This window comes from Pseudomonas purpurea, from assembly GCF_039908635.1.
Taxonomy (GTDB): Bacteria; Pseudomonadota; Gammaproteobacteria; order Pseudomonadales; family Pseudomonadaceae; genus Aquipseudomonas; species Aquipseudomonas purpurea.
This window is the reverse complement of sequence record NZ_CP150918.1, coordinates 2,415,756-2,470,000: the sequence shown is the minus strand read 5'-3', so window position 1 is coordinate 2,470,000 and position 54,245 is coordinate 2,415,756. Positions and strand designations below refer to the sequence as shown.

The window sequence follows — 54,245 nt, the reverse complement described above, 5'->3', positions numbered from 1 at the left end:
AAGCAAATTACGTTTATGCGACAAATAATTATAAAAACAAGCAGCGAAATTCCATACTGATTGGAGCCGCTCCGCGCTGGCGATGCTCCCATGCTTGCTGCAAATTGAGTGCCTTCCTTTATAGGAGCAACGTGCCGACTCAGCATTCACAGCCGATGCCATGCCGAGTGGGCTGCTCGCCCCCATGACTCAACGTAAAGCCCTCATCCAGCCAACCGGTCACCCCGCCGATCATTTCCTTTACCGGATAACCCAAGGCCGCCAGTTTTACAGCCGCCTTGTTCGCACCGTTGCAGTGCGGGGCCGGCGCAGTACACCACGAACAAGGTGTTCTGCGGATACTCAGCCAGCCCTTGCGCTGTGATCAGCCGCCCCGGAATGTTGACCGCACCCGGCACATGACCACGCTCAAAAGCAACCGGCCCCCGCACGTCCACTAGAACGAAGTCGACTTCTGCGGCTTGTTGACTGCTGTAAACGTCGGAACAGTCGGTTTCAAATGTCAGGCGATTGCTGAAATGCATCAGCGCAATGGCCGAAGGCGCTGCGGGAACTTCACGGACGAGGCTGGTCATGGGTTTTCTCCAAACGATTGTAGGCGTAGGAGAACTGTAACCAGGCGACGCTTACAGCTACAGTGGCGCACAAGACACCCACTGGGAATTTTCCGCCAAATGCACAACGATCCCGGCTTAGTCGCGATTCTGGCCTACGACGGACTCTGCACCTTCGAGTTCGGGATCGCCGTAGAGATCTTCGGTCTGGCACGACCCGAGTTCGAGTTCCCCTGGTACCGGCATCAAATTGTTGCGGTGGACACCGGGCCGATGCGCGCCACGGGCGGAATCCAGGTACTTGCTGATGGCGGTATGGAACTGCTGGAAAGTGCCCGCCCCGTGATTATCCCTGGCTGGCGCAGCCGCAGCGAACCGGTGCCGCCAGCGCTGCTCGGCGCATAGCGTGAGGCCCACGCCCGAGGCGCCCGGTTGTTGTCGATTTGTTCAGGTGTGTTTGTATTGGCCGCCACCGGTTTGCTCGATGGCTTGGCGGCGACCACCCACTGGCGCTACACCGACAAACTGGCCGAGCGATTTCCAAACATCCTCGTTGACCCCGACGTGCTGTACGTCGATGCGGGCCAGTTGATTACCTCAGCTGGTAGCGCCGCCGGCATCGACGCCTGCTTGCATCTGGTGGCGCGCGACTTCGGCACCCAGGTCGCGAACTCGGTGGCGCGACGCTTGGTGATGTCACCGCAACGCACCGGGGGCCAGGCGCAGTTTATTCCCACCCCTGTGAGCCGCACGCCGCGCAGCGATCTGTCGCGGGTCATGCAATGGGCTCGCGAGCGCTTGCACGAACCGATCGGCGTGCGCGAACTGGCCAGCCAGGCGGCCATGAGCGAGCGCACGTTTTTGCGGCGATTCAGCGAAGCCACCGGCACTTCGCCCAAATCGTGGTTGCAGCAACAACGCCTGGCCCGGGCTCGAGAACTGCTGGAAAGCAGCCGCCATCACAGCGAACAGATCGCGCAAATGTGCGGGTACCGTTCGGTGGAAAGTTTCCGGGTGGCCTTTCGCAGCGTGGTGGGATTGCCGCCATCGGTCTATCGCGAGCGGTTTGGGCGCGAAACAACGGCGCTGTCGTAAGCGACCGTCGCCCTACTCGGATTCAGGCTTGCGCAACAGATAGGTGTCCATGATCCAGCCGTTGGCCAGTTGAGCCGCTTTGCGCACCCGCTCGATCTCATCGGCCACATCACCGAGTTTGCCGGCAATGAGGATCTCGTCCGGTGTGCCGAGGTAGGCGCCCCAGTAAATCTGCGTCTGCGGGTCCGCGACCTGATGATAAGCATCCTGCGCATCGAGCATCACCACCAGGCTATCGGCCTCACTCACCTGCCCCGCCGCCAACCGTCGACCGGTGGTGATTTCGACTGAACGGCCGATACGATTGAGCGCCACTTTGTGCTGCGCGGCCAGGGCCTGGACGCTGGTAATGCCGGGAATCACTTCGAAGTCGAACACGCAGCGACCCGAGGCGAGAATCGCCTGCAGAATCCGGATCGTACTGTCGTACAACGCCGGGTCGCCCCATACCAGGAAGCCGGCACATTGGTCGTCGGTCATTTCTTCGTTGATCAACCGCTCGTAGGTCTGCTGCTTACTCCGGTTCAGTTCTTCGACACTGGCCTTGTAGTCAACATCGCCACGCTGGCGCTCCGGACAATGCGCCTCGACGAAGCGATAGTCGCGGTCGGTAATGTAGCGCTCGCAGATGTCACGCCGCAGGTCGATCAGCGTGTCCTTGGCCTGGCCCTTGTCCATCAGGAAGAACACGTCGACACGGTTCAGCGCCTTGACCGCCTGCATCGTGATGTAGTCCGGGTTACCGGCGCCTATGCCGATGATCAACAGCTTTTTCATGGAGTGATCCTTTCACAGTCTGCGCCAACGTCTTGCACACGTAGGCGCCAACGGCCATTGAAGCGCAGTTCGACGGCCGACAACGGCTCGATGTCAATCAGATTGAACGCCGTCGGCGCGCAGTGCATTACCTGCACCAGCGCTGCGCGAATGACGAACGGATGAGTGACCGCGACCACATGCCCCGCCGTGTGAGTCAAGGTTTGCAGCCAATCGGCGACGCGCGTGCAGAGTTGCGTTACCGACTCACCACCGTGGGGCGCCGCATTCGGGTCACCGAGCCAGCGCTCAAGCACTTCGGGCTCGGTCTTTTGCAGGTCGCCAATGCGCTGACCATGCCAGCGCCCGACATCATAATCAGCAAGGGCCGCGACAACCTGCGCCTGGGCGGCAAACAGCTGGGCGGTTTGTCGCGTACGCAACTCAGGCCCACAAAGTACCCGCGCCGTACTCTTGAAATGAGCGCCACGGGTTCCACGGGCGACTTCCCAGTCCATTTCCACCGGCTCATCCATAGGAAAACGCGCCAATTTTTGTGCGACGGTTCGCGCATGGCAGATCAAGGTCAAGCGGGTTACCTGCACAGGAAATCACTCTGAGTGGCGAAGGAAAAAGAGTACAGCGGATTGGCCTGGAGGGACATTGTGTCGAAAGGGCCGAACTTATGGGCTGTACGGCCGACGAATCGTCGGCAACCCAAGCACTGTCATCCCAAACAATCGGCAATGTCCTACAAACTTAAAGGTACTTACTTACATCACTTCCAGAAATAGCCGAACACCCAATCAGAGCGGGCGCTAAGCACCGATTTAGAGCCTCGCAAAGGCTACAAAAATTCACTAGACATGTAGCGTACATTACATAAATACTGTTTTAACGGATTATGAAACTAAAACAACAACCCCCTGTCAGGAGCTCGGATGCCCTCTCTCAGAGACCTGATTACTGAGCCCGGCCTCGACCTCACGCCGGCGGAACGCAAAGTCATACGCGCCTTGCTGGACCATTACCCGCGTAACGGGTTGGGCCCGATGTCCCGTCTGGCAGAACACGCCGGCGTCAGCGACCCCACCATCGTACGACTGGTGAAGAAGCTCGGTTTCGGCGGCTATGCCCAGTTCCAGGAAGCGTTGCTCAGTGACATGGATCATCGACTGCGCTCCCCCAGCACCCTGTTGCAACCGCGCTCCCATATAAAAGGTGACACCTGGACCCAGTACCTGGAGAGCTGCGGGGGCGCCTTGCAGGAAACCCAGGCACTGACCCAGCCCGAAGACGTGCGCATCCTGATGCAGTGGCTGCTCGACGGTCGCCATCAAGTGCATTGCTTTGGCGGACGGTTCAGCAGTTTCCTCGCCCAGTACCTGCTCAATCACCTGCGGCTGTTCCGTTCGGGGTGTTTTGCCCTGGAAGACAACGCGCAATTGCCAGACCGTTTGTTCGACGTGCAACGCCAGGACGTGGTGCTGGTATTCGACTACCGCCGCTATCAGTCCCAGGCACTCAGGGTCGCCAACGCCGCCAAGCAACGGCACGCCCGGGTCGTGCTGTTTACCGATATCTATGCCTCACCGTTGCGCGAACTCGCTGACCTGGTGATGACCGCTCCCGTGGAGTCCATCTCGGCGTTCGACACCCTCGTTCCGGCATTGGCCCAGGTCGAGGCGCTGATTGCCTGCCTGGGGCTGAGTTGCCCAGAGCTTGCCGAGCGCCTGGAAGGCATCGATGCACTTCGGGCCGAATTCACCACTCACCTGCTAGAGGAAAAATAAGGATGTTTATTCTCCCCCACCGCTCGCCTCGTGACCTGCCGTACGTCACCGACCACACGGCCCTGTTGCTGGTGGACATGCAGCGTGCCTGGCTGGACCCATCGCTTGATGCCCACCACCGAGGCCCGGAGGCGGATTACTTCCTGACCCGCGCACACCAGATGGTCATCCCCAACCAGCGCAAGTTGCTGGACGCCATGCGCTCGGCGCAGCAAAACGTTCTGCATACGGTCATCGAGAGCCTGACCGTCGATGGTCGCGACCGCTCGCTGGACCATAAGTTGTCGAACCTGAATGTGCCCAAGGGCAGCCCCGGCGCGATGATCGTCGAGCCACTGGCGGCGCTAGAAAACGAAATCGTGCTGCCCAAGACCTCGTCGGGCGTCTTCAACTCGACCAACATCGACTACGTCCTGCGCAACCTGCAAACCCGCCACCTGATCATTGCCGGCATCGTCACCGACCAGTGCGTGGACATGGCCGTGCGCGACGCCGCCGACCGTGGCTACCTGGTGACGCTGGTGGAAGACGCGTGCGCGACCCACACCGAAGAACGCCATCACGCGTGCCTGAATGCGATCAAGGGTTACTGCTGGATCACCGACACCCAGACCGTCATCGGCCGTTTGCAGGAGATGCTGCCATGAGCCGCACGCCCGGCGTGGCGCCGCTGACGCCCGTGGACATGACCACGCTGGTGACCACCGACCTGGTCGGCATCACACGTGGCCGCTCGTTTCCCACCGATGAGCTACCACGCTATACCGCCACCGGGTGTGGCTGGGTGCCGGCCAATATCGTCCTGACGCCCCAAGACACCATCCCCAGCGAAAGCCCTTGGGGCGCGTATGGCGATCTGCGGTTGATTCCCGACATGAGCAGCCGCGTGACCGTCAGCAACGGCCCGGATGCCAACGCGCCGGCCATGGACTTCATCCACGCCGACATCTGCGAGACCGATGGCCGGCCATGGGCCGCATGCCCGCGTACGCTGTTGACTGACGAAATCCAGCGTTACCGCGACCAGCTCGGTTTGCAGGTCAATGCCGCGTTCGAACATGAATTCAAACTCGGCATGGCGACACCCCAACCTGCGCAACCCGCGTTGTCGCTGACCGCACAACGCCAGGGCGCCGAGTTCGGCGGCTGGCTGCTCAGCGCCTTGCGCGCTGCCGGTGCAGAGCCGGAAATGTTCCTGCCGGAATTCGGTAAAAACCAATACGAAATCACCTGTCGCCCGGCCCTCGGCGTCGCGGCGGCCGACCGTGCGGTGAACCTGCGCGAAATCACCCGTGAGATCGCCCGGCAAATGGGCATGTCGCTGACCTTCGCCCCGAAAACCGAAGAACACGGTGTGGGCAATGGCGTGCACTTGCACATGAGCCTGCAAGACCTGGAGGGCAACCCAAAGCTGTATGACGAAAACCTCCGTAATGGCCTGTCGATGCTCGGCGAACACTGGGCGGCCGGTATCGTGCACTACTTGCCGGCGCTGTGCGCCCTGACCGCGCCGACACCCGTTTCCTATCTGCGCCTGGGGCCTCATCACTGGAGTGCGTCGTACGCGTGCCTCGGGCATCGCAATCGCGAAGCCGCGCTGCGTATCTGCCCGACCGTGAGCATGGGAGAGAAGTCCCAGGCACAGCAATTCAACCTGGAGTTCCGCGCCCTGGACGCCACTGCTTCGCCGCACCTGGCAATGGCCGCGATCCTGATCGCCGGGCGTCTGGGCATCGAACAATGCCTGCCACTCACGGCCATAACCGACAAAGTACCGGACGACCTCAGCGCCCAGGAACGTGAATCCCTGGGGATCAATGTCCTGCCTGCTTCACTGCCAGAAGCACTGGCCATGCTGCGTGACAGCAAGGCGCTGTTCGACGCGCTACCCAAGCCTCTGACTGATTCATATTTTGCGTTAAAGAAGGAAGAACTCACGTTGACGGATCAGCTCTCACCCGCCCAACTCTGTGAGCACTATGCACGCCTGTACTGAGTCTGCCGAGCTTGGTTTGTTTACCAAGCCGGCCTATCGCTTGAACCTGGAAGCGTCCGAGCACCCGTTGATTCTGGTGTGCGAACACGCCAGCCGCTACATCCCTGCGCCCCTGAATGACCTGGGGCTGAGCAGTGACGCCGCACGTGAGCATATCGCCTGGGACATTGGTGCCCTGGCGTTGGCCGAAGCCTTGTCCGAGGTACTGGGCGCGACCCTGATTTCGGCCAATTACTCACGACTGCTGATCGACCTCAACCGGCCACTGCACGCCCACTCCAGCATCCCGATGCAAAGCGAGGTGTATCAGGTGCCGGGCAATCAGGTCCTGGACGAAGCGACCCGTCAGTACCGTCGGGAACAGTTGTTCAACCCGTTCCACCAGCGCCTGGCGCAACTGATCGAGTCACGCCAGGCACAAGGCCGAGCGGTCCGTGTGGTGGGCATTCACAGCTTCACCCCGGTTTACTACGGTCAGCCACGAACGGTCGAAGCCGGCGTGCTGTACGCCCGCGCGCAATCCTACGCCCAACGGCTGATCGACGGTTTGAGCCGACATGAGTTGATCGTGGCCGGTAATCAGCCCTACACCATTGACCCACTGTCCGACATGACCGTGCCGGTGCACGGCGATGCGCGCGGCCTGGACTCGGTGCTGATCGAAGTCCGCAATGATTTGCTGCGTACGCCGGAAGCGGTGCAGCGCTGGGCCGACTATCTGGCACCCCTGCTGTAACAAAGAAAGAAAAACGCTGTCGTTTGTAGTACCGGTCAAACAACTATAAAAAATGCCGCAGTGTGTCTCTGACTCACTGCCCCAGTCGCGAAGCCCCGCCCGGTTCGCGGCTGATGTACAAGCCGAATTGGCCCTCAAGGAGAAACGCTTCATGGATGTTGAAGACTTTGGCTACAAGCAAGAGCTCAAACGCAGTCTGACGCTCAAGGATCTGGTGGTGTACGGGATGATCTTCATGATCCCGATCGCACCCTTCGGGATCTTTGGCTACGTCAATGCGGAAGCACCGGGCATGGTGCCGCTGGCGTACATCATCGGCATGATCGCGATGATTTTCACCGCCGTCAGTTACGGCAGCATGGCGCGGGCGTTCCCGGTGGCCGGTTCGGTCTACTCCTATGCACAACGCGGACTCAACCCGCACGTCGGCTTCATCGCGGGCTGGTTGATGTTGCTTGATTACCTGCTGATTCCGCCCCTGCTCTATGTCTACGCAGCCATGGCGCTCAACCACTTGTACCCGGAAATACCCAAGGTCGGCTTCATCCTCGCATTCCTGGTCGGCGCAACCTTCATCAACCTGCGCGGTATCAGCTTCACGGCCCGGATGAACCTGGTGTTCCTGTTCGCCCAACTGGCGGTGCTGGGGATTTTCCTTTTCTACGCCTGGAACGCCTTGCACGGTGGGGCCGGCCACGGCGAACTGACCCTCAAGCCGTTTTACAACCCACAAACCTTCGACTTCAGCCTGCTGATGCAAGCCGTCTCGATTGCCGTGTTGTCGTTCCTGGGCTTCGATGCCATTTCCACCCTCGCCGAAGAAATCAAAGGGGACCCGGGCCGCAGTGTCGGCAAGGCAGCGCTGATTACCCTCGGTGTGATGGGCGTGATTTTCGTGGTGCAAACCTGGATTGCCACCGACCTCGCGGCCGGCATGGGCTTCAAGTCTGCCGACACCGCGTTCTATGAAATTGCCGAAGTCGCTGGCGGCAGCTGGTTGGCGACCCTGACCGCCGTGGCCACCGCATTGGCCTGGGGCATCGCGGTGGCGGTGACGGCGCAAAGCGCTGTTTCACGCCTGCTGTTCGGCATGGCCCGCGACGGCAAATTGCCCAAGGCATTGGCCAAGGTTCACCCCAAGTACAACACCCCGCACATTGCGCTGTACCTGGTGGCCGTGCTGTCGCTGCTGATCTGCTACCTGTTCATCAACTCGGTCGACACCCTGACCTCGCTGGTCAACTTTGGCGCCTTGAGTGGCTTCGTCCTGTTGCACCTCACGGTGATCAACTACTACTGGCGCCGGCAGCAATCAGGCCAGGTCATCCGCCACCTGATCTTCCCGGCGGTGGGCCTGATCATCACCCTGGCGATCATGTACAACATGGGCGTTGCCGCGCAAAAACTCGGCTTCCTGTGGATTGCAGTCGGCCTGGTGTACCTGTTTTTCCTCAACCGCCACAGCACCGGCAGCGCGCTGCCTGATCCGTCCAACAATTGAACACGAAGACCCGGGCAGTCGCTGAGAGGGTTCAGCCGACCGCCGCTACAACGCTTGGCAATCGACAGTGATCGTCAGGCCCGGTAACCCACCCCACGGTGACGGTGCCGGGCCCTTTGAAACAGGAGTGCACCCATGCTGGCTTTGCGTCCAGTTCAGTTAACCGACTTGCCCCAGTTGCAGCAACTTGCGCGCGACAGCCTCGTGGGCGTCACTTCCCTGCCAGACGATACCGCGCAACTGCGCGACAAAATTCTCGCCTCCTGCGCCTCGTTCGACAGCGAGGCGCAGAGCAATGGGCAGGAAAACTACTTCTTCGTCCTTGAGGACCTCGCCGAACAGCGCTTGCGTGGCTGCTCGGAGATCCTCGCGACCGCCGGTTTCTCCGAGCCCTTTTACAGCCTGCGCAACCGGATGTTCACCAGTACCTCCCGTGAGCTGAACATCCAGCATGGCGTGCCGGCGCTATCGTTGTGTCACGATCTCAGCGGCCACACTTTGCTGCGGGGTTTCCATGTGGACGCGGCGCTGGTCGGCTCGGCGCAGGCCCAAATGCTTTCACGGGCCCGACTGCTGTTCATTGCCGCCCACGCCAAACGGTTCGCCGACGCGGTGATCACCGAAATCGTCGGCTACAGCGACGAAAACGGCCAGTCGCCTTTCTGGGACGCCCTGGGCAAGCACTTCTTCGACCTGCCCTATGTCGAGGCCGAACGCCTGTGCGGTTTGCAGAGCCGGAGCTTTCTCGCCGAGTTGATGCCGCACTATCCGATTTACGTGCCCATGTTGCCGCAGAGCGCCCAGGACTGCATCGGCAAGGTCCATCCCGACGGCCAGGAAGCCTTCGACATCCTCGAACGTGAAGGCTTCGAGACCAACAGCTACGTCGATCTGTTCGACGCCGGCCCGACACTCTATGCCCGCACCTCGAACATTCATTCCATTGCCCACAGCCAGACCGCAGTCGCTCGACTGTCGGCCACCCGCACGAGCGGCGGCCAGTATCTGGTGAGCAACGACTTGCTGCTGGGCTATCGCGCGATTGTCGCTGAACTGGACTGGCTGCCCGGCCAACCGGTGCCGCTCGATGCGCAGATGCTTGAAGCCTTGCACGTCAAGGATGGCAGCCAGGTCCGGCTGATTGCCCTATGAATCAGGCCCGGCACCGCACCGAACCACAGCGCCCGGACGGGCGCGATGAAGGAGCTGCATGATGATCGTACGTCCGGTTCGCGTGACCGATATCCCGGCCTTGATGGCGTTGGCACAACGGGCGGGCCCGGGGATCACCACCCTGCCGGCTAACGAAGAGCGCCTGGGGCCACCGGGTACGCTGGGCCCAGCGCACCTTTGCCGAACAGGTCGAGCGGGCCGATGCGGATTACCTGTTCGTGCTCGAAGACGACGATCAGCAAGTCATCGGCATCAGTGCGCTGACAGGCGCAGTCGGCCTGCGCGAGCCCTGGTACAACTATCGCTTGGGCATGACCATCAGTTCATCGCCCGACCTGGGCATCCAGCGGCAGATTCCGACGCTGTTCCTCAACAACGAAATGACCGGTCAATCGGAAATCTGCTCGCTGTTCCTGCGCCCCGACCAACGCGTGGGTCATAACGGTCGTTTGTTGTCGCTGGGACGTTTGCTGTTCGTGGCCGAATTCCCGCATCTGTTCGGCAAGAAGCTCATCGCCGAACTGCGCGGACGCGCCGATGAACATGGCTGCTCACCGTTCTGGGACAGTGTGGGCCGGCATTTCTTCAAGATGGATTTCAGCCAGGCCGATCACCTCTCGGGCCTGGGCAACAAGCCGTTCATTGCCGAATTGATGCCGCGCCAGCCGCTCTACACCTGCCTGCTCACCGAACAGGCCCAGGCCGTGATCGGCAAGGCCCACAGCAACACCGAACCTGCGATGAAGATCCTCAGCGCCGAAGGTTTTTCCCATCAGGGCTACATCGACATCTTTGACGGCGGCCCGGTGATCGAAGCCCAGGTCTCGAACGTGCGCACCGTGCGTGACAGCCAGACGTTGACGCTGGCCGTCGGCATGCCTGATGACGATGCGCCGATGTGGTTGATCCACAACCGGCGCCTGGAGAACTGCCGAATCACTGCGGCCCGAGCGCGGCTGGTCGGCGGGCACCTGCTGGTGGACCGCCTGACCGCCAAACGCCTGCAACTGCAACCGGGCAATTCAGTGCGCGCCGTACCGTTGCTCAAACAGCAGCAACACGCCGCTGCGGCCTAGTCAGCGAGCGTGAAGGCGTCCTCCAGCGGCACGCGGTAACCGTTGGCCAGGCGGTTGGTTTCGTTGGCCATGCCCACCACGGCCTGCAACTCGCCGAACATGTCGTGCGTCATCCACGCCTTGCGCGCCGCTGCCGTGTGCGAGCCGACGCAGTACGGGCAATTGTTGGCGCATAGGCACCGCTCATCGACCAGCCGAAGTTGACGAACGGTCATGCGAGTGTTCAGATGCCGCCCAGTTTCAGGTGCCTCATGCCGCCGTGCATGAGGTGAAACGGGAAACCGGTGCGCCCCTCAAGGGTTAGTCCGGTGCTGCCCCCGCAACGGTAAGCGAGTGACGCGTTCGATACACCACTGGGCCCAGGTCCGGGAAGGTGAACGTGTCCAGCCTCGCAAGCCCGGAGACCGGCCTGGAATTTCTGTTTGGCAAACCTGCGGTGGGCGGGCATGGGCCGGTATTGGCGCGTGTCCGGTACTTTCTCCTGCGTGCTTCTGCGAAGATTTTTTTCGAGAAGACCAACAATGACTCAGATTCAATCCCTTTACGCCCAGGCCCCTCGTCCTGCGCTGTTCGGCGCCTGTAGCGCCCTGCTCGGCTGCCTGTTCAGCCCGGCGTTGCTGGCCGGTGAAACGGCCATGACCCTCGATCAACAGATAGTCAGCGCGCCCTCGGTGGAGTCCACCACCGTCGCCGAGATGGCGCGTTTCGGCAGCAAGGTCGAGATCATCAATCGCGAGCAGATCGAACGCGCCGGCCCCAGCGCCGATATCAGCCGCGTGTTGCAGATGTCCGTTCCCGGCCTGTACGTCGCACCGAAGAACGGCCCCTTCGACTACGGCACTTACTCGCTGCTGGGCGGGCGCAACGACGACACCTTGATCCTGCTCGACGGTGTGCGCCTGAACAATCGCCTGTACGGCGGTCTCTACCTCGACACCCTGCCGGCCAACGCCATCGAGCGCATCGAAGTGCTCAAGGGCGGGCAAAGTCTGTTGTTCGGCACCCAGGCAGTCGCCGGGGTGATCAACATCGTCACCCGCAGCGCCCAGACCCGTGAAGCTTCCGGCGAGGTCAACCTGGGGCTGGACAGCTTCATGGGCCGCAGCGGCAACGCCCGTGCCGAGAAGATTTTCAGTAACGGCTTCGGCGACCTCGGTTTGCTGGCGTACGTCAGCCACAACGTTTCCGACGGCTATCAGCCGTACCGCAGCAAAGACATGAGCAGCACCGTCAGCGACAAAAAACGTTCCTATGAAGTCACCACCCTCGGCGCCAAGGCGACCCAGGCTTTCGGTGATGATTCGCGGTTGGAGCTGTTCTACCAGTACGCCGACGCCAACCTGGATTTTGCCCGCCCCACCCACAACAGAAAGACCACCAACGACCGGGTGCAACAGATCGCCACCGCGACCTTCGAACAGCGCCTGAGCGAACAACTGAGCTACTTCATCAAGGGCCACGTCAACGACTGGGACACCCGTTACACCCGCATCAACAACCTGCCCGGTGGCGGCACTCGCGTGGTGAACGACAACGATTACTGGGGTTTCACCGACTGGGGCGTGCAAGCCGAAGGCAAGGCGCAATTGCCGGGAGGCCATGTGCTGGTGTTCGGCTCGGACAACCAATGGTTCAAGGGCCAGGACGATGTGTTGGTGATCGACAACAACAAGGCCCAGGCCCACGCCCTGTACACCCAATTGCGTCCGGTCATCGACGCCCTGCCCGACTGGCACCCGAGCATCGGCGTGCGCCACGAAAGCATGAGCGGCGGCGACAGCGCCACGGTGGGCATGCTCACGTCGTTGTATGACCTGACCGACAACTGGCAACTGCGCGGCCAGTTCGGCACCGCTTACAAACTGCCGAACGCCGAGCAACTGTTCGTCAACGAGCCAGGGGATGAGATGGGCAACCGCAACCTCAAGCCCGAGAAAAGCCGCAACGCCGAACTGGGCCTGGACTACAAGGGCGCACTGCTGGACCGCGAGTTCAGCGCCAGCGTCACCGGGTTTCGGCGTGACATCACCGACCTGATCACCCTTGACGGCGTGCAATGGACCAACGGTGAAGGCGAGATCAACGTCCGGGGCGTCGAGGCCGATGCCAAATGGCAACTCGACGACCGCTGGAACCTCTCGGCGGACATGACCCGCAACCTTGTCGAATCGCGTAACGGCGTAACCCTCAGCAACATCCCGAGTTTCTTCGCCCGTTCGCGCCTGGGGTTTGAGTCGGACGACCGGATGTGGGGCGCCGGCGGTGCGATTCGCTACATCCGCGACGTGGTCAGCTCGCGGGACGTCGATTACGGCCATTACTCGGTGGTCGACGCCGATGCCTATCGCTACCTCGACAGCGCCCACCAGCATCGCGTGAGCCTGCTGGTGGAAAACCTGTTCGACCGTGACTACGCCACCAGCATGACCACCGGCAGCCCCCAGGTAGAAAACCTCGGACGGCCCTTCACCAGCGAAATCCGCTACACGTACCGGTTTTGAGGGAAAAACCCGACATGCACAGCGATTATCAAGACGTCCTGTTCGTCGGCCCCGGGCTGGCCAGCGGGGCCACGGGCGAAGCCTTCCGCCGTGATCTTCAAGCGCTGCACACTGACGCGGGCGGCACACAGATCATCGACACCCTCGACGGTTTCGAAGAGCTGTGGCGCACACTGCGTCAACCGGGGGCGGGCAATCGTCTGGTGGTCGACCTTGAACCGACCTCGGACGGTGCCTACCTGGACTGGCTGCGCGATGAGCTCGGGCGCATCGCCCAGGCTCATCCTCAGGCGCCACGCTTCTGGGTCACCGGATCGGCACTCGGGCGCCGTGGGCTGGATGCCCACGCGGCATGGGCCAGTATCGGGCAGACCGACCGCCACTTGCCGTGCGACAACGTCGGCGCGGTGCCGAGCGACCCTGGCTGGTCGACAATCCCCGACCATGCCCGCCAGGTGTTCCTCTGCACCGGCCCGCGCTGCGTGCGTCGGGGAGCGCTGCCCTTGTGGAAAGCCTTGCGCCGGGCGCTGCTCAAGCATGACCTGATCGAAACGCCTGGCGGCGTGTTGCTGACCCGCACCGCGTGCCAGTTCCCCTGCAACCTGGGGCCGGTGCTGACCGTGCACCCGGACGGCTGCTGGTATCGGGTGCGGCATGATGACGACGTAGAGCATCTGGTGAACATGCATTTGCTCGGCGGTAACGTGGCCGAGACCTTGCTGATCCGCCCACCGAACGGAGGCAAACCGGATGCGTAACACCCTGCTGACGTGCCTGCTGCTCGGCGGTGCGCTGCCGGTCATGGCCCAAACCTACGACAACTGCGGGCAAACCTGGACGCTCGACCACGCCCCCCAGCGCATCATCGCGCTCAATCAGCACAGCGCCGACACGTTGCTGGCTCTGGGTGCCGGCCCGTCCCTGATCGGCGTCGCCTACATCGACGATGACGGCCAGGCCATCGAGCACGGCACCTATCGCGGTATCCCGGTGATCTCCCAGCTCTACCCTTCGGCCGAAGTGCTTTACACCCAGCGCGCCGATTTGCTGGTCGGTGGCTTCGCCTCGGCGTTTCGCCAACACATGAGTTCACGGCCGGTGCTGGCAGACAACGGCGTCGCCAGTTACTTGCTGGAGTCGGCCTGCGAAGGGCATTCGCTGGATTATTTCGGGCATATCCGCCGCGACCTGCACACCCTCGGCGCCCTGGTGCAACGGCCGGATCAGGCACTGGCACTGAGCGCGGCACTGGACGCCGACCTGGCCCGCGCCGGCGCGTTGCGCAGCACCGAAAAGCCCTTGTCGGTGTTCTACCTCGACAGCGAAGTCAACGGCCTGGACAGCGAAGGCAAACGCGGATTCGTGAGCACCCTGCTGGAGGCCGCCGGGGCGCGTAACACCTTCGCCGATGTGGATGTCGCGCGCCTGATGGTCAGCAGTGAAACCCTGCTCAAATACGACCCCGATGTGATCCTGCTGGCCGACGCCGTGTGGTCCCCGGCCAGCCGCAAACGCTACCTGCTCAAGCATGATCCGGCGTTGTCGCAACTGCGGGCAGTGAAGGCGAACCGGATCATCGACATTCCATTCGCCCATCTGCTGCCGACCCCGACCAGTGGCCAGGTCGTGCTGGAACTGACGAGGAAACTCAATGCACTGGACTGATCGACGCGTGGGCTGGCCGGTTCCAGGTGATATTTCCCTCGCCGCGGTTCAAGGCTTCCGACGCCTTACTGCCCTTCCTCAGGACGAAAATCAGACCTGACAAAGCGACGCTTCGCCTCCCCGATAAAGACTGATCGCCTAGTCGACGGAGCTGCACACTGCCTAACATTCAGGTGAATTCCACCCGCCCTGAGTGCACGCCATGATGATGTCCTTACTCGGCAGCGACCTGTCACCGCCACAAATCAGGGACCGCATACGGTTCATCGACCTGTCCCGTGAGGTGAGGCAGTGGCTGCGGCAATTAGCGACCGACCCGAAGTCCTCAAGTCCCTGGACTCGCCGTGGGGCGATCATGAGTAGAACCAACTGCCAGGCCGGCACCATCACCCTTGCTTCCTCGTCCCGAGGTAACGTGAGCATCAAGGTGCCGGGGTTAGGCGCAGCGGCGCAGTTGTACTCGGTGCCCGGGCACTGCGTGCTGTTCGCCCTCCAACCGCACGCCTATGCCATTACCCGCTACCGTATCGAAGGTGAATGCCTGACGCGCCATGAACACGTGGTGGTCGACGCTCGGCATCCCGTGCACATCAACGGCGCGCATGAATTGTTTGAGCAGACTTCGGACGGTCAGGAGAACGCCGGGGTCATCGCCAGTTTCAACTTTCCCGACAAAACCGCGGACATTCAGGTATTTGATCGCTCGACCTTGCAAAAAACCGGTTGGTTTCCAGCCGATGATAGCGCCGCCCGCTTTCTCACCTGCCTGGAACTGCTGGAAGGCGTCGCAGACCCCCACACCTTCCAGGTCGCCGAAGAACTGATTTACCACTACCACCCCGGCGTCGCCTGGAAGGCATTCCAACAGATTCACCACGCCAGCCCGAACCGGGCACAACAGTACGTCAGGATGCTCGGGAAGCATCACAACCCCAGGCTCAACACGCTACTGGAACGGATCTGAGGCCACGCCATGCAACTGGATACCTTCGTCAAACGGCTTCAGCACTACGACCTTGCACACGATACGGCGCTCATCATCGATGACCTTCGCCACCTGGCAAAAAACCGAACGCTGCTGAGCGACCATCTGCTCAAACACCTGAAACAAACAGGCTTCAATACCCGCAGTTTTTTGTATAACGCCTACGCCTTTGTGCTGCATCACAACCCGTCTTTTTCTATTCGCCTCGGGTTCTGGCTACCGGTTTCGTCTCGAGACGAAAGCGCTACCTTCATTTACCACCTCAACCATACGCACGACTTTGAAATCTACAGCGTGGGTTACAGCGGCGACGGGTATCGATCTGTCGGCCGCATGATTCTTCAGGATGAGCCGTTGCAGGCAGGCGTGCGCCCAAAGTTGGGGAGCGTGCGGGAAATCAGACTGGCCCCGGGCGAAGTGCTGCACATGCAACCGTTCAATGAAGTACACCGACAATTGCCGCCCGAACGGCTATCAGCCTCGCTGAGCCTGGTCATCCATGCACAACTGCTGGAAAGCCAGCATCAAGCCTGGTGCTTCGATGAACACTACATACCGACTTTTGCCGGTATTGGGACGCAGGAGGTTGCCTTGTATGAACAAGCGCTGCACCTGCTCGAACACGGGTAGCAACCGCCACCCGAATCACTCAAAACAAGGAAGTGACATGAGTAAGACCACCCATGACTGGAGCAGCGTTCCGTTGTTCCGTGCCGCCACCCATGTGCTGAGCACACCCGTCCATAACAGCCTGGAGAGTGATTGCTGGGGACCTACCCCGCGCTTGAACGTGGGCAACATTCATGCAATCAAACAGTATTGGCAACGGCAGGCCGAGGGGGCCGAGAACCGTCCCGTCAGTTGACAATTTGTGCACCACGGTTCGCTCCGAGCCGTGGATCGTTCTCGGCACGACAGATCACCCGGTTGCGCCCGGTGGTTTTGGCCTCGTACAACGCCTGGTCCGCATCATTGAGCCACAAGGTCGCTTCGCCGTGTGCAGGGTTGAATGCGGCCAGGCCGATGCTCAGGCTGACCTTGAGCGCCGGGTTCTGTTCATAGCCCAGGGTAGCGAAGCGGTCACGCAGTGCATCCATGGCCTGGGCGGCGCTGTCCAGGGGCAGATCCGGGAGGATCACGCAAAATTCGTCCCCGCCGTATCGGCCAGCGAGGTCAGCGGCGCGCAGGTTCTGCTTGAGGATTCTGCTCAGTTGCCGCAGTACGATGTCTCCGGCGACATGGCCATAGGTGTCGTTGATCGATTTGAAGTGATCAATGTCGATCAGCGCAATCGCCCCACCTTGCTGGTGTCGCTGGCAACGCTGGAACTCGATCTCCAGTTGATCTTTCCACGCGCCGTGATTCAACAGCCCCGTCAGGCTGTCGGTGCGGCTCAGGGCCAGCAACTCGCGCTTGTGCAAACCCAGGGTGTGGGCCTGGCGGTAGCAGATCCAGCCCAGCGCCAAGGGATACAACGTCAGCAATGGCAGGCAGGCGTACAGTTGTTCGGGACTGGTGGCCGGGATGAACGCGGGCGTGAAAATCAGCAGCCCGACGCCGACGCCCATCAATTGGGCCACGCTGCCGGCCAGTAAAAAACGCAGCCCGCCAATGGCCACGTTATTCATCGCCATCATCGACAAGGAGGTGGCCGTGGGCAGCGGGTTGAACTGCATCGCCGCCACCCAGAAACCGCCCATGAACGAATCGATCAGCAGGTTGCGGTGTTCGGCGTGATAAGGCGTCGGTGAGCGGCGTGCCCATTGGTAGGCCACATGCGGCCAGAGCAGACCGTTAAACAGCATGAGCACCAAGACCCACACCGGTGGATGAAGCGGACGTATGGCCGCCGCCACGCAGACTAATCCCAGGGCCAGCCCCAGGGTTCGCGAGGTGTACAGCCTCCTGGCCAGTGAAAGTCCCTTTCCTCCAGTTTTTCGCATAGGGGCCAAAGCTCCTGTTGGCTGCCGCTGAACGGAACCTGAAACACGGGGTAATACATTCGGGATTGCTGGGAGTTTATCAGGGCGCCCTCAAATAGCCATCACCGATCAGCGGCTCGAAACAGGCCCGGGCGCCAATGTTTGACTATAAATGTCTGGTAGCCCACGGCACTGCACGCGTACTCGTGGCAAGCTCGCCGCGATTCAGGCCCCAACGTTGCTGTTGTGGGGGCGCGAAGACCGGATCGGGCACATGCCGATGGATGAACGACTGTACTGCAGGCTCCTGGAGGACATGGCGCGATGAACATTCTGTATGACGAGCGCGTCGACGGCGCCCTGCCCCCGGTCGACAAGCAGGTTTTGCTCAACGCCTTGCAACAGCAGATCCCCGACCTGGAAATTCTGCACCGCGAAGAAGAACTGGCGCCCTACGAGTGCGACGGGTTGTCGGCCTACCGCACCACGCCGATGCTGGTGGCGTTGCCGCGCCATATCGAACAGGTTCAGGCATTGCTCAAACTCTGCCACACGCAGCAAGTGCCGGTGGTGGCACGCGGCGCCGGCACAGGGCTGTCGGGCGGTGCCCTGCCGCTGGAAAAAGGCCTGCTGCTGGTCATGGCGCGCTTCAATCAGATTCTGCACATCGACCCTGCCGCCCGTACTGCGCGGGTCCAGCCCGGTGTGCGTAACCTGGCGATTTCCCAGGCCGCCGCGCCGTTCGGGCTGTATTACGCGCCCGACCCCTCGTCGCAAATCGCCTGTTCCATTGGCGGCAACGTCGCGGAAAACGCCGGTGGCGTGCATTGCCTGAAGTACGGCCTGACGGTGCACAACCTGCTGAAACTGGAAGTGCTGACCCTTGAGGGCGAGCGCCTGACCCTCGGTTCCGACGCGCTCGATGCGGCGGGTTTCGACCTGCTGGCGTTGTTCACCGGTTCCGAAGGTTTGCTGGGCATCATCACCGAAGTCACAGTGAAACTGCTGCCCAGACCTCAGGTCGCCAAAGTGTTGTTGGCCAGTTTCGACTCCGTGGAAAAGGCCGGCCGCGCGGTGGGCGCAATCATCGCTGCCGGGATCATTCCCGCAGGGCTGGAGATGATGGACAACCTGGCCCTGCGCGCCGCCGAAGACTTCATTCACGCCGGTTACCCGGTCGACGCCCAAGCGATTCTGCTGTGTGAACTCGATGGCGTGGAAGCCGATGTTCACGACGATTGCCTGCGGGTGCGCGCCGTGCTGGAACAGGCGGGCGCCAGCGACATTCGCCAGGCTCGCGACGAGGCCGAGCGGGTGAAGTTCTGGGCCGGACGCAAGAATGCGTTCCCCGCTGTGGGACGCCTGGCACCGGACTATTACTGCATGGACGGCACCATCCCGCGCCGCGAACTGCCTGCGGTGCTTGAAGGTATCGCCGCCCTCGCCCTTGAACACGGCTTACGGGTGGCCAACGTTTTTCACGCGGGCGACGGCAACATGCACCCGCTGATTCTGTTCGACGCCAACCAACCGGGTGAACTGGAACGCGCCGAAACCCTGGGCGGGAAAATCCTCGAACTGTGCGTGAAGGTCGGTGGCAGCATCACTGGTGAGCACGGCGTCGGCCGGGAGAAAATCAACCAGATGTGCGCGCAGTTCAATGCCGATGAGTTACGAGTTTTCCACTCGGTCAAAGCGGCGTTCGATCCACGGGGGCCCTGCTCAACCCCGGCAAGAACATTCCGACCCTGCAACGCTGCGCCGAGTTCGGTGCGATGCATGTTCATGGCGGGCAACTGCCCTTCCCCGAACTGGAGCGTTTCTGATGCAGGTCGAGCCCGACAGAGACGCCAGCGACGCCCTGCTGGAGCAAATCCACCAAGCCCTGGAGAACGCCACGCCGTTGCGCATTCAGGGTTCCAACAGCAAGGCCTTTCTCGGCCGCGAAGTCGCCGGTGAAGTGCTCGACACCCGTGCCCATCGCGGCATCGTCCACTACGACCCCACTGAATTGGTGATCACCGCCCGTGCGGGCACCCCGTTGAGTGACGTGCTGGCAGCGCTGGACGCCTGCGGGCAGATGCTGCCCTGTGAACCGCCGTCGTTTGGCAGCGAAGCCACCGTCGGCGGGATGATCGCGACCGGGCTGTCGGGGCCGCGTCGGCCATGGGTCGGTGCCGTGCGCGATTTTGTGCTCGGCACCCGGCTGATCACCGGCAGCGGTAAAGTACTGCGCCTGGGCGGCGAGGTGATGAAAAACGTCGCTGGTTATGATGTCTCGCGCCTGCTCGTGGGCAGTTTCGGCTGCCTCGGGGTGCTGACCGAAGTCTCGCTCAAAGTGCTGCCAAAACCCCGTCATTGCCTGAGCATCAGCCTGGACCTGCCACCCGCCCAAGCGTTGGACACACTCACCGAATGGGGCCAGCAGCCGCTGCCGATCAGCGCTGCCGCCCACGATGGCCAGCGTCTGTATGTGCGGCTCGAGGGTGGCGAAGGCTCGGTGACGGCCGCCCATCAACGCCTCGGCGGAGAGCCGCTGGACTCGGCCTTCTGGGCGGCGCTGAATGAGCAGCGCCTGGCGTTTTTCGACGAAGGGTTGCCGCTGTGGCGCCTGTCCCTGCCCAACAACCTGGGCCCGCTGACGCTGCCCGCAGAACAGTTGATCGATTGGGCGGGCGCCCAACGCTGGCTGAAAACCGATGCCCCCGATATCCAGTCACTGGCGCAGGCACTGGGCGGTCATGCGACCTGTTTCACCCCCGGCGCCAGCGACACCCCCTTCCAACCGTTGGCCCCGGCGTTGCTGCGTTATCACCGGCAACTCAAGGCCCAACTCGACCCTCAGGGGCTGTTCAATCCCGGCCGGATGTACGCGGAGCTTTGAGCCATGCAAACCACCCTGAGCGACACCGCCAAACGCCTGCCAAGGGCTGAAGAAGCCGACAGCATTCTGCGCACCTGCGTGCATTGCGGGTTCTGCAACGCCACGTGCCCGACCTATCTGCTGCTCGGTGATGAACTGGACGGCCCGCGCGGGCGCATCTACCAGATCAAACAAGTCCTCGAAGGCCACCCCGCCACCGCCCGGACCCAACTGCACCTGGACCGCTGCCTGTCGTGTCGCAACTGCGAAACCACCTGCCCGTCCGGGGTCGATTTCCATAACCTGCTGGACATCGGCCGAGCCGTGGTCAATCAGGCGGTGCCACGCTCACCGGGCCAACGCCTGTTGCGCCAGGGTCTGCGGGCCATGGCGCCGAACCCTGGACGGTTCAAGGCCCTGCTGCAGATCGGGGCGGTTTTCCGGCCGCTGATGCCCCGTGACCTCGAAGCAAAATGGCCGCATGACATACCGCCAGCCGGCCAACGACCGACGCGGAGGCAGGCGCGTCGGGTGCTGATGCTTGAAGGCTGCGTACAACCGGGTTTGTCACCCAACACCAATGCCGCCGCCGCGCGGGTGCTGGATCGTCTGGGCATCAGCATCACCGCCGTTGAGCAGGCCGGATGCTGCGGTGCACTCGACTATCATCTCGACGCTCAGGAGCAAGGGCTCAAGCGCGCCCGCCAGAACATCGATGCCTGGTGGCCAGCGCTGGAAAGCGGCGCTGAAGCCATCGTGCAAACGGCCAGCGGTTGCGGTGCCTTCATCAAGGATTACGGGCATTTGCTCAAGGATGATCCGGCTTATGCAGCCAAGGCCGAACGGGTCAGCGCGCGGGCCAGAGACTTGGTGGAGGTCCTGCGCGAGGAGCCGCTGGAGCGGCTGTGCGCCGCCACTGAACGGCGGATTGCCTTCCACTGCCCCTGCACCTTGCAACATGCCCAAAAACTCGGCGGTGCAGTCGAAGAACTACTGACCCGCCTCGGCTTCAATCTCACGTCCGTGCCCGACAGCCACCTGTGTTGCGGCTCGGCGGGCAGCTATTCATTGACCCAGCCCCTGCTGGCCCGACAACTGCGCGACAACAAGCTCAACGCGCTGGAGAGCGGCCGGCCGACGCTGATCGTCACGGCCAACATCGGTTGCCAAAGCCACCTCGGCAGCGCCGGGCGCACGCCGGTCAGGCACTGGATCGAACTGGTGGACGAGACGCTGCGTTGAAGATGCAGTCGTTTGCAGAATGAAGTACTGAAGAAACTTCGTTTGTCAGCATCACCTGCGCCGAACAGAATCGGGCCACTCCACTGTCATTGCGCCGGGAATCGTCTTTATGAGCCAGCAGAGCGTCGTCAGCCCTGATCAGATCCGCCAACGCTTTTCGCGGGCGATGTCCGACATGTACCGCGAAGAAGTGCCACTGTACGGCACGCTGATGGAACTGGTGGCGCAGGTCAACGCGCAGGTTCTGGACAGCGACCCGACCGTAGCCCAACAGCTGCGCAGAACCGGCGAGATCGAACGCCTTGACCTGGAACGCCACGGCGCGATTCGGGTTGGCACCGCAGACGAGCTGGCAACCCTCTGCCGTTTGTTCGCGGTGATGGGCATGCAACCGGTCGGCTATTACGACCTGACACCGGCCGGCGTGCCGGTGCACTCCACCGCATTCCGCGCCGTGCACGAAGCCTCCTTGCAAATCAGCCCGTTCCGGGTGTTCACCTCGCTGCTGCGTCTGGAGTTGATCGAAAACCCTGAATTGCGCGCATTCGCCGAAACAGTGCTGACCAAGCGTTCGATCTTCACCGCGCAGGCACTGGCACTGATCGAACACGCCGAACAACACGGCGGCCTCAACGAGCAACAAGCCGCGAATTTCGTCGAACAGGCACTGGAAACCTTCCGCTGGCACCACAGCGCCACCGTCACCGCCGCCCAGTATCAGCAACTCAGCGCCCAGCATCGCCTGATTGCCGACGTGGTCGCTTTCAAGGGCCCGCACATCAATCACTTGACGCCGCGCACGCTGGACATCGACAGCGTACAGGCAAAAATGCCGGAACACGGCATCACCCCCAAAGCGGTGATCGAAGGGCCACCGCGCCGTCAGTGCCCGATTCTGCTGCGTCAGACCAGTTTCAAGGCCCTGGATGAACCCATCGCGTTCTCCGACCAACATCAGCCTCACGGCAGCCACAGCGCTCGCTTCGGTGAAATCGAACAGCGGGGCGCGGCACTGACCCCCAAAGGTCGGGCGCTCTATGACCGCTTGCTGAACGCCGCACGCGACGAACTCGACGACTTCCCCAACGAGAGCAACGCGGCGCGCTACAACAGCCTGATGGAGCAGCACTTCAAGGCCTTCCCGGACAGCGACGACGGCATGCGCGAGCAAGGCCTGGCGTTCTTCCGCTACTTTGTGACCGAACAAGGCCTGGCTGCCGACCATGACGCGCTGAAGGCGGCGTCCCTGCAAGACTTGATCAGCGCCAAGTACCTGCGCGCCGTGCCGCTGGTCTATGAAGACTTCCTGCCCGTCAGCGCGGCGGGGATCTTTCAGTCGAACCTGGGCGACGCGGCGCAGATTCACTACGGCGTGCACTCCAATCAACAGGCCTTCGACAAAGCGCTGGGGCGTTCGACCCTTGATGAACTGACGCTGTACGCCGAAACACAGCGGCGCTCGATTGCCGAATGCTGCAAGGCGCTCAACCTGCCGCCACTGGCCTGAACCTACATCAGGAACTCCAGGCCTTGCTTATGGATGACCGGACGGCTGGCCAGCAGGCGTGCCTTGAAACGCTCCAGGATTGTGTTTTCCCCGGATCTGCCGGGCCAGACCAGGTAGTAGCTGTTCCCTGAACTCACCGCCTGGTTGAACGGAAGCACCAGCGAGCCTTTCACCAGCTCTTCACCGACCAGGGCCAGGTCCCCCATCGATAAGCCCCGGCCCTGAATGGCAGCGCAGATACCCAGCTCCAGCGTGTCCAGGACTTTACCTTTGTGCCATGCAACATCAGTCATCAACCCTGTACGCTCAAGCCAGCGCTGCCAGTCCCTGCGATCCCTTGAGGGATGAATCAGTTCGGCCGCAAAAATCCCCTCTTCCCGTGATGCCTGTTGCTCAAGAAACTCGGGAGAGCACACAGGGACAAGCCACTCATCAAACAATTTCACCGACGCCAGGTCATCGGTGAACCGGCCATCTGCCAGTAACACTGCACAATCAAAGGGCTCGGCATCGAAATTGATAAAGTCCACGTCCATCCACTCACTGGACAATTGCACCTGCTCGTGCGCATTCAACGCATTGAATTCATCCAGTACATTGAGCAGCCAGCGCATGGTCAATGTGGAGGGCGCCTTGAGCCGTAGCGCGTGTTCTTTTCGATGCGTGATAATGCACGCGCGCTCAATGAGACGGAATCCGGTTTTCAACTCTTGAGCCAACAGCTGTCCGGCCTGAGTCAAAGTGATTTTCGGCCCTTTACGCTCAAACAATGAACAACCGAAGTGCGACTCAAGGGTTTTAACATGTCGACTGACGGCACTTTGAGTCAGAAAAAGATGGTCTGCCGCCTGAGTAAAAGAGCCAAACCGCGCCGCCAACTCAAAAGCACGTAGCGCATAGAGCGGCGGTAACCGCCGCATTGTCTCACCCATCGGATCATGACTCACACTCATCCTTACCCATCCTTTTTTTACGCTTTTAAAATTGAAAGTTCTGCTAAATAATCAGGAGCGTTGATAAAAAAGGCAGTACATCTCTAATCAATTCAACGTAACCCGATCATCTTCGACAACTCTATTGGCGTATCGTGAGACGCTTCCTGCGACCCATTCGTGCATTCGAAAAATACAGCAGAACACTTGACATGCCAGACTTGAATCTTCTGCTCTCTTCAAATATCCAGCCTGCAACGCTAGCTCAAAAAAACGAATTTGCCATGTTGGATTTCCAGACTTCTGGAGATTCCAGTGACGATGTACGTTCAGAGCGCCGTCCTGTCGGTGCCATGGCGCCAACACATCACGACCACGTCAAGAGCCCGGACAAGAGCCATCGCACGTTCAAGCAAGGCGTTTGCGCGATGACTGCTTTGCAGCTGATTTGTTTCGCAGCCACCGAAAACCCGATAATGACTGCAACTTCTTCCCGGCCAGCCGCCCTCTACCGCTCAGTAATAAACCCAGGCATATCGATATAACCACTTTCGACCAACACCTATACATCATCACTTTAAACTGCCTCTTCCTCAGACTCGCTACCCGCAACAAAATATTCAATGTTGATTCATTGACCAGCAACCGAAGTGCTCTACCCCTGTAATAGAACCCGCTCTTTATCCGCCCCGCCCGGCCAATAACGCCGTGCAAAACTTTTTCAGACCCACTGGCCTAGAGCGCACACTCGACAATTTGAACTTAATGGGTGAATGGATGAACTCACAAGTACTGTTCCCGCACATTGGCAAAGTCATCGCGAGCACGGGCAGCCGTCATTTCCCCCGTATGTTGCACGACCTGATACGTACCCAGTTGGCGGTGGACGCCACGCACATTTCACAACTACGGGTTGATGCCGGGGGAAACTCGCCCCCCGAACAACATACGCCCAAACACATTGCCGGTTTTTCCAGCGGCGCGTTCTGCCAGCCACTCGCCCACGCACGGCCCAGCGAATCGGCGGCGCAACTGCACCTGACCAGCCGCACAGACGATTATCGGTATGTCATCTCGGTGTACCGGTCGAACCTGGCACACAGCTTTTCGCCACAGGAGCGGATCATCCTGCAGGATTTTTCCTCGTTGCTGCTGCCCATGGTCGAAAAACACATCACCGCCATCCATCCCCAGGTGGCGTTGAAAGATGATCACCTCACGACGCTCGACAACATGGAAAACCAGGGAATGGAAACCTTGCGGCAGCGGTTCGCAGACCGGTTGTCACAGTCAGGGCTGGACCTGTCGACTCGTGAAACGCAGGTGTGTGTCGGCCTGCTGGCCGGGCGCACCGCGCCTGAGCTGGCGGAGCAATTCAACCTGAAGGTCAACACCGTCGAGAGCTACCTCAAGCGTGCCTCGATCAAAATGGGCATCAGTGGGCGCCACTCACTGATCCGCTGGATGTACTCCACGGAAGACGCCACGCAGCCTCTCGGTCAAACGTAAAAGCGCCCGGCCAGACAGCCTGCCACCTGCAAAGGTCGGCAGGCTTTCTTTTGGCTGTGATCAATCCCTTGCCAGCGCTTCGATCGGGTCCAGGCGGGCGGCATTACGCGCCGGTACGAAACCGAACACGATGCCGATCAGGGTCGAACATGCGAACGCGGTGACGATCGAGCCCATCGAGAACACCATTTGCCACTCTTTGACGAACAGCGTGAAGACGTAGCCAATGAGAAATGACAACGAGATGCCGATCATTCCGCCCAGCAAACAGACCATCACCGCCTCGACCAGAAACTGCTGCCGAATATCGGACTGTCGAGCGCCGACCGCCATCCGTACCCCGATTTCACGGGTGCGCTCCGTGACCGACACCAACATGATGTTCATCACGCCAATGCCGCCGACCACCAGGGAAATCACCGCAATCAGTGACAGCAGCAGCGCCAGGGATCGGCTGGTCTTTTGCACCGTCTGCATGACGCTGTCGAGGTTATTGGTGAAAAAATCCTTGGTGCCGTGGCGCTTCTCGATCAACTGGATGACGTTGTCTTCCACCACTTTGCTGGGTTGCCCGTCCTTGATCCGCACCGTGATGCTGTCCAGGTGACGTTGTCCCAACACGCGGCCGGCAGCGGTTTCATACGGCACCCAGATGTTCAGCGCCTTGGCGGAGGTGAAGAGGTTTTTGTTGTCGGCCGTCACGCCAATCACGGTACACGGCAAGTTCCCCACCAGGACGACCTGGCCCAAAGGGTCGACCCCGGGCCCGAACAGTTTGTTACGGGTATTGTGATCAATCACCACCACCTGGGCCTGCCGGCGGGCATCGCTCGCGCTGAAGGGAATGCCGGACTCCATCTTGATCCCGCGCACCTGAAAGTAAGTCTCGCTCACACCGTTGACCGTCGCATTGACATCCACGTTGCGATACCGCAGCAGCAGGTTGCGACCGACAACAGGCGTGGCGCTGTCGACGTAGTACAGATCGTTCAGGGCGGCCACGTCGGACGGCATCAGGGTCTCGATCGCGGCGGCACGGCTGTCGCCAAAACTGGTGCCGGGGTAGATATCGATGGTGTTACTGCCAATCGCCTCGATGTCCTTGAGTACATAACGCTTGGCCCCTTCCCCGATGGCCACGATCGACACCACTGACGTGATGCCGATCACGATCCCGAGCATGGTCAACAAGGTGCGCATGCGGTGGGAGATCAGCGCGACCCAGGCCATGTTGAACGCTTCCTTGAACAACCCGAGGCTGGCCACTAGACGCCGCGCGGTATTGGGCTTGAGCGTTGTCGTTTCGTCTGCCTGGAGGTCCGGACCGGCACGCTCGTTGGCCCGGTCACTGACAATCTCGCCATCGCGAACCTCGATGATGCGTTCGGCGTTGGCGGCCACCTTGGCGTCGTGGGTGACGATGATCACCGTATGCCCGGCGGCATGCAGCTCCAGCAGAATCCGCATCACCTCCTTGCCGCTCACGGTGTCCAGGGCCCCCGTCGGTTCATCGGCAAGAATCACCTCGCCGCCATTCATCAAGGCCCGGGCGATACTCACCCGTTGTTGCTGACCACCGGAAAGCTGGCTCGGGCGATGGGTCAAGTGCCCGGTCAGCCCCAGCCGCGCCAGCAGTTCCCTGGCGCGACTGTGGCGCTTGGCTTCAGCTGTTCCGGCATAGATCGCCGGCATCTCGACGTTGTGCATGGCACTCAGGTGCGGCAGCAAGTGATAACGCTGGAAGATGAACCCAAAGTAATCACGCCGCAGTTCGGCCAGTTCCTGATCGCCCAGTGAGCGGGTTTCCCGGCCGTTGATCTTGTAGCTGCCGGCCGTGGCGTAGTCGAGACAGCCAAGGATGTTCATCAGGGTCGACTTGCCCGAGCCCGAGGCGCCGGTAATCGCGACCATTTCCCCGGCATTGATGGTCAGGTTGATGTCCTTGAGGGCCGTGAATTCTCGGTCCCCGGCCATGAAGCTGCGGGTAATGCCCTTGAGCTCCAGCAGTGGCTGCGCCATCGTCAGGCCCCCGCCACGGCTGGCGCGGGCTCGCCGATGACAACCCGGTCACCTTCCGCCAGGCCCTCCTTGATCTGGACCTTGACGTTGTTGTTGATCCCCGCCTGCACCGTGCGCTCCCGGGCCTGGCCACTGGCGTCCACCACCCGCACCGGGAAACTGCCGTCGGCATTGCGGGCACCCAATGCCGCCACCGGCACTGTCAACACATCCTTGGCCGTGTCGAGGACGATGCGCACCTGGGCCGTCATCGAAATGCGCAAGCGGTGATCCGGGTTGGGCACGTCGAACAACGCGTTATAGAACACCGCCGTATTCTGTTTCGGAGTGCCCGCGGTCTGGGTTTCAAGAAAGTTCTGCGGCGCGGGCTCAGTGCCGCGCAACTTGCCGTAATAGCGTTTGTCCGACTCGCCCAGAATGGTGAAGTACACCTCTTGCCCCGGTGTGATGTGAATCACGTCGGCTTCCGACACCTGGGCCTTGACGGTCATGGTGTCCAGATCGGCCAGTTTGAGCAGCACCGGCGCCAGTTGCTGGGCGATCACGGTCTGGCCTTCCTGGGTCACGATGCCCACGACATCACCGTCGATAGGCGCCACGATGCGCGTGTAACCCAGATTGACCTTCGCCGTGTCGATCTGGATGTGCGCACTCTTGATCTGGGCATCGAGGGACAGCAGGTTGGCTCGCTGAACCTCGTAATTGGACTCGGCCGTCTCGAAATCCTGCCTGGAAATCGCGGCGTCCGTTTGCAGCTTGTAATAGCGCTCGTAGACCGCCTTGGTTTCCTTGAGCTGTGCAGCGGTAGCGCGCCGTTGGGCTTGCAGGTTCTCCTCATCGACCTCGGCCTGGCGCAAGGTGTTCTGCAACACCATCGGATCGATTTCCGCCAGCCACTGTCCCTTCTTGACCTTGTCCCCCAGTTTGACCTTGAGGGATTTCAACTGGCCGGAAACCTGGGCCCCCACATCCACCTGCTTGATGCCCTCAAGAAGCCCACTCGCCAGAACCGCATTTTCAATATCACTGCGCTCAACCTTGGCGGTCAGGTACAGGGGCGGTTCTGCCGGCGCTTGCACCGTGTAGAAAATCATCCCGGCCGCCACGGCCAGCACCAGCCCCATACCGATTTTGCGGAACTTCAACTTTTCCATAGATGCCCCACGCCTCCAGGCGCAATCACGAAACGACCTCGCCCGCTGTCACCGACAGACCGTCGTGCCACCAGGACGCCAGGCTGTAGACGTTGGGCGCCTTGAGAATCGTGAAATGGTTACCCGGACCGTGCCAGATCCCCAGTTCACTGACGTACTCGCGCCACCCGTTGACCATTGCCTCCTGCTCACGCTGGTTGCCGACGGTGTCCAGGCTCGGGTCGTCCGCCAACACCAGCCCCACCGGGCCGATGTAACGGTGTCGCGGTTGATAGACCGTGCGCAGCGCCGTACCGAACGTGCGCACCGGCCCCGCCATTGAGTCGGACGTCGAGCGCTGGGACAGCATCCCGGCACGCACCATGCCCTGGTGCAACAGGCGCAGTTGCCCGGCTTCGTCTTGCGCGGCGAAGGCCGCAGCGTCGATACCCAGCGGTTTTCCACACGCCAGTTGCAGGGTTTCAATCAACCGTTCCAGCACCGCCAATGCCGTGTAGGGTTTGCCCACAACGCTGTTTCCACCCGGCGACTCACTGTCAATCAGCGTCAGGGAGGCCACTTCACGTCCACGGGTTTGCAGGCACGCGGCCATTTCGAACGCCACCCAGCCACCGAAAGAATGGCCGATCAGATGGATCGGCCCCTGCGGGTACGTGCTGTCGACAGCCTGCAAATAGTGCTGGGCAGCGATCTCGACCTGACCATACGGCACGGCCTCGCCGTCCAGCCCTCGCGGCTGCAAACCCAGGATCGGCCAGTCAGGACCGAAGGCCTCGGTCAACCCGATAAACCCGGTCACGCTGTCCCCGGCCCCGGGAATGCAGAAGATCGGTGGATGCCCCGGGTTTCCGCCCTGAATCGTCAACAATGGCTGATGTGGCGCGTCAAGTACGGCCTGCGCTGCCGGCAAGGTTTCCAGCGCCTGACCGATTGCCTGCCCAAGGGCCTGGATATTCGGGGCCTTCATCATGTGGCGGTGGTCACCCGAGACCATGACTTGACGCAACCGGGACTTCGGCAAAATGTCCCCCCAACCCAACGTGTCGCTCAGCCGGGACACTTCGCTCAGACGCTCCTGAGCGGTGAACAGGTGCACCGGCATGGGAATCGGGCAGACGTTGTAATGCGCCAGCGCATGACCATGGGCGACGTCGCGATCAAGGAAATTCCACAGATCGGCGCTCGAAGCGTCCGCCAGAGCCGGGTGCAGCAATCGCTGGTCACGACAGGACTGCACCAAGCCTTCGAAATCCAGATTGTAGAGGTCTTGGCGCAGTTGCTCCAGGCGCACCAAGGCTTCGGCGCCAGCAGGCGCCTGTGTTTCCCAGTATTTCGTGGACATCAGCAACAGGTGCAACGTGTGCGCATGGCCCCCGGACCATCGTGGCCGTCCCATGTCGGACAGACGTGGCACGTAAGTGTCGAGCAGGCCCAGGAACTCGACCTGCTCATCAAGGCCAAGCAGTTGTGTTGCGATTTCGTAGGCCAGTACCCCGCCGAACGACCAACCGGCGAGCCGGTAAGGACCATGCGGTTGTACCGAGCGGATGATGTTTACCAGCCGGGTGGCCAGGCATTCCATGGTCCGCAACTGGGGTTGCCCCAAAGCGATACCCGGTAACCCGTAGATCGGGAAGTCTCCTTCGATATGCTTGCCCAGTGCCGGGAAATAAACACTGTCACCGCTGAACTCATGCACCAGGAACAACGGCCGTTGCGTACCGGTACTGCGTACCGTTGTCAGGTTGTCCTGACGCTCCGGTGGCGATGTCCGCTGACTCAGCATCGAGGCTATCGCTTCGACACGGGCATGCTGAAACAACTCGGCCAACGACACATGCAGGTCGGCCTCTTCCAACAAATTCACCAGTCGGATCGCCAACAACGAGTGGCCGCCCAGTTCGAAGAAACAGTCATGACGCCCCACTCGCTCGACCTTGAGCACCTCGGCCCAGATCTGCGCCAGAAGGGTTTCCAGTGCACCTTGTGGCGCTTCGTAGCCACGGCAGATCAATGCGTCCAGCCCAGGTTCCGGCAGGGCCTTGCGGTCCAGTTTGCCGTTGGCGGTCAGCGGCAAGTTGTCCAGTTTCACGTAGGCCGAGGGCAGCATGTAACTCGGCAATGTTGCTTGCAGTTGGGTCCTTAGCTGCTCGATTTCCAACGGCGTGTGTTCGGTGACATACGCCACCAACCGTCCCTCACGTACCAGCACCACGGCTTCTTTCACCGACTCCAGTGCCGCCAGTTTGGCTTCGATTTCGCCCAGTTCGATGCGCACGCCACGGATCTTCACCTGATCGTCGTTGCGCCCCAGGTACTCGATGTTGCCGTCCGCCAGCCAACGCGCCAGATCACCGGTGCGGTACATCCGCGCTTCTTTTTCAGTACTGAACGGGTCCGTGAGGAAACGCTCGGCGGTCAGTTCCGGACGGTTCAAATAGCCCCGCGCCACGCCCGCGCCACCGACATACAACTCACCCGCCACACCCACCGGCACCGGGCGCATCTGCTCGTCGAGCAGGTACACCTTGGCGTTGGCCATCGGCTTGCCGATGTGCAGCGTCTGTCCGACTTCGATGCGGCCCGAGGTCGCCACAACGGTGGCTTCGGTCGGGCCGTAGTTGTTGATCAGCGCGAAACGCTGGACCTTGCTGAACTGCCGCAGGCGATCACCGCCCACCAGCAACGTGCGCAAGGTCGGGTGTTCCAGGCCCTGACTGATGGCATATTCGGCCACTGGGGTGGGCAGGAAACTCACGTCCAGCGGTTGCGCGCGCCACCAGTTGAGCAGCGCATCGATGTCTTCATTGCCGTCGTGCGCAGGCGGCAAATGTAGGGTCGCGCCGGCGCACAAGGCTGGCCAGACTTCCCAGGCCATGGCATCGAAGCCGAAACCGGCGACGCTGGAGGTGTGGCTGCCCTGATGCAGGTTGAAGGCATCGCAATGCCAGTTCACCAGGTTTTCCAGAGTGTGATGTTCAACCATCACGCCTTTGGGCAAACCGGTGGAGCCGGAGGTGTAGATCACGTAGGCCAGGTGTGCGGGCGTCAACTCAGGAAGGTGTAAATTCGAGACGGATTTGTCCTGCCACAGGCAACTGTCGAGATTGATCACTGGCACTGCCAGCACCGGCAACCGCGCCAGCAAATCCTGCTGCGTCAGCACCGCCACCGGACCGCTGTCGCTGAGCAAATAGCCCAAGCGCTCAACTGGATGGGACGGATCAATCGGCACATAACACGCGCCGGACTTGAGAATCGCCAGCAACCCGACCAGCGTGTCCAGCCCACGACGGGCAACGATGGCCACCCGATCATCCGGCTGCACGCCCAGTTCACGCAGGTGATGAGCCAACTGATTAGCCTGTTGGTTCAACTGCCCGTAGTTCAGGCCCTGCCCTTGATAAAACGCCGCAACTGCGTGCGGATGTTCGGCGGCTTGCGCCTCAACCCGTTGGTGAATGGTCAACCCGTGCGGGTAGTCGACGTGGGTGGCGTTGAAGTCCACCAGCAGTTGCTGACGTTCGGCCGGCGGCAGGATCGACAAGTGATTCAGCGCGACCTGAGGTGTCTGCGCCAAGGCGTGCACCAGATGCTCCAGCGCCGTGTACATGTAGTCAAACACCCGCTGCGCGCCAATCGCCTTAGGCGCCACGGTGCTCAGGCGGAAGTCTGCGCCCAGGTCATCCACCGACAGCAGCAGCGGATAGCTGACGACCCCCTCGCTGTCCAGCATGTCGATACCCTGCCACGCCCGCTGCGCCTGCTCACCGCTCGACGCCACGCCATGCCGATAATTGAGCAAGGCATTGAACAGCGGCATCGGTGCCGCGACTCCACTGCAACGCTGTGCCAGCGTCAATGGCGCATGTTCGTGAGCCAGCAAGGCACTCAAGCGTTCGTGTGTCGTTTTTACCGCTGCCTGCACGCTTTGATTACCCGGATTGACCCGCAGCGGCAAGGTGTTGATGAACATGCCCAAGGCGCGGTCGGCGCCTTCACCGGCCTGCAAACGCCCGAGCAATACGGTGCCGAAGACCACGTCGTCGCGCCCCGACACTGCCCCCAATACATGCGCCCAGGCCAGGTGGTACAGGCTCGCCGCACTCACCCCCAATTGCCGGCCCTGCACGCGCAGGCGCTGACTGAGTGACGGCTCCAACAGGTGTTGAACCTCTTCGCTGGCATCCGCGTTGCCCTGCACCTCCTGTATACCGAACGGCAGCGTCGGTTCGTCGACGTCCGCCAGCATCTCGCCAAAAAACGCTTCGTGCTGCTCGCGACTGACGCCCGAGCAGGCCTGTGCCACGTAATTGCGGTACGGCACCGACGCGGCCAGGAGGTGTGCCTGACCGAGCATATGGGCTTCGATCTCCTCGATCAGTACGCCCAGTGAAGCGGCATCGTTGATCAGGTGATGGAACACCAGCATGCCGATCCAGCGCTTGTTCAGCGGGTCTTCGGCATAACCGACATGCATCATTGGCGCCCGGCCAATCTCCAGACGGTAGTGACGCGAATCGAGCCGCTCACGCAACTGCCCGGCGACATCGCCTGAGCCAGGCGTGAGCGCAATCGCCTCAACCCCCAGCGGCGCCTCGCGCCAGACCACTTGTACCGGCGCCTCCAGCCCGTCCCAGACCAGGCTGGTGCGCAAAATATCGTGCCGGGCAATCACCCCTTGCAGTGCCTGGGTGAAAGCGTGCAGGCGTTCACGGCTGTCAAAGGCGAACAGCGCGTTTTGCTGGTACGGGTCGCCCTGTTCGGCAGTGATGTGGTGGTAGAGGATGCCTTCCTGCAATGGCGCCAAGGGGTAGATGTCCTGCACGTTGGCCGCACCACCGGGCACCCCCGCGACGATGCGATCGATGGCGTCCTGGTTCAGCGTTGCCAGGGGCAACAGGTCCGGGGTGATCCGTGTGCAACCGGACGGGATCAGGTTCGCCGGAACCTGGATTTCCCGACCACTGCCCACCGCAGCGGCCAGTGCCGCCAGCGTCGGCTGGCTGAACAACACCCGCACGTCTGCGCTCAACCCGACCTGGCGCATACGCTCGATCAAGCTAACCGCCAGCAGCGAGTGCCCGCCCAGTTCGAAGAAGTGATCATGGCGACCGACCTGCTCGACCTTGAGCACCTCGGCCCAGAGGTGCGCCAACGTGGTTTCGACTTCGCCTTGGGGCACTTCGTAGCCACGGTTGGGCATCGCCTCCTGATCCGGGGCCGGCAGGGCCTTGCGGTCCAGTTTGCCGTTGGCGGTCAGTGGCAAGGTCTCCAGTTTTACGTAGGCTGACGGCACCATGTAGTCGGGCAGTTGGCCTTGCAGATGCGTGCGCAGATCATCGATCCGCAGACTTTCACCCACCTCGTGTGCCGTGTAGTAGGCCACCAGGCGCTTGTCCCCCGGCACCTCTTCGCGGGCCAGCACGACGCAGTCCTTCACCCCAGGGTGTGTGTTCAATCGCGCTTCGATTTCACCCGGTTCGATGCGGAAACCACGAATCTTCACCTGGCTGTCATTGCGCCCTTGGTACTGCAAGGTGCCGTCCGCCAACCAGCACGCCAGGTCGCCCGTGCGGTACATCAGCGTTCCAGGTTGAGCGTTGAACGGATCGGTCAGGAACCTCTCGGCGCTCAGTTCCGGCTGGTTCAGGTAACCCTTCGCCACACCGGCACCGCCGATGTACAACTCACCGACCACGCCCACCGGTACCGGTTGCTGCCAGGCATCGAGTACGTAACCCCGAGTGTTGCCAACCGGCCGACCGATGGGAATGCTGCCCGCGCCCGCGGACGTGATCTCGAACGTCGTCGAAAACGTCGTTGCTTCGGTCGGGCCATAGCCGTTGAGCAGGTGCTGCGGTGCAGCGTCTTTCAGAACCCGGGCAATGATCGCCGGATCCAGCACGTCACCGCCAACGATCAGGTAGCGCAGCTGGCCGAACACCGCCATCAAATGATCGGCGTACTGATGGAACAATCCGGCAGTCATCCACAACACGCTGACCGACTGTTCCTGCAACAGCGAACGAAAAGCGCCCTGTGAAAGCAGGACATCCTGCTCGACCACCACGACGCAAGCGCCATTGAGCAGCGGCGCCCAGACATCCATGGTGCTGGCGTCGAACGCCGGGTTCGAGGCAAACGCGACACGGTCGTGTTCGTTGAAATCGGCGTAACCGTTGTTGATCACCAGCCGCGTGATCCCTCGGTGCGGCACCAACACGCCCTTCGGGGTACCGGTGGAACCGGAGGTGTACATGATGTACGCCACCGACTCCGAGGATTGCGCCAGGTCTGGGTTGTACACCGGTTGATGCTCGAGAGTCAGGCTGTCCAGGTCCACACGCCGGACCCCAAACCCCAGAGACGCCGAATGGTGTGTCAACAGCGCTACGGCCTGGCTGTCTTGCACCATGAAGTTCTGACGCTCGGCCGGAGCGTTGATGTCCAGTGGCACGTACACCGCCGCACACTTGCCGATGGCCAACTGGCTGACCAGCAAGTCCACCGAGCGCTCCAACAGGATCGCCACGCTGTCGCCCGGTTGTATCCCGAGGTCCAGCAGATAATGAGCCAGTTGGTTTGCCCTGCGGTTGAGTTCGCCGTAGCTCACTGACTGCCCACCCTGCACGGCCGCCAAGGCGTTCGGGCGCGCCAGCACCTGCGCTTCGAACAGACCGTGAACGGTCTGTTCATGCGGGTAATCGCGCTCGGTGGCGTTGAAGTCCACCAACAGTTGTCGACGCTCGGCTGCCGGCAGGATTGCTATCTGGTTCAGCGCAATCGGAGCTGTTTGCTGCAACGCCTGCGCCAGGCTTTCCAGCGCCGTGTGCAGGTAGCCGCAGAGACGTTGCGCGCCGATGGACGACGCCGCGAGTGCTGTGAGGCCGAACCCCTTGCCCGAGTCATCCACGCTGAGGGTCAGCGGATAGTTGGTGCGTTCCTCAGCCTTGAGCAATTGAATACCTTGCCAGGCCTCTATGGCCTCAACCGCCACCTCGGCAGCGGCGCCCGAGGCGTTGTGTCGGTAATTGAGCAAGGCGCTGAACAGTGGCGTTGTCGAGGCCACGCGACTGCACCGTTGTGCCTGGGCCAATGAAGCGTGTTCATGGCGCAACAAGGTGGTCAGCCGCGCATGGGTGGCCTTGATGCCCGCCCGTACATCCTGGGCGCCGACATCAATGCGCAGCGGCAAGGTATTGATGAAGATCCCCAATGCCCGGTCAGTGTCCTGCGCACCGTGCATCCGGCCCAGCAGCACGGTGCCGAACACCACGTTTTCCTTACCCGACACGGCCCCCAGTACACGGGCCCACGCCAGGTGGAACACGCTGGCGGCGCTCACCCCGAGTTGGCGCGCCTGAGCGCGCAAGCATTCGCCCAGAACGGGGTCGACCGGCAGCGTGAACGTTTCGATCCCACTGCCGTCACCATGTACATCCTGCAAACCGAACGGCAGGGTCGGTTCTTCAATATCCCCCAGCATGTCGCGGAAAAAACCTTCGTGTTCCTGCTCGCTGAGGCCCAGACGCGCCTGGGCGACGTAGTTGCGGAACGGCACCGCGTGGCCCAAGCGGTCAGCCTGACCGGTCAAGTACGCCTGCATTTCATGACGCACCACGTCCATCGCGCTGTGGTCCGTGGCCATGTGATGGAACAGCAGCGTCGCGACAATGCGCTGCTGGCGCTCGTCCCTGGCGTAAGCCAGGCGCATCAAGGGCGCCTGGGCCACGTCCAGGCGGTAATGCCGGGCATCGAAGTACGCATGCAGTTGGGTGCCGATGTCACCGGCCGCCGGATCGAGCCGGACCTCCTGAAGATGCAGGTCGGCCTTGCGCCACACCACTTGCACCGGGTTGTCCAGGCCCTCCCAGAGAACGCTGGTACGCAGGATGTCATGACGGTCGATAACCGCCTGCAACGCCTGGACAAATACACCCAGGCGTTCCGGGCTGTCGAATGCGAATTGGGATTGCAATACGTAAGGGTCGCCCTGTTCGGCGCTGATGTGGTGATAAAGGATGCCTTCCTGAAGCGGCGCCAACGGGTAGATGTCCTGCACGTTGACCGCGCCACCAGGCACCGTAGCGACAATGCGGTCAATCGCGTCCTGACCCAGCGCGACCAGCGGCAGCATGCCGGGGGTGATCTGCGTACAGCCTGGCGGGATGCCGTTGTCCGGAACCGTGACCTGCCCGGTCTTGCTGGCCGAATACTGCCCGGACTTGATCATTTCAATCAGGGTTGGCTTGTACTCGCGCAACGAGGCCAGCACCGCTGGCTCCTTCAGCGACTGCTTGTTGCCTTGCACAACGAGCTGATCCCCTCTGATCGAAAGCACTACGCCCTTTTCTTTCAGTGTCGCCAACAGTTCGATCACGCTCACAGGACAATCTCCATTCTTTCCATGATTGCGGCGTATTCCGACAGAGTGGGTTGTTCAAACAGCGCTCTGACTTCGGCCTCCATGCCTTCCTGACGCAACCGGCCCTACCAGGCTGACCGCCAGCAACGAGTGCCCACCCAACTCGAAGAAGTGGTCATGCCGCCCCACTCGCTCCACGTTGAGCAGCTCGGCCCAGAGCCGGGCCAGGGCGATTTCGGTTTCCCCCACCGGCGCTTCGTAGCCCCGGGTGATCACCGACTCCTGGCCCGGCGCTGGCAACGCCTTGCGATCCAGCTTGCCGTTGGGGCTCAGGGGCAGCGCGTCAAGGTGCACATAAGCAGCAGGCACCATGTGTTCCGGCAACTGCGCCAGCAGATGAGCGCGCAACGCTTCGATTGCCGGGATCTGGCCCGCGACCCGAGGGGTGAAGTACGCGACCAGGCGCTCATCCCGCGCCAGCACTACCGCCTCCCGCACCGCCGGGTGCGCCGCCAGAAGGGCTTCGATTTCGCCCAGTTCCAGGCGCACGCCTCGCAACTTCACCTGGAAGTCGTTGCGACCGAGAAATTCCAGGTTCCCGTCGGGGCGATAGCGCACCAGGTCACCGGTGCGGTACAACCGGTCGCCAGCCACGAACGGACTGTCGATGAAGCGTTCCGCCGTCAATTGTGGCAAGCCCACATAGCCCCTCGTGACCCCGACGCCGCCGATATGCAGGTGTCCGCTCACACCCAGCGGCACCGGCGCGTCGTGGGCGTCCAGCACGTACAACCGTGTATTGGCAATCGGCCGGCCGATTGGCAACTGAACATCCGGCACCGGCGCGCCGGGCTCGAGGGTCCAGACCGTGCTGTCGACCGTGGCTTCGGTGGGGCCATAAACGTTGTGCAAACGCACCTGCGGCAAGCGTTCCTGAACCCGTCTGGCCAGCGTGGCGGTGAGTTCGCCACCGCCGCAGAACACGTCGGTCAGGCTGACGCACTGGCTGACTTCGTCCAGCTCCAGAAATTGTTGCAACATCGCCGGCACGAACTGAATCACCGTGATGCGCTGCTCACGGATCAACTGCGCCATGTAGGCCGGCTCGCGGTGACCCTCAGGACGGGCCAGCACCAACCGCATCCCGGTGGTGAGCGGCCAGAAAAACTCCCAGACCGAGGCATCGAAACTGAACGGGGTTTTCTGCAACAGCGCAGCGTCTTGCGTGCCCCCGCACACTTGCGAACTCCAGTGCACCAGATTACTCACCCCGCGATGCTCGACCATCACGCCCTTCGGTGTGCCGGTCGAACCCGAGGTGTAGATCACGTAGGCCAGGTGCGAGGCGGTCAATCCCGGAACCTGCGGATTGCTGACGGATTGCGCCTGCCAGGTCGGGTGATCCAGATCGATCACTGGCACCGTGGTCTTATCCAGCAAATCATGAGTGGTCCCTTGCACCAACACCGCGACCGGCGCGCTGTCCTGCAACATGTAAGCAATGCGTTCGCGCGGATAGCCGGGGTCCAGCGGCACGTAAGCGCCGCCCGCCTTGAGAATCCCCAGCAAGCCGATCACCAGTTCCGGCCCGCGTTCGACGCAGATTGCTACCCGTGAATCGGGCTTTACACCCAACTGACGCAGATGACGAGCCAGTTGATTGGCGCGTTCGTTGAGTTCGCGGTAGGTCAGTTGCTGTTCACCGGCCAGCAGTGCCACCGAGTCCGGGGTGCGTCGAACCTGCGCCTCAAACAAACCGTGAAGGGTTTGGTTGAGAGGGAAATCCGCTTCGGTGGCGTTGAGGTCGAGTAGCAAATGCTGACGCTCAGCAGCCCGAAGGATCGATAACCGGTTCAGTGCAACCGGCGAATCCTGTTCCAGTGCCTCGACCAGTGACTCCAGCGCTGTCTGCATATGGCCGCAGATCCGCTGCGCACCGACCTGTGCAACCGTCATGGCGGTCAGGTTGAAACCATCGCCCAAGTCATCCACGTTCAGCGCCAACGGATAGTTGCTGCGCTCCTCACTGGCCAGGGTTTCGACCCCTTCCCAAGCCTGTTGTCTTGCCTGCGATACCGAGCGGCTGTCGCTGTGTCGATAGTTGAGCATGGCGCTGAACAACGGCGTCGGCGCCGCGACGCCGCTGCAGCGTTGCGCCAGGGCCAGGGATGCATGTTCATGCCCCAGTAACGCGGTCAGCCGTGCATGGGCTGCCTGCACACTTGCCCGGGCACTGTGTTCACCGATATCGACCCGCAATGGCAAGGTATTGATGAATATCCCCAGTGCCCGGTCGGCACCCTCGCCGCCCTGCATCCGGCCCATCAGCACGGTGCCGAACACCACGCTTTCCTTGCCCGAGGTGCCTGCCAGCACTTGCGCCCACGCAAGGTGCATCAGACTGGCCGCGCTCACCCCCAACTGACGGGCCTGCGCCCGTACACGCAGGTTCAGGTTGGCCGGCACAGGTTGGATTGCTTCCTCGATATCGTTGCCATCGCCCTGCACGTCCTGCAAACCGAACGGTAACGTCGGCTCGTCAATGTCACCCAGCATCTCGCGGAAGAACGCTTCATGTTCCTGCTCACTGATGCCCAGACGCGCCTGCGCCACGTAGTTGCGATACGGCACCGCGACACCCAGAGATTCGGTCTGGTTGAGCAAATACGCGCCCATCTCCTGGCGCATCACGTCCATGGCGGTGTGATCGAGCGCCATGTGGTGGAACAACACAATGGCGACCATTCGTTGATTGAGTGGGTCCTGGGCATACACCAGGCGAATCAGTGGAGCCTGAGTCACGTCCAGACGATAGTGCCGCGCATCGAAACGCGCCTGCAATTGGCCGAGGACATCGCCGGCCACCGGGTCCGGCAGCAGCTCCTGCACGGCCAGTTCGGCCTGGCGCCAGACCACTTGCATCGGCTGCTGCAAACCTTCCCAGACCACCCCGGTACGCAGGATGTCGTGACGCTCGATGACCTTTTGCAAGGCCTGGGCAAACGTCTGCAACCGTTCGCGACTGTCGAAGGCCAACTGCGATTGCAGCAGGTACGGATCGCCCTGTTCTGCAGTGATGTGGTGGTAAAGGATGCCTTCCTGCAATGGCGCCAAGGGGTAGATGTCCTGCACGTTGGCCGCACCACCGGGCACCCCCGCGACGATGCGATCGATGGCGTCCTGGTTCAGCGTTGCCAGGGGCAACAGGTCCGGGGTGATCCGTGTGCAACCGGACGGGATCAGGTTCGCCGGAACCTGGATTTCCCGACCACTGCCCACCGCAGCGGCCAGTGCCGCCAGCGTCGGCTGGCTGAACAACACCCGCACGTCTGCGCTCAACCCGACCTGGCGCATACGCTCGATCAAGCTAACCGCCAGCAGCGAGTGCCCGCCCAGTTCGAAGAAGTGATCATGGCGACCGACCTGCTCGACCTTGAGCACCTCGGCCCAGAGGTGCGCCAACGTGGTTTCGACTTCGCCTTGGGGCACTTCGTAGCCACGGTTGGGCATCGCCTCCTGATCCGGGGCCGGCAGGGCCTTGCGGTCCAGTTTGCCGTTGGCGGTCAGTGGCAAGGTCTCCAGTTTTACGTAGGCTGACGGCACCATGTAGTCGGGCAGTTGGCCTTGCAGATGCGTGCGCAGATCATCGATCCGCAGACTTTCACCCACCTCGTGTGCCGTGTAGTAGGCCACCAGGCGCTTGTCCCCCGGCACCTCTTCGCGGGCCAGCACGACGCAGTCCTTCACCCCAGGGTGTGTGTTCAATCGCGCTTCGATTTCACCCGGTTCGATGCGGAAACCACGAATCTTCACCTGGCTGTCATTGCGCCCTTGGTACTGCAAGGTGCCGTCCGCCAACCAGCACGCCAGGTCGCCCGTGCGGTACATCAGCGTTCCAGGTTGAGCGTTGAACGGATCGGTCAGGAACCTCTCGGCGCTCAGTTCCGGCTGGTTCAGGTAACCCTTCGCCACACCGGCACCGCCGATGTACAACTCACCGACCACGCCCACCGGTACCGGTTGCTGCCAGGCATCGAGTACGTAACCCCGAGTGTTGCCAACCGGCCGACCGATGGGAATGCTGCCCGCGCCCGCGGACGTGATCTCGAACGTCGTCGAAAACGTCGTTGCTTCGGTCGGGCCATAGCCGTTGAGCAGGTGCTGCGGTGCAGCGTCTTTCAGAACCCGGGCAATGATCGCCGGATCCAGCACGTCACCGCCAACGATCAGGTAGCGCAGCTGGCCGAACACCGCCATCAAATGATCGGCGTACTGATGGAACAATCCGGCAGTCATCCACAACACGCTGACCGACTGTTCCTGCAACAGCGAACGAAAAGCGCCCTGTGAAAGCAGGACATCCTGCTCGACCACCACGACGCAAGCGCCATTGAGCAGCGGCGCCCAGACATCCATGGTGCTGGCGTCGAACGCCGGGTTCGAGGCAAACGCGACACGGTCGTGTTCGTTGAAATCGGCGTAACCGTTGTTGATCACCAGCCGCGTGATCCCTCGGTGCGGCACCAACACGCCCTTCGGGGTACCGGTGGAACCGGAGGTGTACATGATGTACGCCACCGACTCCGAGGATTGCGCCAGGTCTGGGTTGTACACCGGTTGATGCTCGAGAGTCAGGCTGTCCAGGTCCACACGCCGGACCCCAAACCCCAGAGACGCCGAATGGTGTGTCAACAGCGCTACGGCCTGGCTGTCTTGCACCATGAAGTTCTGACGCTCGGCCGGAGCGTTGATGTCCAGTGGCACGTACACCGCCGCACACTTGCCGATGGCCAACTGGCTGACCAGCAAGTCCACCGAGCGCTCCAACAGGATCGCCACGCTGTCGCCCGGTTGTATCCCGAGGTCCAGCAGATAATGAGCCAGTTGGTTTGCCCTGCGGTTGAGTTCGCCGTAGCTCACTGACTGCCCACCCTGCACGGCCGCCAAGGCGTTCGGGCGCGCCAGCACCTGCGCTTCGAACAGACCGTGAACGGTCTGTTCATGCGGGTAATCGCGCTCGGTGGCGTTGAAATCTTCCAGCACATGCCGGCGCTCGGCCGGCGACAGGATCGGCACACGGTGCAGCGCCAACTGTGGGTCCTGCGCCAGTGCGTCGATCAAGCCGCTCAGCGCCATGTGCAAGTAATCAAACACCCGCTGCGCGCCAATCGCCTTGGGCGCCACAGTGCTCAGGCGGAAGCCTTCACCCAGATCATCCACCGAGAGGATGATCGGATAGCTGACAACGCCTTCGCTGCTCAGCACCTCAATACCCTGCCACGCCGGTTGCGCCGGCTCACCGCTCGACGCCGCGCCATGCCGATAATTGAGCAAGGCATTGAACAACGGCAACGGTGCTGCCACACCACTGCAACGCTGCGCCAGCGTCAGCGGCGCGTGCTCATGAGCCAGCAAGGCGCTCAAGCGTTGATGGGTATTGTTGACAGCCGCACGAACACTCTGCCCGCCCAGATTGACCCGCAACGGCAAGGTGTTGATGAACATGCCCAAGGCGCGGTCGGCGCCTTCACCGGCCTGCAAGCGCCCGAGCAGTACGGTGCCGAAGACCACGTCGTCGCGCCCCGAGACACTTCCCAACACGTGCGCCCAGGCCAGGTGATACAGGCTGGCCGCACTCACCCCCAATCGCCGGGCCTGCACGCGCAGGCGCTGACTGAGCGAGGCGTCCAGCAGGTGCTGAACCTCTTCGCTGGCGTCGCCGTCGCCCTGCACCTCCTGTATACCGAACGGCAGCGTCGGCTCATCGACATCGCCGAGCATGTCGCGGAAAAACCCTTCATGCTCCTGCTCGCTGATACCCAAGCGCGACTGGGCCACATAGTTGCGGTACGGCACCGACGCGGCCAAGTCGTGCGCCTGACCCAGCATGTGGGCCTCGGTTTCCTCGATCAACACCCCCAGCGAAGCGGCATCGTTGATCAGGTGATGGAATACCAGCAAGCCGATCCAGCGCTTGTTCTGCGGGTCCTCGGCAAAACCGATGCGCATCATCGGTGCCTGACGGATATCCAGACGATAACGGCGCGGATCAAGCTGTTCACGTAACTGCCCGGCGATATTTCCGGCCATCGGATCAACCGCTATTGGCTGCACCACCAGTTCAGCCTTGCGCCAGACCACTTGTACCGGCGCCTCTACTCCCTCCCAGACCAGGCTGGTGCGCAAGATATCGTGCCGGGCAATCACCCCTTGCAGCGCCTGGGCAAATCCGTCCAACCGTTCACGGCTGTCAAAGGCGAACATCGCACTTTGCTGGTACGGATCGCCCTGCTCTGCGGTGATGTGGTGGTAAAGGATGCCTTCCTGCAACGGCGCCAAGGGGTAGATGTCCTGCACGCTGGCCACACCACCCGGCACCGTGGCGACGATGCGGTCGATGGCGTCTTGATCCAGTTTCACCAATGGCAAGAGATCGGGGGTGATCCGCACGCAGTCCGGCGTTATACGGTTGGCCGGCACGATGACTTCGCGATACCCACCGACCGCAGCCGCCAACGCCGCCAGTGTTGGCTGGCTGAACAACACCCGCACGTCCGCACTTAAACCAGCCTGACGCATGCGTTCGATCAGGCTCACCGCCAGCAGCGAGTGCCCGCCCAGTTCAAAAAAGTGATCATGGCGCCCGACTCGCTCGACCTTGAGCACCTCGGCCCAGATCTGCGCCAGGGTGGTTTCGACCTCGCCTTGCGGCGCTTCGTAGCCACGACGGATCAACGCGTCAAGGTCCGGGTCCGGCAGGGCCTTGCGGTCCAGTTTTCCGTTGGCGGTCAGCGGCAAGTTGTCCAGCCTCACATAAGCCGAGGGCAGCATGTAGTCCGGCAATATCGCTTGCAGTTGAGCCCTTAGGTCTTCGATCTCTGATAGTGCGCTCTCGGTGAAATACGCCACCAGTCGGCCGTCACGCACCAGCACCACGGCTTCTTTCACCGACTCCAGTGCCGCCAGCTTGGCTTCGATCTCCCCCAGTTCGATGCGCATGCCACGGATTTTCACCTGATCGTCATTGCGCCCCAGGTACTCGATGTTGCCGTCCGCCAGCCAACGTGCCAAGTCGCCCGTGCGGTACATCCGCGCTTGCGGATCGCTGCTGAACGGGTCTTGGAGGAAACGCTCGGCGGTCAGTTCCGGACGGTTCAAATAACCCCGCGCCACGCCCGCGCCACCGACATACAACTCACCCGCCACACCCACCGGCACCGGGCGCATCTGCTCGTCGAGCAGGTACACCTTGGCGTTGGCCATCGGCTTGCCGATGTGCAGCGTCTGTCCGGCCTCGATGCGCCCGGAGGTTGCGACGACGGTGGCTTCGGTCGGGCCATAGTTGTTGATCAGCTCGAAACGCTGGGCCTTGGCGAACTGCCGCAGGCGATCACCGCCCACCAGCAACGTGCGCAGGGTCGGGTGTTCCAGGTCCTGGCTGAAGGCATATTCGGCCACCGGGGTCGGCAGAAAACTCACGTCCAATGGTTGCGCTCGCCACCAATTCAGCAGCGCATCAATATCTTCATTGCCGTCATGTGCAGGCGGCAGGTGCAGAGTCGCGCCGACGCACAAGGCTGGCCAGACTTCCCAGGCCATGGCGTCGAAGCCGAAACCGGCCACGCTGGAAGTGTGGCTACCGTGATGCAGGTTGAAGGCATCGCAATGCCAGTTCACCAGGTTTTCCAGGGTGCGGTGTTCAACCATCACGCCTTTGGGCAAACCGGTGGAGCCGGAGGTGTAGATCACGTAGGCCAGGTGTGCAGGCGTCAGCCCGGCAACCTGCGGATTCGTAATGGGTTGGTCTTGCCAGCGGTTGCGGTCCAGCTCAATGACCGGCACGTCCAGCACCGGCAACCGCGCCAGCAAATCCTGCTGCGTCAGCACCGCCACCGGACCGCTGTCGCTGAGCAAATAGCTCAGGCGTTCGAACGGATGAGACGGATCAATCGGTACATAACACGCGCCGGACTTGAGAATCGCCAGCAGCCCGACCAGCGTGTCCAGCCCGCGCCGGGCAACAATCGCCACCCGGTCATCCGGCTGCACGCCCAGTTCACGCAGATGATGAGCCAACTGATTAGCCTGTTGGTTCAACTGCTCGTAGCTCAGGCTCTGTCCTTGATAAAACGCTGCCATCGCCTGCGGATGTTCGGCGGCTTGCGCCTCGACGCGCTGGTGAATGGTCAACCCGTGCGGGTAGTCGACGTGGGTGGTGTTGAAGTCCACCAGCAGTTGCTGACGTTCGGCCGGCGACAGGATTGGCACACGCTGCAACGCCAACTGCGGATCCTGCTCAAGCGCATCCACTAAACCGCTCAACGCCGTGTGCAGATAGTCAAACATCCGCTGCGCACCAATGGCCTTGGGCGCCACGGTGTTCAGGCGGAAGTCTGCGCCCAGATCATCCACCGAGAGGATGATCGGATAGCTGACGACGCCTTCGCTGCTCAGCACCTCAATACCCTGCCACGCCGGTTGCGCCGGCTCACCGCTCGACGCCACGCCATGCCGATAATTGAGCAAGGCATTGAACAACGGCACCGGTGCCGCCACACCACTGCAACGCTGCGCCAACGTCAGCGGCGCGTGCTCGTGAGCCAGCAAGGCGCTCAATCCCGAGTGGGTAGCCTTCAGCGCTGCCTGCACACTCTGCCCGCCCAGATTGACTCGCAACGGCAAGGTGTTGATGAACATGCCCAAGGCGCGGTCGGCACCTTCACCGGCCTGCAAACGCCCGAGCAATACGGTGCCGAAGACCACGTCGTCGCGGCCCGAGACACCTCCCAACACATGCGCCCAGGCCAGGTGATACAGGCTCGCCGCACTCACCCCCACTCGCCGGGCCTGCACGCGCAGGCGCTGACTGAGCGAGGCGTCCAGCAGGTGTTGAACCTCTTCGCTGGCATCCGCGCTGCCCTGCACCTCCTGTATACCGAACGGCAGCGTCGGTTCGTCGACGTCCGCCAGCATCTCGCCAAAAAACGCTTCGTGCTGCTCGCGGCTGACGCCCGAGCGGGCCTGGGCCACATAGTTGCGGTAAGGCACCGGCGCGGCCAACGCGTGTTCCTGGCCGAGCATGTGAGCCTGGATTTCCTCGATCAGCACGCCCAACGAGGTCGCATCGTTGACCAGGTGGTGGAACAGCAAGATACCGATCCAACGCTCATTCACCGGGTCGCGGGTGTAGGCAAACTGCATCAACGGAGCCTGGGTCAGGTCCAGGCGATAGTGGCGAGCGTCAAAGCGCTCACGCATGAGCTGCAACACATCCCCGTCTTCCGGTTCTATGTCCACCCTTTCAAGCTTCAGCGGCGCTTGACGCCACACCACCTGGACCGGTTCATCGAGGCCCTCCCACACCAGGCTGGTGCGCAGAATGTCATGGCGCGCGATCACGCGTTGCAGCGCCCGAACGAAACCTTTCACCTGTTTCAGGTCGGCAAAACCGAGTTGCGCCTGCAAGACGTAAGGGTCGCCCTGGGTCGCTGCAAAGTGGTGGTACAAAATGCCGGCCTGCAACGGGGCCTGCGGATAAATGTCCTGCACATTGGCCGCCCCGCCGGGGACGGTCGCCACGATGCAGTCGATTGCGTCCTGATCCAGGTCCGCCAGCGGCAGCAGGTCCGGGGTAATCCGCAGGCAATTTGCCGGGATGCGGTTGACCGGCACTTGAATTTCTCGACCACCGCCAACGGCTGCCGCCAACGCAGCCAGCGTTGGCTGGCCAAACAGCACCCGGACGTCTGCGCTCAACCCGGCCCTGACGCATGCGCTCGATCAGTTTCACCGCCAGCAACGAGTGCCCGCCCAGTTCGAAGAAGTGGTCATGGCGCCCTACCCGCTCCACCTTGAGCAGCTCGGCCCAGAGCCGGGCCAGGGTGATTTCGGGTTCCCCCACCGGCGCTTCGTAGCCCCGGGTGATCAGCGACTCCAGACCGGGGTCCGGTAACGCCTTGCGGTCCAGTTTGCCGTTGTGGCTCAGCGGCAAGGCTTCCAGCTGAACAAAAGCAGCAGGGACGATGTGTTCCGGCAACTGCGTCAGCAGATGGGCGCGCAACGCTTCGATTGCCGGGATCTGGCCCGCGACCCGAGGGGTGAAGTACGCGATCAGACGCTCGTCCCGCGCCAGCACCACCGCCTCCTGCACCGCTGGGTGTGCCGCCAGTCGAGCTTCGATTTCGCCCAGCTCCAGGCGCACGCCTCGCAATTTCACCTGGAAGTCGTTGCGCCCGAGGAATTCCAGGCTCCCGTCAGGGCGATAGCGCACCAGGTCACCGGTGCGGTACAACCGGTCACCGGCCACGAAAGGGCTGTCGATGAAGCGTTCCGCCGTCAGTTGCGGCAAGCCCACATAGCCCCTCGCGACCCCGACACCGCCGATATGCAGGTGGCCACTCACGCCCAGCGGCACCGGCGCGTCGTGGGCGTCCAGGACATACAGGCGGGTATTGGGAATCGGCCGGCCGATTGGCAGTTGAATATCCGGCACCGTCGCGCCCGGTTCGAGGGTCCAGGCCGTGCTGTCGACCGTGGCTTCGGTGGGGCCATAAACGTTGTGCAAACGCACGTGGGGCAAGCGCTCTTGAACCTGCCGGGCCAACGCGGCGGTGAGTTCGCCACCGCCGCAGAACACGTCGGTCAGGCTGACGCACTGGCTGACTTCGTCCAGCTCCAGAAACTGCTGCAACATCGCCGGTACGAACTTGATCACCGTGATGCGCTGCTCGCGGATCAGTTGCGCCAGATAGGCCGGTTCCCGGTGCCCGTCAGGACGCGCCAGCACCAGGCGCATCCCCGTGGTCAATGGCCAGAAGAACTCCCAGACCGAGCCGTCGAAACTGAACGGCGCTCGCTGCAATAACGCACCGTCGGGCGCGGCCTCGCACACTTGCGAACCCCAGTGCATCAGATTGCCGAGGCCACGGTGTTCAACCATGACCCCCTTCGGCATCCCGGTCGAACCGGAGGTGTAGATCACGTAGGCCAGGTGCGAGACGTTCAACCCCGCCACCTGCGGATTGCCGACAGGCTGATCGTGCCAGGTGCACTGATCGAGATCGATCACCGGCACCGCAACCTCGCCCAACAGACGACGCGTTACCCCGTGCACCAACACTGCGACCGGCGCGCTGTCCTGCAACAGGTACGCAATGCGCTCCAGCGGATAGCCGGGGTCCAGCGGCACGTAAGCGCCGCCGGCCTTGAGAATCCCCAGCAAGCCAATCACCAGTTCCAGCCCGCGCTCGACACAGATCGCCACCCGTGAGTCCGGCTGGACACCCAGCTCACGCAGGTGATGAGCCAGTTGATTGGCGCGCTCGCTGAGCTCGCGGTAGGTCAGTTGCTGTTCACCGGCCACCAGCGCCACCGAGTCCGGCGTGCGCCGAACCTGGGCCTCAAACAGTGCGTGAATCGTCTGGTCGCAGGGGTAATCCGCATCGGTGGCATTGAGGTCACCCAACACATACTCCCGCTCGGCAGCCGGCAGCACTGTCAGGCCTTGCAACGAGGCTTGTGGCGTTTGCTCCAGTGCCTGCACCAGATTTTCCAGAATGCAGTGCACGTAGCCACTCACCCGCTCGGCGCTGATCGGCGCATCGGCCTTGACGATCAGCCTGAAGTCTTGCCCCAGATCATCGACCGACAGGGTCAGCGGGTACGTGGTCCGGCCCTGGCTTTCGAGCATCCGGATGCCGTCCCAGACCGCTGTCGCCTGGGTGGAATCCACGGCCGAGCCGTTCTGTCGATAGTTGAGCAGCGAACTGAACAACGGTACGGAAGTAGAAACGTTGCTACAGCGTTGAGCCAGTACCAGGGACGCGTGTTCATGCCCCAACAGCGCGGTCAATCGCGCATGGGTACTCTTGAGCGCCGCGCGAACCCCTTGCGTCCCGAGGCTGACACGCAACGGCAAGGTATTGATGAACATGCCCAAGGCCCGCTCCGAACCTTCGCCGCCCTGCATACGGCCCAACAGCACCGTGCCAAACACCACGTCGTCCTTGCCGGACACCGCGCCCAACACCCGGGCCCAGGCCAGGTGAAGCAGGCTGGCCGCCGTCACCCCGAGCTGACGAGCCTGTTCGCGCAGGCGTTCGCTCAGTGTGGGATCGACCATTCGCGTGGCCTCTTCGATGCCATGCCCCTCGCCTTGCACGTCCTGCACGCCAAACGCCAGCGTCGGCTCATCAATATCGCCCAGCAGGTCGCGAAAGAACGCTTCATGCTGGTCACGGCCAACACCCAGACGCGCCTGGGCCACATAATTGCGGTACGGCACGGGCGTGCCGAGGTGCTGCGTCTGGCCGCGCATGCAGGCCTCGACTTCCGCAATCAGCACCTGCGACGACAGTTCATCGTTGATCAAGTGATGGAACAGCAACAGGCCGACCCACCGATTGTTCGGGGCATCTTCGGCATAGCCGATGCGCATCATGGGTGCCTGGCGAATGTCCAAACGACAGTGGCGCGGGTTCAGGCGCTCGGACAATTGTTCGGCGATATCGCCCGCCGCCGGGTCCAGCGTCACCTCGTCCAGACCCAGCGTCGCTTCGCGCCAGACCACCTGGACCGGTTCGTCGAGGCTTTCCCAGGCCACGGCGGTGCGCAGAATGTCGTGGCGCGAAACGACGTCCTGAAGCGCCTGGGCAAATCCTTGAAGATGTTCACGGCTGTCGAACGAAAACGTGACGTATTGCAGGTAGGGATCGCCGTGGGCCGCCGCCAGGTGGTGATACAAAATACCTTCCTGCAACGGCGCCAAGGCGTAGATTTCCTGCACATTGCGTGCGCCGCCCGGCACGCTCGCAACGATCCGGTCTATCGCGCCTTGGTCCAGGTCTGCCAGGGGCAACATGTCCGGGGTAAGGTGCTCGCATCCGTGGGGAACGCCACGGGCAGGCACCTCGATTTCCTGGCGGCGCCCCCCCACCGCACTGGCCAACGCCGCCAGGGTCGGTTGGTTGAACAACACCCGCACGTCTGCGTACAGGTCAACCTGACGCATGCGTCCGATCAATTTGACCGCCAACAACGAATGCCCGCCCAGCTCGAAAAAGTGGTCATCGCGACCGACTTGCTCAAGTTTGAGCAAGTCCTGCCAGAGGGCGGCAAGGGCGATCTCCACCTCGCCCTGCGGCGCTTCGTAGGTGCGCCGGGCAACCGCATCCGTGTCCGGCACCGGCAGCGCCTTGCGATCCAGCTTGCCGTTGGTAGTCAGCGCGAAGGCTTCAAGCATCACGAACGCGCTCGGCACCATGTACTCGGCAAGCGACACCAGCAGTTGCTCACGCAGCCCGGCCGCGCTCAGCTCGACACCCTCGCCGGCAATCACGTAGGCCACCAGGCGCTGGTCTCCCGGTTCGTCTTCGCGAGCGATCACCACCGCTTCGCGCACGCCGTTGCAGGCCGAAAGACGGGCTTCGACCTCACCCAGTTCGATACGGAAACCACGGATTTTCACTTGATCGTCGTTGCGGCCCAGGTACTCCAGACTGCCGTCCGCCGTCCAGCGCCCCAGATCGCCCGTCCTGTACAAGCGGGCGTTGCCGCGGCCACTGAACGGGTCGGTAATAAAACGCTCGGCCGTCAGTTCCTCGCGGTTCAGATAACCCCGGGCAACTCCCGCGCCGCCGACGTACAACTCACCGACGACACCGACCGGGACCGGTTCACGCCGGTCATCGAGCACGTACAGCTGCAAATCCGGAATCTGCCCGCCAATCGGGCTGACACCCACCCGGTGCGCATCCGCCACCTCCAGCGCCCGATAAGTCACGTGCACCGTGGTTTCAGTGATGCCGTACATGTTCACCAGTTGCGTGCCGGCATTGGCAACGCGGGCATACCAGGGTTTGAGAACCCCCGGCTCCAGGGCTTCGCCACCGAAGATGACCTGACGCAAGGAATGCTTGAGTTGACTGTGGCCCTGGGCCGCAATGAGTTGACGGAACGCACTCGGGGTCTGGTTGAGAATGCTTACGCCAGCGGTGCACAGCAGCGCGTAGCATTCGTCCGGCGAACGGCTGATGAGTTGCGGCACCACCAGCAACTGACCGCCGTAGGTCAAGGCCCCCCAGATTTCCCAGACCGAGAAGTCAAAGGCAAATGAGTGGAACAAGGCCCACACATCCTGCTGATTGAAATCAAACCAGCCCTGAGTCGCCGAAAACAGCCGCGCCACGTTGCGGTGCTCGACCATCACGCCTTTGGGCAGCCCCGTGGAACCGGACGTGTAGATCACGTAGGCAAGGTTCGAAGCGCTCAGCTCCGGGACATGCGGGTTGGCTGCGGACTCGTCCTGCAACGTGTCGCTGTCGAGGTCGATCACCGGCACGGACACGCTGGCGGCCAGGCTTTGAGTCGCGGTCTGCAACAGCAGCGCAACCGGAGCGCTGTCTTGCAAGGTGTAGGCAATGCGCTCGACCGGTGAGGCCGGGTCGATGGGCACGTAACCGGCGCCAGCCTTGAGAATCCCCAGCAAACCGACGACCATTTCCAGGCCCCGCTCGACACAGATTGCCACCCGGTCATCGGGGCGAATGCCCAGGGCCAGCAGTCGATGTGCCACCTGATTGGCGCGGGCGTTGAGTTGTCCGTAAGTCAGGTTCAGGTCTTCATACAGCACTGCCGTGGCATCAGGCCGGGCCGCGGCCCGGGCTTCGACCCGGCTATGGATCAGCTCCGTGTCGACGTAGCAAACCTGCGGGGCGTTCAACGTGTTCAGCAGGTGTTGGCGTTCGGCAGCCGGCAGAATGTTCAGCGTTTGCAGCGGTGCCTCCGGCGTTGCTTCCAGTGCCTGCACCAGACTCTCCAGCGCGGTGCTCAGGTAGTCGCCGACACGCTGCGCGCCAATCGAGGTGTCGACCAACACGGTGATGCGAAAATCCTCCCCCAGATCGTCCACGTTCACGGTCAGCGGATAGTTGGTCCGTTCCTCGGCACCCAGCCCCTGGATGCCTTCCCACTCCACTGCCGTGTCGGCACCGACCGCCACCTGGCTGTGCCGGTAATTGAGCAGCGAACTGAACAGCGGCGTTGGCGCGATGACTGCGCTGCAACGTTGCGCCAGGGCCAGCGAGGCATGTTCATACCCCAACAACGCGGTCAATTGCACATGGGTCTGCTTCAAGGCTGCGCGTACGCCTTGCTCCCCCACGTCCACGCGCAGCGGCAAGGTGTTGATGAACATCCCCAGCGCCCGGTCGGAGCCCTCGCCAGCCTCCATCCGGCCTAGCAGGACCGTGCCGAAGACCACGGACTTACGCCCGGAAACCTTGCCCAACACCTGGGCAAACGCCTGGTGCATCAGGCTCGCCGCACTGACCCCAAGCTGTCGGGCCTGTGCCCGCAGCCGCTGGCTCAAAACGCTGTCAACGCTGACGCCCGCCTCCTCGACGCCATGACCGTCGCCCTGCACATCGCTCAACCCAAACGGCAGGGTCGGTTCATCGATATCGCCGAGCATCTGGCGGAAGAACGCTTCGTGTTCCTGCTCGCGGGTCCCGAGACGGGTTTGGGCAACATAGTTGCGAAACGGTACGGCCGGGCTCAACTGATCCGCCTGACCCCGCAAATACGCCTGCATTTCGTGGCTCACCACTTCCAGAGCGGTATGGTCCAGTGCCATGTGGTGAAACAACAGGATGGCGACCACCCGCTGACGGACCTCGTCCCGCGCGAACACCAGACGCAGCATCGGCGCCTGACGCACATCCAGACGGTAATGCCGAGCATCGAAACGAGCCCGCAACTGCGCCAGGACATCACCGCCAGCCGGGGCCAGTTCGAGTTCTTCACGCACCAGCCGCGCCTGGCGCAAGACCACTTGCACCGGTTCGTCCAGGCCTTCCCAGACCATTGACGTCCTGAGGATGTCATGGCGATCGATCACCCATTGCAGCGCCTGGGCAAACGTCTCCAGACGCTCGCGGCTGTCGAAGGCGAACTGCGACTGTTGCACGTAGGGGTCACCCTGCTCTGCCGAGAGATGGTGGTAGAGCATGCCTGCCTGCAACGGCGCCAACGGGTAAATATCCTGAACGTTGGCCGCGCCGCCGGGCACGTGGGCGACAATTCGATCGATGGCCTGTTGATCCAGGCTCACCAGCGGCAGCATGTCCGGGGTAATCCGATAGGCCGGGCTCAGCCAATCGCCACCGTTTCTCGCCACCAGGGCGAGCAATTCAGCTTTGTGTTTGGTCAGGCTGTCCCACAACGCGTCATCCAGTGCCTCGTCGTCGCCCAGGATGACCAAATCATCATCTTCCAGTTGAAGACGGATCGGGTAGGTTGAAATAACTGCCATCAATTCGCTGAATTGCATTGAGTAACCTGCTTTAAATTCGGAAACGGTTGACGTGAAAATCCGGTTTCAGATGCAACGTTGTGCCCGAACGTCGAACGGCAGCGCCGTGTGGTCCCTGGCGATGCGAAAACCTGAACGCCGGCCTGGCCGCCCTGTTCAAAAGTGATGGGGCGCATTGAGCCCGCAAGAGCTCCCCCGCAGGTCTGGAAAACTAAAACATCCCGGCAGGCGTGGCTGACATGGGAAGTCGGGACAAGCCCGAAGGCCTTGCAGGAGGCGAGTCAGCCCGTGGGGCGCCGGCCAAATGGCCGGCGCCCTGGTGGACAGATCGAAGTTTCGAGGTCAGAGACGACGTTTGCGGCTGAGCGTTGGAATCGTGGTCTCGGGAACCGCCAGCCGTTGCACATGCCCCACGGCGTCGGCCATCTGCGCCAGCGTCGGCTGCCTGAGCAAGGCCCGAAGATCAGCATCCAGCCCTTGCTTGCGCATGCGTTCGGCCAGGCTGACCGCCAGCAACGAGTGCCCGCCCAACTCGAAGAAGTGGTCATGCCGCCCCACTCGCTCCACGTTGAGCAGCTCGGCCCAGAGC

General features: G+C 62.0%; 27 protein-coding genes, 7 pseudogenes and 1 riboswitch (1 of these 35 only partly in view). Of the genes and pseudogenes, 20 read left to right on the top strand and 14 right to left on the bottom strand.

Annotated features, from left to right (window positions below):
- Nucleotides 1–139: 139 nt before the first annotated feature.
- Nucleotides 140–575, bottom strand: a pseudogene (locus AABM54_RS11070) (rhodanese-like domain-containing protein).
- Nucleotides 576–674: 99 nt separating this feature from the next.
- Between AABM54_RS11070 and ftrA the strand changes: the two are divergent.
- A pseudogene (ftrA, locus tag AABM54_RS11065) lies at nt 675–1,649 on the top strand (transcriptional regulator FtrA).
- 12 nt (nt 1,650–1,661) lie between these two features.
- On the opposite strand, the gene cobF reads toward ftrA, so the two are convergent.
- Both cobF and AABM54_RS11055 read right to left on the bottom strand, forming a co-directional pair.
- On the bottom strand, nt 1,662–2,426 hold the full coding sequence (cobF, locus tag AABM54_RS11060) for a precorrin-6A synthase (deacetylating) (protein ID WP_347905454.1): 765 nt from the start codon (nt 2,424–2,426) through the stop codon (nt 1,662–1,664).
- Nucleotides 2,423–3,010, bottom strand: coding sequence for a histidine phosphatase family protein (locus tag AABM54_RS11055; protein WP_347905452.1), 588 nt, complete (start codon nt 3,008–3,010; stop codon nt 2,423–2,425). Before AABM54_RS11055 ends, cobF begins: the two co-directional genes overlap by 4 nt.
- 336 nt (nt 3,011–3,346) lie before the next feature.
- Here AABM54_RS11055 and AABM54_RS11050 point away from each other — a divergent pair, with 336 nt between their 5' ends.
- From AABM54_RS11050 to astA, 7 genes and pseudogenes are all read left to right on the top strand, one after another.
- A complete protein-coding gene (locus AABM54_RS11050) occupies nt 3,347–4,198 on the top strand; it encodes a MurR/RpiR family transcriptional regulator (RefSeq protein ID WP_347905450.1) in 852 nt (283 codons plus the stop codon).
- A gap of 2 nt (nt 4,199–4,200) precedes the next feature.
- The gene (locus tag AABM54_RS11045) at nt 4,201–4,845 is read left to right on the top strand and encodes an isochorismatase family cysteine hydrolase (RefSeq protein ID WP_347905448.1); all 645 of its coding nucleotides are present in this window, start codon (nt 4,201–4,203) and stop codon (nt 4,843–4,845) included.
- Nucleotides 4,842–6,194, top strand: a complete 1,353-nt coding sequence (locus AABM54_RS11040) for a glutamine synthetase family protein (RefSeq protein WP_347905447.1) — start codon at nt 4,842–4,844, stop codon at nt 6,192–6,194. The genes AABM54_RS11045 and AABM54_RS11040 overlap by 4 nt, the downstream gene beginning before the upstream one ends.
- A complete protein-coding gene (locus AABM54_RS11035; RefSeq protein ID WP_347905445.1) occupies nt 6,178–6,930 on the top strand; it encodes an N-formylglutamate amidohydrolase in 753 nt (250 codons plus the stop codon). Before AABM54_RS11040 ends, AABM54_RS11035 begins: the two co-directional genes overlap by 17 nt.
- Nucleotides 6,931–7,081: 151 nt before the next feature.
- The gene (locus tag AABM54_RS11030) at nt 7,082–8,431 is read left to right on the top strand and encodes an APC family permease (protein ID WP_347905444.1); all 1,350 of its coding nucleotides are present in this window, start codon (nt 7,082–7,084) and stop codon (nt 8,429–8,431) included.
- A 135-nt stretch (nt 8,432–8,566) separates the two neighbouring features.
- Nucleotides 8,567–9,583 (top strand): arginine N-succinyltransferase, encoded by a 1,017-nt coding sequence (locus tag AABM54_RS11025; RefSeq protein ID WP_347905442.1) that lies wholly within the window; start codon nt 8,567–8,569, stop codon nt 9,581–9,583.
- A 61-nt stretch (nt 9,584–9,644) separates the two neighbouring features.
- Nucleotides 9,645–10,680: pseudogene (gene astA / locus AABM54_RS11020) on the top strand (arginine N-succinyltransferase).
- Here the strand turns inward: astA and AABM54_RS11015 are convergent.
- Nucleotides 10,677–10,895 carry a carboxymuconolactone decarboxylase family protein gene (locus AABM54_RS11015; RefSeq protein ID WP_347905441.1) on the bottom strand — a complete coding sequence of 73 codons (219 nt, stop codon included), beginning with the start codon at nt 10,893–10,895 and terminating at the stop codon, nt 10,677–10,679. The pseudogene astA and the gene AABM54_RS11015 overlap by 4 nt on opposite strands.
- 10 nt (nt 10,896–10,905) lie before the next feature.
- Nucleotides 10,906–11,108: riboswitch (cobalamin riboswitch) on the top strand.
- A 207-nt stretch (nt 11,109–11,315) separates the two neighbouring features.
- Between AABM54_RS11015 and AABM54_RS11010 the strand changes: the two genes are divergently transcribed.
- The 6 genes from AABM54_RS11010 to AABM54_RS10985 all read left to right on the top strand — a co-directional run bounded on the left by AABM54_RS11010 (nt 11,316) and on the right by AABM54_RS10985 (nt 16,696).
- Entirely contained in the window at nt 11,316–13,181 is a 1,866-nt protein-coding gene (locus tag AABM54_RS11010; protein WP_347906169.1) for a TonB-dependent receptor, read from the top strand.
- Between the two features lie 14 nt (nt 13,182–13,195).
- Nucleotides 13,196–13,939, top strand: a complete 744-nt coding sequence (locus AABM54_RS11005; RefSeq protein WP_347905440.1) for a (2Fe-2S) ferredoxin domain-containing protein — start codon at nt 13,196–13,198, stop codon at nt 13,937–13,939.
- The gene (locus tag AABM54_RS11000) at nt 13,932–14,846 is read left to right on the top strand and encodes an ABC transporter substrate-binding protein (RefSeq protein WP_347905439.1); all 915 of its coding nucleotides are present in this window, start codon (nt 13,932–13,934) and stop codon (nt 14,844–14,846) included. The genes AABM54_RS11005 and AABM54_RS11000 overlap by 8 nt, the downstream gene beginning before the upstream one ends.
- A 355-nt stretch (nt 14,847–15,201) precedes the next feature.
- Nucleotides 15,202–15,810 carry a hypothetical protein gene (locus AABM54_RS10995; protein WP_347905438.1) on the top strand — a complete coding sequence of 203 codons (609 nt, stop codon included), beginning with the start codon at nt 15,202–15,204 and terminating at the stop codon, nt 15,808–15,810.
- 9 nt (nt 15,811–15,819) lie between these two features.
- Entirely contained in the window at nt 15,820–16,461 is a 642-nt protein-coding gene (locus AABM54_RS10990) for a transposase (RefSeq protein WP_347905436.1), read from the top strand.
- 37 nt (nt 16,462–16,498) lie between these two features.
- The gene (locus AABM54_RS10985) at nt 16,499–16,696 is read left to right on the top strand and encodes a hypothetical protein (protein ID WP_347905434.1); all 198 of its coding nucleotides are present in this window, start codon (nt 16,499–16,501) and stop codon (nt 16,694–16,696) included.
- Here the strand turns inward: AABM54_RS10985 and AABM54_RS10980 are convergent.
- Nucleotides 16,689–17,774: a diguanylate cyclase gene (locus AABM54_RS10980; RefSeq protein WP_347905433.1), complete on the bottom strand. Its 1,086-nt coding sequence runs from the start codon at nt 17,772–17,774 to the stop codon at nt 16,689–16,691. The two genes, AABM54_RS10985 and AABM54_RS10980, sit on opposite strands and share 8 nt — an antisense overlap.
- Nucleotides 17,775–18,077: 303 nt before the next feature.
- Here AABM54_RS10980 and glcD point away from each other — a divergent pair.
- The 4 genes and pseudogenes from glcD (at nt 18,078) to AABM54_RS10960 (ending at nt 23,365) form a co-directional block, all read left to right on the top strand.
- Nucleotides 18,078–19,579 (top strand): annotated as a pseudogene (glcD, locus tag AABM54_RS10975) (glycolate oxidase subunit GlcD).
- Complete coding sequence (gene glcE / locus AABM54_RS10970; RefSeq protein ID WP_347905431.1) at nt 19,579–20,637, top strand: glycolate oxidase subunit GlcE; 1,059 nt, start codon at nt 19,579–19,581, stop codon at nt 20,635–20,637. Before glcD ends, glcE begins: the two are co-directional and overlap by 1 nt.
- A gap of 3 nt (nt 20,638–20,640) precedes the next feature.
- Nucleotides 20,641–21,858 (top strand): glycolate oxidase subunit GlcF, encoded by a 1,218-nt coding sequence (glcF, locus tag AABM54_RS10965; protein WP_347905429.1) that lies wholly within the window; start codon nt 20,641–20,643, stop codon nt 21,856–21,858.
- A gap of 109 nt (nt 21,859–21,967) precedes the next feature.
- Nucleotides 21,968–23,365, top strand: coding sequence for a VOC family protein (locus AABM54_RS10960; RefSeq protein WP_347905427.1), 1,398 nt, complete (start codon nt 21,968–21,970; stop codon nt 23,363–23,365).
- Between the two features lie 2 nt (nt 23,366–23,367).
- Here the strand turns inward: AABM54_RS10960 and AABM54_RS10955 are convergent, their stop codons facing one another.
- Nucleotides 23,368–24,318 carry a LysR family transcriptional regulator gene (locus tag AABM54_RS10955; RefSeq protein WP_347905425.1) on the bottom strand — a complete coding sequence of 317 codons (951 nt, stop codon included), beginning with the start codon at nt 24,316–24,318 and terminating at the stop codon, nt 23,368–23,370.
- 191 nt (nt 24,319–24,509) lie between these two features.
- Between AABM54_RS10955 and AABM54_RS10950 the strand changes: the two genes are divergently transcribed.
- On the top strand, nt 24,510–24,842 hold the full coding sequence (locus AABM54_RS10950) for a hypothetical protein (RefSeq protein ID WP_347905423.1): 333 nt from the start codon (nt 24,510–24,512) through the stop codon (nt 24,840–24,842).
- Nucleotides 24,843–25,074: 232 nt separating this feature from the next.
- On the top strand, nt 25,075–25,806 hold the full coding sequence (locus AABM54_RS10945; RefSeq protein WP_347905421.1) for a helix-turn-helix transcriptional regulator: 732 nt from the start codon (nt 25,075–25,077) through the stop codon (nt 25,804–25,806).
- Between the two features lie 60 nt (nt 25,807–25,866).
- Here AABM54_RS10945 and AABM54_RS10940 read toward each other — a convergent pair whose 3' ends face one another.
- From AABM54_RS10940 to AABM54_RS10905, 8 genes and pseudogenes are all read right to left on the bottom strand, one after another.
- Complete coding sequence (locus tag AABM54_RS10940; protein ID WP_347905419.1) at nt 25,867–27,825, bottom strand: MacB family efflux pump subunit; 1,959 nt, start codon at nt 27,823–27,825, stop codon at nt 25,867–25,869.
- 2 nt (nt 27,826–27,827) lie between these two features.
- Nucleotides 27,828–28,979 (bottom strand): macrolide transporter subunit MacA, encoded by a 1,152-nt coding sequence (gene macA, locus AABM54_RS10935; protein ID WP_347905417.1) that lies wholly within the window; start codon nt 28,977–28,979, stop codon nt 27,828–27,830.
- Nucleotides 28,980–29,004: 25 nt separating this feature from the next.
- Nucleotides 29,005–37,368: an amino acid adenylation domain-containing protein gene (locus tag AABM54_RS10930; RefSeq protein WP_347905415.1), complete on the bottom strand. Its 8,364-nt coding sequence runs from the start codon at nt 37,366–37,368 to the stop codon at nt 29,005–29,007.
- A gap of 54 nt (nt 37,369–37,422) precedes the next feature.
- Nucleotides 37,423–37,719, bottom strand: coding sequence for a phosphopantetheine-binding protein (locus AABM54_RS10925; RefSeq protein ID WP_347906168.1), 297 nt, complete (start codon nt 37,717–37,719; stop codon nt 37,423–37,425).
- Nucleotides 37,705–40,749, bottom strand: a pseudogene (locus AABM54_RS10920) (amino acid adenylation domain-containing protein); the annotation flags it as partial. The gene AABM54_RS10925 and the pseudogene AABM54_RS10920, both read right to left, overlap by 15 nt.
- Before the next feature lie 189 nt (nt 40,750–40,938).
- Nucleotides 40,939–46,836, bottom strand: a pseudogene (locus tag AABM54_RS10915) (amino acid adenylation domain-containing protein); the annotation flags it as partial.
- Complete coding sequence (locus AABM54_RS10910) at nt 46,730–53,674, bottom strand: amino acid adenylation domain-containing protein (RefSeq protein ID WP_347905413.1); 6,945 nt, start codon at nt 53,672–53,674, stop codon at nt 46,730–46,732. The gene AABM54_RS10910 and the pseudogene AABM54_RS10915, both read right to left, overlap by 107 nt.
- Nucleotides 53,675–53,998: 324 nt before the next feature.
- A pseudogene (locus AABM54_RS10905) lies at nt 53,999–54,245 on the bottom strand (amino acid adenylation domain-containing protein) (its annotated part continues 15,914 nt past the right edge of the window); the annotation flags it as partial.

Excerpts from the sequence above, each read along its gene's own strand:
- cobF (WP_347905454.1), bottom strand. The coding sequence starts at position 2,426 with ATGAAAAAGCTGTTGATCATCGGCATAGGCGCCGGTAACCCGGACTAC.
- AABM54_RS11050 (WP_347905450.1), top strand. The coding sequence starts at position 3,347 with ATGCCCTCTCTCAGAGACCTGATTACTGAGCCCGGCCTCGACCTCACG.
- AABM54_RS11045 (WP_347905448.1), top strand. The coding sequence starts at position 4,201 with ATGTTTATTCTCCCCCACCGCTCGCCTCGTGACCTGCCGTACGTCACC.
- AABM54_RS11040 (WP_347905447.1), top strand. The coding sequence starts at position 4,842 with ATGAGCCGCACGCCCGGCGTGGCGCCGCTGACGCCCGTGGACATGACC.
- AABM54_RS11035 (WP_347905445.1), top strand. The coding sequence starts at position 6,178 with ATGCACGCCTGTACTGAGTCTGCCGAGCTTGGTTTGTTTACCAAGCCG.
- AABM54_RS11030 (WP_347905444.1), top strand. The coding sequence starts at position 7,082 with ATGGATGTTGAAGACTTTGGCTACAAGCAAGAGCTCAAACGCAGTCTG.
- AABM54_RS11025 (WP_347905442.1), top strand. The coding sequence starts at position 8,567 with ATGCTGGCTTTGCGTCCAGTTCAGTTAACCGACTTGCCCCAGTTGCAG.
- AABM54_RS11015 (WP_347905441.1), bottom strand. The coding sequence starts at position 10,895 with ATGACCGTTCGTCAACTTCGGCTGGTCGATGAGCGGTGCCTATGCGCC.
- AABM54_RS11010 (WP_347906169.1), top strand. The coding sequence starts at position 11,316 with ATGACCCTCGATCAACAGATAGTCAGCGCGCCCTCGGTGGAGTCCACC.
- AABM54_RS11005 (WP_347905440.1), top strand. The coding sequence starts at position 13,196 with ATGCACAGCGATTATCAAGACGTCCTGTTCGTCGGCCCCGGGCTGGCC.
- AABM54_RS11000 (WP_347905439.1), top strand. The coding sequence starts at position 13,932 with ATGCGTAACACCCTGCTGACGTGCCTGCTGCTCGGCGGTGCGCTGCCG.
- AABM54_RS10995 (WP_347905438.1), top strand. The coding sequence starts at position 15,202 with ATGAGTAGAACCAACTGCCAGGCCGGCACCATCACCCTTGCTTCCTCG.
- AABM54_RS10990 (WP_347905436.1), top strand. The coding sequence starts at position 15,820 with ATGCAACTGGATACCTTCGTCAAACGGCTTCAGCACTACGACCTTGCA.
- AABM54_RS10985 (WP_347905434.1), top strand. The coding sequence starts at position 16,499 with ATGAGTAAGACCACCCATGACTGGAGCAGCGTTCCGTTGTTCCGTGCC.
- AABM54_RS10980 (WP_347905433.1), bottom strand. The coding sequence starts at position 17,774 with ATGCGAAAAACTGGAGGAAAGGGACTTTCACTGGCCAGGAGGCTGTAC.
- glcE (WP_347905431.1), top strand. The coding sequence starts at position 19,579 with ATGCAGGTCGAGCCCGACAGAGACGCCAGCGACGCCCTGCTGGAGCAA.
- glcF (WP_347905429.1), top strand. The coding sequence starts at position 20,641 with ATGCAAACCACCCTGAGCGACACCGCCAAACGCCTGCCAAGGGCTGAA.
- AABM54_RS10960 (WP_347905427.1), top strand. The coding sequence starts at position 21,968 with ATGAGCCAGCAGAGCGTCGTCAGCCCTGATCAGATCCGCCAACGCTTT.
- AABM54_RS10955 (WP_347905425.1), bottom strand. The coding sequence starts at position 24,318 with ATGAGTGTGAGTCATGATCCGATGGGTGAGACAATGCGGCGGTTACCG.
- AABM54_RS10950 (WP_347905423.1), top strand. The coding sequence starts at position 24,510 with ATGCCAGACTTGAATCTTCTGCTCTCTTCAAATATCCAGCCTGCAACG.
- AABM54_RS10945 (WP_347905421.1), top strand. The coding sequence starts at position 25,075 with ATGAACTCACAAGTACTGTTCCCGCACATTGGCAAAGTCATCGCGAGC.
- AABM54_RS10940 (WP_347905419.1), bottom strand. The coding sequence starts at position 27,825 with ATGGCGCAGCCACTGCTGGAGCTCAAGGGCATTACCCGCAGCTTCATG.
- macA (WP_347905417.1), bottom strand. The coding sequence starts at position 28,979 with ATGGAAAAGTTGAAGTTCCGCAAAATCGGTATGGGGCTGGTGCTGGCC.
- AABM54_RS10925 (WP_347906168.1), bottom strand. The coding sequence starts at position 37,719 with ATGGTGCCTGCTGCTTATGTGCACCTTGACGCGCTGCCCCTGAGCCCC.
- AABM54_RS10910 (WP_347905413.1), bottom strand. The coding sequence starts at position 53,674 with ATGCAATTCAGCGAATTGATGGCAGTTATTTCAACCTACCCGATCCGT.